Origin of the sequence: Actinomyces ruminis (genome assembly GCF_002154335.2) — a bacterium.
Classification (GTDB): Bacteria; Actinomycetota; Actinomycetes; order Actinomycetales; family Actinomycetaceae; genus Actinomyces; species Actinomyces ruminis.
Window position 1 is genome coordinate 1 of sequence record NZ_MTPX02000041.1, and the last position, 56,947, is coordinate 56,947.

The 56,947-nt window shown below is 65.9% G+C and carries 57 protein-coding genes and 3 pseudogenes (1 of these 60 cut by a window edge); 48 read left to right on the forward strand and 12 right to left on the reverse strand.

What is annotated here, in order from left to right:
- Together BW737_RS07050 and araA are read left to right on the forward strand one after the other, a co-directional pair.
- Positions 1-322: class II aldolase/adducin family protein (locus BW737_RS07050; protein ID WP_180272121.1), on the forward strand; the 322-nt coding region annotated here is incomplete at its 5' end.
- A 54-nt stretch (positions 323-376) separates the two neighbouring features.
- Positions 377-1,891, forward strand: a complete 1,515-nt coding sequence (araA, locus tag BW737_RS07055; protein ID WP_180272122.1) for an L-arabinose isomerase — start codon at positions 377-379, stop codon at positions 1,889-1,891.
- On the opposite strand, the gene BW737_RS07060 is transcribed toward araA, so the two are convergent.
- Both BW737_RS07060 and BW737_RS07065 read right to left on the reverse strand, forming a co-directional pair.
- Entirely contained in the window at positions 1,878-2,990 is a 1,113-nt protein-coding gene (locus BW737_RS07060) for a LacI family DNA-binding transcriptional regulator (RefSeq protein ID WP_086614143.1), read from the reverse strand. The two genes, araA and BW737_RS07060, sit on opposite strands and share 14 nt — an antisense overlap.
- On the reverse strand, positions 2,975-4,000 hold the full coding sequence (locus BW737_RS07065) for a LacI family DNA-binding transcriptional regulator (protein WP_180272123.1): 1,026 nt from the start codon (positions 3,998-4,000) through the stop codon (positions 2,975-2,977). The genes BW737_RS07060 and BW737_RS07065 overlap by 16 nt, the downstream gene beginning before the upstream one ends.
- A gap of 418 nt (positions 4,001-4,418) precedes the next feature.
- Here BW737_RS07065 and BW737_RS20210 point away from each other — a divergent pair.
- The 12 genes and pseudogenes from BW737_RS20210 to BW737_RS18075 form a co-directional block, all read left to right on the forward strand.
- Positions 4,419-4,592 (forward strand): annotated as a pseudogene (locus tag BW737_RS20210) (alpha-L-arabinofuranosidase); the annotation flags it as partial.
- 77 nt (positions 4,593-4,669) lie between these two features.
- Positions 4,670-5,293: a hypothetical protein gene (locus BW737_RS16820; protein WP_218961832.1), complete on the forward strand. Its 624-nt coding sequence runs from the start codon at positions 4,670-4,672 to the stop codon at positions 5,291-5,293.
- Positions 5,257-5,763, forward strand: a complete 507-nt coding sequence (locus tag BW737_RS16825; protein WP_218961833.1) for an alpha-L-arabinofuranosidase C-terminal domain-containing protein — start codon at positions 5,257-5,259, stop codon at positions 5,761-5,763. Before BW737_RS16820 ends, BW737_RS16825 begins: the two co-directional genes overlap by 37 nt.
- Positions 5,764-5,915: 152 nt before the next feature.
- Positions 5,916-7,193 carry an extracellular solute-binding protein gene (locus BW737_RS07075; RefSeq protein ID WP_086614141.1) on the forward strand — a complete coding sequence of 426 codons (1,278 nt, stop codon included), beginning with the start codon at positions 5,916-5,918 and terminating at the stop codon, positions 7,191-7,193.
- A gap of 17 nt (positions 7,194-7,210) precedes the next feature.
- A complete protein-coding gene (locus BW737_RS07080; protein WP_086614140.1) occupies positions 7,211-8,206 on the forward strand; it encodes a carbohydrate ABC transporter permease in 996 nt (331 codons plus the stop codon).
- Complete coding sequence (locus tag BW737_RS07085; RefSeq protein WP_086614139.1) at positions 8,196-9,128, forward strand: carbohydrate ABC transporter permease; 933 nt, start codon at positions 8,196-8,198, stop codon at positions 9,126-9,128. The genes BW737_RS07080 and BW737_RS07085 overlap by 11 nt, the downstream gene beginning before the upstream one ends.
- Before the next feature lie 85 nt (positions 9,129-9,213).
- Positions 9,214-10,197 (forward strand): aldose-1-epimerase, encoded by a 984-nt coding sequence (locus BW737_RS07090; protein WP_086614138.1) that lies wholly within the window; start codon positions 9,214-9,216, stop codon positions 10,195-10,197.
- A gap of 23 nt (positions 10,198-10,220) precedes the next feature.
- Positions 10,221-11,249, forward strand: coding sequence for a LacI family DNA-binding transcriptional regulator (locus tag BW737_RS07095; protein ID WP_257210589.1), 1,029 nt, complete (start codon positions 10,221-10,223; stop codon positions 11,247-11,249).
- Positions 11,250-11,751: 502 nt separating this feature from the next.
- Positions 11,752-12,915 carry a multiple monosaccharide ABC transporter substrate-binding protein gene (chvE, locus tag BW737_RS07100; RefSeq protein WP_086614136.1) on the forward strand — a complete coding sequence of 388 codons (1,164 nt, stop codon included), beginning with the start codon at positions 11,752-11,754 and terminating at the stop codon, positions 12,913-12,915.
- Positions 12,916-12,978: 63 nt separating this feature from the next.
- On the forward strand, positions 12,979-14,517 hold the full coding sequence (gene mmsA / locus BW737_RS07105; RefSeq protein WP_086614135.1) for a multiple monosaccharide ABC transporter ATP-binding protein: 1,539 nt from the start codon (positions 12,979-12,981) through the stop codon (positions 14,515-14,517).
- 3 nt (positions 14,518-14,520) lie between these two features.
- The gene (locus tag BW737_RS18070) at positions 14,521-15,246 is read left to right on the forward strand and encodes an ABC transporter permease subunit (RefSeq protein WP_257210590.1); all 726 of its coding nucleotides are present in this window, start codon (positions 14,521-14,523) and stop codon (positions 15,244-15,246) included.
- The gene (locus BW737_RS18075; RefSeq protein WP_257210591.1) at positions 15,240-15,701 is read left to right on the forward strand and encodes an ABC transporter permease subunit; all 462 of its coding nucleotides are present in this window, start codon (positions 15,240-15,242) and stop codon (positions 15,699-15,701) included. The genes BW737_RS18070 and BW737_RS18075 overlap by 7 nt, the downstream gene beginning before the upstream one ends.
- Before the next feature lie 225 nt (positions 15,702-15,926).
- Here the strand turns inward: BW737_RS18075 and BW737_RS07115 are convergent, their stop codons facing one another.
- The 3 genes from BW737_RS07115 to BW737_RS07125 all read right to left on the reverse strand — a co-directional run bounded on the left by BW737_RS07115 (position 15,927) and on the right by BW737_RS07125 (position 18,015).
- Positions 15,927-16,814 (reverse strand): substrate-binding domain-containing protein, encoded by an 888-nt coding sequence (locus tag BW737_RS07115; protein ID WP_099330353.1) that lies wholly within the window; start codon positions 16,812-16,814, stop codon positions 15,927-15,929.
- On the reverse strand, positions 16,772-16,945 hold the full coding sequence (locus BW737_RS07120; RefSeq protein ID WP_218961834.1) for a LacI family DNA-binding transcriptional regulator: 174 nt from the start codon (positions 16,943-16,945) through the stop codon (positions 16,772-16,774). Before BW737_RS07120 ends, BW737_RS07115 begins: the two co-directional genes overlap by 43 nt.
- 62 nt (positions 16,946-17,007) lie before the next feature.
- Entirely contained in the window at positions 17,008-18,015 is a 1,008-nt protein-coding gene (locus BW737_RS07125) for an acetylxylan esterase (protein WP_086614134.1), read from the reverse strand.
- Positions 18,016-18,173: 158 nt separating this feature from the next.
- On the opposite strand from BW737_RS07125, the gene BW737_RS07130 reads away from it, so the two are divergent.
- From BW737_RS07130 to BW737_RS07150, 8 genes are all read left to right on the forward strand, one after another.
- Positions 18,174-19,235, forward strand: coding sequence for an ABC transporter substrate-binding protein (locus BW737_RS07130; RefSeq protein ID WP_218961835.1), 1,062 nt, complete (start codon positions 18,174-18,176; stop codon positions 19,233-19,235).
- Entirely contained in the window at positions 19,232-19,498 is a 267-nt protein-coding gene (locus BW737_RS16830) for a type 2 periplasmic-binding domain-containing protein (RefSeq protein ID WP_218961836.1), read from the forward strand. The genes BW737_RS07130 and BW737_RS16830 overlap by 4 nt, the downstream gene beginning before the upstream one ends.
- Positions 19,499-19,587: 89 nt before the next feature.
- Positions 19,588-20,496: a carbohydrate ABC transporter permease gene (locus BW737_RS07135; protein WP_218961837.1), complete on the forward strand. Its 909-nt coding sequence runs from the start codon at positions 19,588-19,590 to the stop codon at positions 20,494-20,496.
- A gap of 500 nt (positions 20,497-20,996) precedes the next feature.
- A complete protein-coding gene (locus tag BW737_RS16835) occupies positions 20,997-21,473 on the forward strand; it encodes a carbohydrate ABC transporter permease (RefSeq protein WP_218961838.1) in 477 nt (158 codons plus the stop codon).
- A gap of 30 nt (positions 21,474-21,503) precedes the next feature.
- On the forward strand, positions 21,504-23,039 hold the full coding sequence (locus BW737_RS16840; RefSeq protein WP_218961839.1) for a glycoside hydrolase family 3 protein: 1,536 nt from the start codon (positions 21,504-21,506) through the stop codon (positions 23,037-23,039).
- On the forward strand, positions 22,970-23,668 hold the full coding sequence (locus BW737_RS18080; protein WP_257210618.1) for a glycoside hydrolase family 3 C-terminal domain-containing protein: 699 nt from the start codon (positions 22,970-22,972) through the stop codon (positions 23,666-23,668). The genes BW737_RS16840 and BW737_RS18080 overlap by 70 nt, the downstream gene beginning before the upstream one ends.
- The gene (locus tag BW737_RS18085) at positions 23,635-23,868 is read left to right on the forward strand and encodes a fibronectin type III-like domain-contianing protein (protein ID WP_257210592.1); all 234 of its coding nucleotides are present in this window, start codon (positions 23,635-23,637) and stop codon (positions 23,866-23,868) included. Before BW737_RS18080 ends, BW737_RS18085 begins: the two co-directional genes overlap by 34 nt.
- A 56-nt stretch (positions 23,869-23,924) precedes the next feature.
- Positions 23,925-25,220, forward strand: a complete 1,296-nt coding sequence (locus tag BW737_RS07150; RefSeq protein WP_086614133.1) for an ABC transporter substrate-binding protein — start codon at positions 23,925-23,927, stop codon at positions 25,218-25,220.
- Positions 25,221-25,279: 59 nt separating this feature from the next.
- Here BW737_RS07150 and BW737_RS07155 read toward each other — a convergent pair whose 3' ends face one another.
- Positions 25,280-26,290: a LacI family DNA-binding transcriptional regulator gene (locus BW737_RS07155; protein WP_086614132.1), complete on the reverse strand. Its 1,011-nt coding sequence runs from the start codon at positions 26,288-26,290 to the stop codon at positions 25,280-25,282.
- Between the two features lie 138 nt (positions 26,291-26,428).
- Between BW737_RS07155 and BW737_RS07160 the strand changes: the two genes are divergently transcribed.
- From BW737_RS07160 to BW737_RS16855, 9 genes and pseudogenes are all read left to right on the forward strand, one after another.
- Positions 26,429-27,799 carry an ABC transporter substrate-binding protein gene (locus tag BW737_RS07160; protein WP_086614131.1) on the forward strand — a complete coding sequence of 457 codons (1,371 nt, stop codon included), beginning with the start codon at positions 26,429-26,431 and terminating at the stop codon, positions 27,797-27,799.
- A 67-nt stretch (positions 27,800-27,866) separates the two neighbouring features.
- Complete coding sequence (locus BW737_RS07165; protein WP_218121289.1) at positions 27,867-28,799, forward strand: carbohydrate ABC transporter permease; 933 nt, start codon at positions 27,867-27,869, stop codon at positions 28,797-28,799.
- 1 nt (position 28,800) lies between these two features.
- On the forward strand, positions 28,801-29,589 hold the full coding sequence (locus tag BW737_RS07170; protein WP_086614130.1) for a carbohydrate ABC transporter permease: 789 nt from the start codon (positions 28,801-28,803) through the stop codon (positions 29,587-29,589).
- 65 nt (positions 29,590-29,654) lie between these two features.
- A pseudogene (locus tag BW737_RS19895) lies at positions 29,655-29,999 on the forward strand (Gfo/Idh/MocA family oxidoreductase); the annotation flags it as partial.
- Positions 30,000-30,136: 137 nt separating this feature from the next.
- Positions 30,137-30,736, forward strand: a complete 600-nt coding sequence (locus tag BW737_RS18090; RefSeq protein ID WP_257210593.1) for a hypothetical protein — start codon at positions 30,137-30,139, stop codon at positions 30,734-30,736.
- Positions 30,736-31,107, forward strand: coding sequence for a tautomerase family protein (locus BW737_RS07180; protein ID WP_143233317.1), 372 nt, complete (start codon positions 30,736-30,738; stop codon positions 31,105-31,107). Before BW737_RS18090 ends, BW737_RS07180 begins: the two co-directional genes overlap by 1 nt.
- A 100-nt stretch (positions 31,108-31,207) precedes the next feature.
- Positions 31,208-31,948 (forward strand): SDR family NAD(P)-dependent oxidoreductase, encoded by a 741-nt coding sequence (locus BW737_RS07185; RefSeq protein ID WP_086614128.1) that lies wholly within the window; start codon positions 31,208-31,210, stop codon positions 31,946-31,948.
- 77 nt (positions 31,949-32,025) lie between these two features.
- Entirely contained in the window at positions 32,026-33,108 is a 1,083-nt protein-coding gene (locus BW737_RS07190; RefSeq protein ID WP_218961842.1) for an endo-1,4-beta-xylanase, read from the forward strand.
- A gap of 43 nt (positions 33,109-33,151) precedes the next feature.
- On the forward strand, positions 33,152-33,310 hold the full coding sequence (locus tag BW737_RS16855) for a hypothetical protein (RefSeq protein WP_218961843.1): 159 nt from the start codon (positions 33,152-33,154) through the stop codon (positions 33,308-33,310).
- 103 nt (positions 33,311-33,413) lie between these two features.
- On the opposite strand, the gene BW737_RS07195 is transcribed toward BW737_RS16855, so the two are convergent.
- The gene (locus BW737_RS07195; RefSeq protein ID WP_257210594.1) at positions 33,414-34,397 is read right to left on the reverse strand and encodes a LacI family DNA-binding transcriptional regulator; all 984 of its coding nucleotides are present in this window, start codon (positions 34,395-34,397) and stop codon (positions 33,414-33,416) included.
- 462 nt (positions 34,398-34,859) lie between these two features.
- Between BW737_RS07195 and BW737_RS07200 the strand changes: the two genes are divergently transcribed.
- The 5 genes from BW737_RS07200 to BW737_RS07225 all read left to right on the forward strand — a co-directional run bounded on the left by BW737_RS07200 (position 34,860) and on the right by BW737_RS07225 (position 43,175).
- Entirely contained in the window at positions 34,860-36,164 is a 1,305-nt protein-coding gene (locus BW737_RS07200; protein WP_086614126.1) for an ABC transporter substrate-binding protein, read from the forward strand.
- Between the two features lie 230 nt (positions 36,165-36,394).
- Positions 36,395-37,240 carry a carbohydrate ABC transporter permease gene (locus tag BW737_RS07205; protein ID WP_257210595.1) on the forward strand — a complete coding sequence of 282 codons (846 nt, stop codon included), beginning with the start codon at positions 36,395-36,397 and terminating at the stop codon, positions 37,238-37,240.
- Positions 37,241-37,298: 58 nt separating this feature from the next.
- A complete protein-coding gene (locus BW737_RS07210) occupies positions 37,299-38,045 on the forward strand; it encodes a carbohydrate ABC transporter permease (protein ID WP_257210596.1) in 747 nt (248 codons plus the stop codon).
- Complete coding sequence (gene lacZ / locus BW737_RS07215; RefSeq protein WP_086614124.1) at positions 38,042-41,095, forward strand: beta-galactosidase, LacZ type; 3,054 nt, start codon at positions 38,042-38,044, stop codon at positions 41,093-41,095. Before BW737_RS07210 ends, lacZ begins: the two co-directional genes overlap by 4 nt.
- Positions 41,096-41,258: 163 nt before the next feature.
- On the forward strand, positions 41,259-43,175 hold the full coding sequence (locus tag BW737_RS07225; protein ID WP_257210597.1) for a beta-galactosidase: 1,917 nt from the start codon (positions 41,259-41,261) through the stop codon (positions 43,173-43,175).
- 63 nt (positions 43,176-43,238) lie between these two features.
- Here BW737_RS07225 and BW737_RS07230 read toward each other — a convergent pair.
- A pseudogene (locus tag BW737_RS07230) lies at positions 43,239-43,906 on the reverse strand (potassium channel family protein).
- A 228-nt stretch (positions 43,907-44,134) separates the two neighbouring features.
- On the opposite strand from BW737_RS07230, the gene BW737_RS07235 reads away from it, so the two are divergent.
- From BW737_RS07235 to BW737_RS07255, 5 genes are read left to right on the forward strand one after another with little or no spacing between them, the layout of a single operon-like run.
- Positions 44,135-44,419, forward strand: coding sequence for a hypothetical protein (locus BW737_RS07235; RefSeq protein WP_257210598.1), 285 nt, complete (start codon positions 44,135-44,137; stop codon positions 44,417-44,419).
- Positions 44,419-45,543, forward strand: a complete 1,125-nt coding sequence (locus BW737_RS07240) for a hypothetical protein (RefSeq protein WP_257210599.1) — start codon at positions 44,419-44,421, stop codon at positions 45,541-45,543. Before BW737_RS07235 ends, BW737_RS07240 begins: the two co-directional genes overlap by 1 nt.
- Positions 45,544-45,567: 24 nt before the next feature.
- The gene (locus BW737_RS07245; protein WP_086614120.1) at positions 45,568-46,056 is read left to right on the forward strand and encodes a hypothetical protein; all 489 of its coding nucleotides are present in this window, start codon (positions 45,568-45,570) and stop codon (positions 46,054-46,056) included.
- On the forward strand, positions 46,053-46,565 hold the full coding sequence (locus BW737_RS07250) for a hypothetical protein (RefSeq protein ID WP_086614119.1): 513 nt from the start codon (positions 46,053-46,055) through the stop codon (positions 46,563-46,565). The genes BW737_RS07245 and BW737_RS07250 overlap by 4 nt, the downstream gene beginning before the upstream one ends.
- Positions 46,565-47,380, forward strand: coding sequence for a hypothetical protein (locus BW737_RS07255; protein WP_086614118.1), 816 nt, complete (start codon positions 46,565-46,567; stop codon positions 47,378-47,380). Before BW737_RS07250 ends, BW737_RS07255 begins: the two co-directional genes overlap by 1 nt.
- Before the next feature lie 757 nt (positions 47,381-48,137).
- Here the strand turns inward: BW737_RS07255 and BW737_RS07265 are convergent.
- Both BW737_RS07265 and BW737_RS07270 read right to left on the reverse strand, forming a co-directional pair.
- Entirely contained in the window at positions 48,138-48,644 is a 507-nt protein-coding gene (locus BW737_RS07265) for a Fic family protein (RefSeq protein ID WP_086614116.1), read from the reverse strand.
- Positions 48,644-48,895 carry an antitoxin VbhA family protein gene (locus tag BW737_RS07270; RefSeq protein ID WP_086614115.1) on the reverse strand — a complete coding sequence of 84 codons (252 nt, stop codon included), beginning with the start codon at positions 48,893-48,895 and terminating at the stop codon, positions 48,644-48,646. Before BW737_RS07270 ends, BW737_RS07265 begins: the two co-directional genes overlap by 1 nt.
- 305 nt (positions 48,896-49,200) lie before the next feature.
- Between BW737_RS07270 and BW737_RS07275 the strand changes: the two genes are divergently transcribed.
- From BW737_RS07275 to BW737_RS07285, 3 genes are all read left to right on the forward strand, one after another.
- Complete coding sequence (locus tag BW737_RS07275) at positions 49,201-49,533, forward strand: transcriptional regulator (RefSeq protein ID WP_086614114.1); 333 nt, start codon at positions 49,201-49,203, stop codon at positions 49,531-49,533.
- Positions 49,530-50,546 (forward strand): nucleotidyl transferase AbiEii/AbiGii toxin family protein, encoded by a 1,017-nt coding sequence (locus BW737_RS16860; RefSeq protein ID WP_218961844.1) that lies wholly within the window; start codon positions 49,530-49,532, stop codon positions 50,544-50,546. The genes BW737_RS07275 and BW737_RS16860 overlap by 4 nt, the downstream gene beginning before the upstream one ends.
- A 377-nt stretch (positions 50,547-50,923) precedes the next feature.
- Complete coding sequence (locus tag BW737_RS07285; protein WP_086614113.1) at positions 50,924-51,556, forward strand: TetR/AcrR family transcriptional regulator; 633 nt, start codon at positions 50,924-50,926, stop codon at positions 51,554-51,556.
- On the opposite strand, the gene BW737_RS07290 is transcribed toward BW737_RS07285, so the two are convergent.
- A complete protein-coding gene (locus BW737_RS07290; RefSeq protein WP_257210600.1) occupies positions 51,546-53,153 on the reverse strand; it encodes a TrkH family potassium uptake protein in 1,608 nt (535 codons plus the stop codon). The genes BW737_RS07285 and BW737_RS07290 overlap by 11 nt on opposite strands.
- A 233-nt stretch (positions 53,154-53,386) precedes the next feature.
- Between BW737_RS07290 and BW737_RS07295 the strand changes: the two genes are divergently transcribed.
- From BW737_RS07295 to BW737_RS07305, 3 genes are all read left to right on the forward strand, one after another.
- Positions 53,387-53,629, forward strand: coding sequence for a helix-turn-helix domain-containing protein (locus BW737_RS07295; protein WP_086614111.1), 243 nt, complete (start codon positions 53,387-53,389; stop codon positions 53,627-53,629).
- A 127-nt stretch (positions 53,630-53,756) separates the two neighbouring features.
- Positions 53,757-53,855 carry a 30S ribosomal protein bS22 gene (locus tag BW737_RS07300; protein WP_003792170.1) on the forward strand — a complete coding sequence of 33 codons (99 nt, stop codon included), beginning with the start codon at positions 53,757-53,759 and terminating at the stop codon, positions 53,853-53,855.
- A 100-nt stretch (positions 53,856-53,955) separates the two neighbouring features.
- Positions 53,956-55,242, forward strand: a complete 1,287-nt coding sequence (locus BW737_RS07305; RefSeq protein WP_420835718.1) for a UDP-N-acetylmuramate dehydrogenase — start codon at positions 53,956-53,958, stop codon at positions 55,240-55,242.
- A gap of 57 nt (positions 55,243-55,299) precedes the next feature.
- Here the strand turns inward: BW737_RS07305 and BW737_RS07310 are convergent, their stop codons facing one another.
- Complete coding sequence (locus BW737_RS07310; RefSeq protein WP_086614110.1) at positions 55,300-56,319, reverse strand: adenosine deaminase; 1,020 nt, start codon at positions 56,317-56,319, stop codon at positions 55,300-55,302.
- A 91-nt stretch (positions 56,320-56,410) separates the two neighbouring features.
- Between BW737_RS07310 and BW737_RS07315 the strand changes: the two genes are divergently transcribed.
- A protein-coding gene (locus BW737_RS07315; RefSeq protein ID WP_086614109.1) for a protein kinase family protein crosses the window boundary here: on the forward strand, positions 56,411-56,947 show its 5' portion. It continues 711 nt past the right edge of the window; 537 of the gene's 1,248 nt are visible here — the first part of the coding sequence; it begins with the start codon at positions 56,411-56,413; its stop codon lies beyond the right edge, outside the window.

Genomic DNA, 56,947 nt, shown 5'->3' on the forward strand with positions numbered 1-56,947 from the left:
GCCGTGTGTGTTGACGATGATGGCGGATGAGTTTGGGGGTGAGATTCCGGTGGGTCCGTTTGCTCTGATTGGGGATGATTCGATTGGGCGGGGGATTGTTGAGACTTTGTCGGGTTCGCGGTCGCCGGCGGTGTTGATGGCGAATCATGGTCCGTTCACGATTGGTCGGGATGCGCGGGCTGCGGTGAAGGCTGCGGCGATGTGTGAGGAGGTGGCGCGTACGGTGCATATCGCTATGCAGGGTGGTCGGCCGGTGCCGATTGAGCCGGAGCTGATCGATCGGCTGAATGACCGCTACCAGAACGTCTACGGCCAACACTGACCAACACCAACCCGCAACTACTAGCCGAATTCGCAATTCAAAGGAGAATGACTCATGACTGCTCTGCCCAACCCGTTCGACGGCAAAGAGATCTGGTTCCTGACCGGAAGCCAGGACCTGTACGGCGAGGAGACCCTCGCTCAGGTCGCCGACCAGTCCCAGCAGGTCGCCGCCTGGCTGGACGCCGCCGACGCGATCCCGGTGCGCATCGTCTGGAAGCCGGTCCTGAAGGACCGCGACGCCATCCGCACCGCGATGCTCGCGGCCAACGCCGACGACGCCTGCATCGGTGTGATCGCCTGGATGCACACCTTCTCCCCGGCCAAGATGTGGATCGGCGGCATTGATGCGCTGTCCAAGCCCCTGGTCCAGCTGCACACCCAGTACGCGCAGTCCCTGCCCTGGTCCACCATCGACATGGACTACATGAACCTGAACCAGGCCGCTCACGGTGACCGCGAGTTCGGTTACATCCTGACCCGCCTGAGCCAGCCCCGCAAGGTCGTCGTCGGCCACGCCACCCAGGCGGCCACCCAGGCAAAGATCGGCACCTGGGCGCGCGCTGCCGCCGGCTGGGACGCCCTGCACCACACCCGCCTGGTTCGGTTTGGCGACAACATGCGCAATGTCGCCGTCACCGAGGGGGACAAGACCGAGGCCGAGCTGCGCCTGGGCGCCAGCGTTAACACCTGGGGCGTCAACGACCTGGTCGAGGTCGTCGACGCCGTCACCGAGGCGGAGATAGACGCCCTCATCGAGGAGTACCTGGGCGCCTACGACGTCGTCGAGGAGCTGCGTCCCGGCGGCGAGCGCCACGAGTCCCTGCGCTACGGCGCCCGCATCGAGGCCGGCATGCGGCGGTTCCTTGAGCAGCGCGGCGCCACCGCCTTCACCACCAATTTCGAGGACCTCGGCGGGCTGCGCCAGCTGCCCGGACTGGCGGTCCAGCGACTGATGGCCGACGGCTACGGCTTCGGCGCGGAGGGCGACTGGAAAACCGCCCTGCTCGTGCGCGCCGCCAAGGTCATGGGCTACGGCCTGCCTGGCGGTGCGTCCCTCATGGAGGACTACTGCTACGAGATGACCCCCGGCAAGGAGAAGATCCTCGGCGCCCACATGCTGGAGGTCTGCCCCTCGCTCACCGCCTCCAGGCCGCGCCTGGAGATCCACCCGCTGGGCATCGGGAACCGCGAGGACCCCGTGCGCCTCGTCTTCGACGCCGACCCCGGAGCCGGTCTAGTGGTCGCCATGTCCGACATGCGTGAGCGCTTCCGGCTGACCGCCAACGTCGTGAAGATCGTCGGCCCCGACGAACCGCTGCCCAAGCTGCCCGTCGCCCGTGCCGTATGGGAGCCGGCGCCCGACTTCTACACCTCCACCGAGTGCTGGATGCAGGCCGGGGCCGCTCACCACACGGTCATGACCACGGCCACCACCCTGGAGACGTGGCAGGACCTGGCCGAGATCGCCCAGATGGAACTGGCCGTCATCGACGAGGCCACGACCACCCGCGGCTTCGTGCAGGAGCTGCGGAGCAACCAGGTCTACTACCGCCTCACTCAGGGCTGAGCTCCGCTCCACTCGCGGTGGAGTTGCCCCACCGCTCCGGGGCCGCCTCGGCGCCGTCGACCGTGGAACCACGTATCGACAGCGTCGGGGCGGTCTGGATCAAGGGTGCCCGCGCGGGTGTCGCCGCCGCGCCGGCGCGGGCCCAGGCACCTTGCTGCGGCGGCGTGCCCAAATCTGCGTCCGGTGTCAGCAGGTCCAAGGCCGCTCGAGCCAGTTTCGGCAGGTCCAGGGACACACTCGTCAGAGTCGGGGTGGCGAACACCGCAGCCTCCGTGTCGCCCCGGCCGATTACGGCTACATCCTGCGGCACCCGCGCCCCCCGGCGGCGCAGCGCGCTTACGGCCCCGGCGGCAAGTGCGTCGTTGTGACAAACGATGGCATCGACATCGGCGCCCGCATGTGCCAGTCGGGCTACCGCCTCCACCCCGCCGAGCAATCCGTCCGGAGCATCCACCCGGACGACGGCCTCGGCGTCCACCCGCAGCCCCGCCTCCCGTAGGCCCCGCGCGCAGGCCTCCGTCCACTGGTCGGCTGCGCTGGAGGACCCGACGACGGCGATGCGGCGGCGCCCCAGTGCCAATAGATGCGCGGCAACCAGTTCCACCTGTGCTTCGGGCGGACAGGTCACGCGCGGCACAGCGCGCGGGCCGGAATCGGCGATGAGCACCAGCGGCGCTTTGATCCGCGTGCGCTCGGTTGCCGACCTTGAAGCCGGGTCCAGGCCCCGCGGTACCAGCACGGCGGCATCGGAGCGCCGCGCCCATGAGCCGGACAGAATCTCCTGCTCGCGCTCGGCCTCACCGCTCGTCAGTTCCAGGATTACGGCCGTGTCGCCTGCGGCGCGCATCAACTCCTGTGCCAGCGCGGCGTAAAGCGGCTGCTGCAGCGTGGGCAGCGCCAGCGTGATGCTCCCCCGCCGGCCTGAGCGCAATGCTGAAGCGCTCGGATTGAGTCGGTATCCCAGCGCCGCGACCGCCTCCAGCACGCGCCGGCGCGTGGCGGCCGAGGCGCCGGGCGCGCCACGCAGCACATTGGAGACGGTCTTGGCGGATACGCCTGCTCGCCGGGCGACGTCGCCCATGGTCACGCGGTCGGCCACCGGCCCTCACCTCCTACCGTGGAGTCGCGGGCCAGCAGGTCCACATCCTCCACCACCGTGCGTACCGGGGTGTTGGGGGCGTCAATGCGGGCACACAGTAGTGCGACGGCGTCGGCGGCATAGGCATTCAGACTCGGAGAGACCGTCGTCAGTGAGGGGGAGGCGTAACGGGAGATCTCCAGGTTGTCGAAGCCCGTGACCGCGACGTCGTCGGGCACGCGCACCCCCGCCGTCGCCAGCTCGTGCAGCGCCCCCAGGGCGAGGCCGTCATTGAAGGCGATTACGGCGTCGAAGGGGACGCGGCGGGCCAGCAGCGTGCGGATGGCGGCGGCGCCGTCGACACGCCGCCATTCGGTGGAGGCGACCAGCAGGCGCTCGTCGAGGCTGAGTCCCCGGTGCTCCATCGCGGTGTGCAGGGCGGCGATGCGCGTGCGCCCGGCCGCATGCATCCACTCGCCCGGGACGGGCACGCCGAGCACGGCTATGCGCTCCCGTCCCAGGGTGCGCAGGTGGGAGACGACCAGTTCGAGGCCACGCTCGTTGTCCATGGTGACCCGGTCGACGGCGTCGTGCCGCCGCTCCCCGAGCAGCACCAGCGGCCGTTGCGCGGCCGCGGCGGCGACCTGCGCGGGCTCCATGCCCTGCCAGTACATGATCGTGCCGTCCAGCTCGGGATGGCGGGAGAAGAAGTCCGCCTCCCCCTGGCCGAGTTCGCCGGTCACCCCGAGTGCCACTGCCAGGCCATGGCGGCGGGCCTCGGCGGCAATGCGATCGGCGATCTCGGCGAAGAAGGGCTGGTTCAACTCGGGCACTGCCAGCCCGATGGCGCCGGAGCGGCCGGTGCGCAGCGAGCGAGCCGAGGGGTTGGGGGAGTAGCCGGTACGTGCCACGGCCTCCAGCACCCGTTCACGGGTGCTGGGGGAGACCCCGGGCTCGCCGTTGACCACCCGCGAGACGGTCTTCGCCGAGACGCCCGCGAGGGCAGCGACGTCGAGGAGGGTGGCAGCCATGCGCGGCAGCATACAGAAGTTCCCACCGATTGTGTTGCGGCGCACATTCAACGATGTCAGGTGGCGTTTGTCCGCCTGTGGGTCCCCAACGTTCTTGGCTGGGCCTTGATGTAGCGGTCTTATTTGAGTTCCTGGGCACCTCGGCCTCAGTTGGTGGAGTTGACAACGTTGAAGTAGTGCGACACGATGATGACAACGGCAGCGCGCCAGCACGGTCCGCCTGAGGCGCAGCCCCAACCGACTCAAAGGAGAGAATCCCTTGACAGCACGCATCTCGGTCGACGTCGACCGCCCCATCGGCCGCATCTCGCCCCGCATGTACGGATCCTTCGTGGAGCACATGGGACGCTGCGTTTACACCGGCATCTTCGAGCCCGATCACCCCACCGCCGACGCCAACGGCCTGCGGCAGGACGTCATGGAACTCGTGCGTGAGCTCGGCGTCACCACCGTGCGGTACCCCGGCGGCAACTTCGTGTCCAACTACCGGTGGGAGGACGGCGTCGGCCCTATTCAAGACCGGCCCCGGCGGCTCGAGCTGGCCTGGCACACCACCGAGCCCAACACCTTCGGCACGGACCAGTTCATGACCTGGTGCGATCAGACCGGCATCGAGCCGATGCTGGCCATCAACCTCGGCACCCGTGGTGAGACCGACGCGTCAACCTCTTGGACTACGTCAATGGGCAGGCGGACACTCAGTACGCCAACCTGCGCCGCACCAACGGGCATGAGGACCCCTACAACGTGCGCATGTGGTGCCTGGGTAATGAGATGGACGGTCCCTGGCAGGTGGGCCACAAGAATGCCGAGGACTACGCCTACCTGGCCCTGTCCACCGCTCGTGCCATGCACATGGTGGACCAGGACCTGGAACTGGTGGCCTGCGGTTCCTCCTCCTGGGAGATGCCCACCTTCGGCGACTGGGAGCGCACCATCCTCGACCTGGCCTACGACGAGGTCGACTACATCAGCCTGCACCGCTACATCGACCCCGACGCCCATGATCGGGCCAGCTTCCTCGCCGCCGGCGTGGACCTGGATCGCTTCATCGACGGGGTGATCGCCACCGCCGACGCCGTCGGCGCCAAGCACCGCTCGAACAAGAAGATCATGGTCAGCGTCGACGAGTGGAACGTCTGGCGTCTGGGCGCCTGGAACTCTATCGAGCACGACTTCGCCCCCGACGATTGGCCGGAGGCCGCCCCCCGCATCGAGGACGTTTACACCGGCGCCGACGCTTGGCGGTCGGCGGCATGCTCATCTCGCTGCTGCGTCACGCCGACCGCGTAAAGGCGGCCTCACTGGCACAGCTGGTCAACGTCATCGCCCCGATTATGACCGAGAAGGGCGGACGCGCCTGGCGGCAGACCACCTTCCACCCCTTCGCCATCGCCTCCCGGATCGCCCGCGGACAGGCCTACGACGCCGTCGTCGCCAGCCCGGTCACCGGCACCGAACGCTACGGCGAGGTCGACGCCGTCGACGCCGTGGTCACCTGGGACGAGGAGGCGGGTACCGGCTCGGTGCTGGCCCTGAACCGTTCGCTGACCGATTCGATCGACGTTACCGCCGCGCTGGGGGCACTGGGCGCGAGCCGCATTAAGGAAGCCCAGATCATCGCCCCGGGCGACCTCGATGCCGTCAACACCGCCGACGACCCCGACCGCGTCCACCCCGTGCCTCACGAGGTAGCGCTGGCCGACGGCGTGCTCACCACCACGCTGCCGCCGGCCTCCTGGCTGGCGGTCGAGCTCGCCTGAGCTCCGCAAAAGCGCCGGCGGCGGACCGGCCCGACCCGCCGCCGGCGCCACACAAGCAAATACCTGGCGACACAACTGACAAGGAGGTCACGTTGAGTCATCCGACAATTCCGTTTGCACTCCCCAGCAGACGCCGCTTTCTGAGGGCGGCCATGCTCTCCGGTACCGCCCTGGCCGGAACCGGCCTGTTGGGCGGCTGCGCGTCCTCGGCATCCGCTTCCGACCGCACCAAGATTCAGCTCTGGCACCTGTTCACCGGCGGTGACGGTGGCGTCTTTCAGGCCATGATGGACACCGTAGGCCAACAGAACCCGCAGCTTGAGATCGACCCGGTGGTGCTCACCTGGGGCGGTCCCTACTACACGAAACTTGCGATGTCCTCGGTCGGCGGTCGTTCCCCGGACCTGGCCGTAATGCACGCTACCCGGGTGATCGGCTACGCCCCCGGCGGCCTGCTCGACACCTGGGATCTGGACCGGCTCGCGGACCACGGCATAACCCCAGAAGAGTTCCCCGATCTGCTGTGGGACAAGTGCTTCGTGAACGGTCAGCTGTACGCCGTCCCACTGGACTTTCACGCCTTCATCCTCTTCTTCAACACCGAGCTGTGCGATCAGGCCGGCCTGCTCAGCGCAGACGGCACCCTGAGCGGGCTGGATTCCCCCGAGGGCTTTCTCGACGCCGGCCGTCGCCTGGCAGAGGTAACCGGCGGGCAGGGGATGTCCTTCGGCTACACCGGTGACGGCGCCCAGGTCTCCCGCATGTTCTGGGGCCTGTATGCCCAGACCGGTGCGGAGTGCACCCTCACCCCGGGGCGGCAGGCGCAGATCGACCGCGACGCTGCCATTGAGGTCACCTCCCTGATCAAGGACATGCTCGATGGCACCGTCGCCGAGCCGGACATGGACTACGGCGGTGCCATCGCCTCCTTCTCCACCGGCCGCACCGGCATCACCTTCATGGGCAACTGGGAATACCAGACCTTCCTGAACGCCGGGGTGCCCCTGGATGCCATGCCGATGCCGAACATATTCGGTACCCCGGCCACCTTCGGTGACTCCCACGTATTCGTGCTCCCGCACCAGACGAGTGTGGATGAGGCCAAACGCGATGCGGCCTACGAGGTGGTAGCGGGCATGCTTAACAACTCCTTGGACTGGGCGGAAGGCGGGCACACCCCCGCGAACGTGGAGGTCACCTCATCTGCCGCCTACGCGGAACTTGTGCCCCAGTCCCATTACGCCGATGCCATCAACCAGGCTGTCTTCGAACCGGCTGCCTGGTTCACCGGATCCGGCTCCGACTTCCAGGCGCGCGTAGCCGAGGTCATGCAGTCCTGCTGGCTGTCCGGCTCCCTCACCCCGGAGCAGGCCGTAGATGGGCTCATTGACAGGCTCAATCGCATGCTCGCCCAGAATCCGCCGGCCTGAGTGAGAGGAGACCCGTCATGACTGTTAGAACTGCAGTAAACACGGCAACCAGCGCCGATTCGGCTACGGCCTCCGCCGCCAAGGGCGGTCGCCGCGCTGGCGCCAGGCGGAGTGCACAGGACTCCTCCCGTGCGGTTAAGCGACTCGGCTCCGGCATGCCCTTCGTCATTCCATTCCTCGTCGTCGCCTTCATGTTCCTGATCGCCCCCATCGTCTACGGGCTGTGGCTGTCTTTCACGGAGCAGTCCCTGATGGGCAACGGTGGCTGGGTGGGGCTGGCGAACTATGCTGAGGCCTTCGGTGACGCGACCATGTGGTCCACTCTGGGACACACGCTCGCCTTCACGCTCATGAGCACCATCCCGCTTGTACTCGTGGCCCTGATCATGGCGCTGCTGGTGTACATCGGCATCCCCGGTCAGTGGTTCTGGCGGCTCTCCTTCTTCGCTCCCTACCTGCTGCCGGTCGCCGTCGTCGTGCAGATCTGGACCTGGCTGTTCAACTCCGACGTCGGCTTCATCAACTACTGGCTACAGAGACTCGGCCTGGACAAGGTCGGCTGGCTCACCGATGTGGACGTGGCCATGTGGTCCATGGTCATTCTGACCGTCTGGTGGACCGTGGGCTTCAACTTCCTGTTGTACCTGTCCAGCCTTCAGGCGATCCCGGACCTGCTGTACGAGGCCGCCGAAGTAGACGGCGCCGGCTTCTGGCGCAAACTCTTCTCGATCACGCTGCCGCAACTGCGCGGCACCACCGTGCTGGTGGCCACCTTGCAGGTGATCGCCTCGCTGAAGATCTTCGACCAGATGTTCATCGCCTTCTCCGGCGGATCGGGGCCCGAGGGCTCTACCCGCCCCATCCTCCAATACATCTACGACACGGGTTTCACGAACTACCGCATGGGTTACGCCTCGGCGATGTCGTACATCTTCTTCATCGTCATCATTGCCATCACCGTGGCCTTCCGGTTCCTGGCCCGTTCCCGGAAGGACGCCAACCATGAGCGCTGAGTCCGTTGCCCCGCCGATTTCTTTGCGCGACCGGCACCGCCGGGAGCGGGCCGAGCGGAAGGCCGAGGTGCGCCGCACCCGCGGCCTGCTGTTGGGCGACAGCAAGGTGGCTCGCGTGGTCGCCTTTGCCATCCTGGCGCTGTTCGCCTTCACCTGGTTGCTGCCGCTCGCGTGGGCGATCGATACCTCGTTCAAGACCGAAGTGCAGGCCCAGTCACTGCCGCTGCAGTGGATTCCCGACGGCGGCTTCACGCTGGAGAACTACCGCACCGTGTTCGAACGCGGCGAGGTGTTCACCTGGATGGGCAACACCTTCCTGATTGCCGCCGCGGTCACCGTAATCACGGTCATCATCTGTGCCTTGGCCGGTTACGCGTTCTCCCGCACCATCTTCCGTGGACGCAAGGCGCTGCTCGCACTGACGATCGCGCTGATCATGGTGCCCGGGCAGATCCTGATTGTGCCGCTGTTCAAGGAAATGGTGCTGCTAAACGCGGTGGACACCTTCGCCGGGGTGATCCTGCCGCAGACCATCGCGCCGATGATGGTCTACATCTTCAAGCAGTACTTCGACCAGGTTCCCCAGGAGCTGGAGGATGCCGCGCGCGTGGATGGCGCCGGCAACTGGCGACTGTTCTGGAATATCATTCTGCCCGTGTCCCGGCCGATCGTCACCGCGGTCGCCATCTTCGTGTTCATCGGCGCCTGGAACAACTTCATGTGGCCGTTCATCGTGACCAACAACCCCGACCTGATGACGCTGCCGGTGGGACTGTCCACGGTGAAGAACGCCTACGGCACGATCTACGCCCAGACCATGGCCTCCGCCATGATCGCCGCGCTGCCACTGACGATCCTGTTCATGCTCTTCCAGCGGCAGATCATCAAGGCCGTGGCCACCACCGGCCTGGGCGGCCAGTGACACTCGGGGGCGGCCGCCTCGGCTAACCTACGGACAACCGGAAAACAATCCGGGGCGGCGGCCCCACGAGAGTCTGGAAGCAACCATGCAACACCCTTCGCTCAACGGAGAGCTCATCGACCTGCGCGCGGGCGACTACGAAGCCCGGATCGCCACCTCGGGGGCGACCTTGGTCCACCTGCGTCGCCAGGGACGTGACCTGGTCATCCCCTTCGATGCCGAGACCGCCCTGCCCGGAGCCTGGCAGGGCAAGACCCTCATCCCCTGGCCCAACCGCATCGCCGACGCCCACTACACCTACCGCGGCGTGGACTACCCGGTGCCCTGCAACGAGCCCGAGACCGGCGCCGCCCTGCACGGCCTGGTGGGCTGGACGAACTTCGCCGTCGTCTCCGAGACGGACGCCGCCGATGACGCAGGCGGCGCGGCGGCCCCCGTCGCCGTCACGCTCGCCCTGAGCCTGCCCGCCTCCTACGCCTACCCCTGGACGCTGGACATCATCGTCCTCTACGCGTTGGACGCGCGCACCGGGCTTACCGTTACCACCACCGCCACCAACGCCGGTGCTGCCATCTCCACGGCTGTCGGCGTCGTGGGCGCCCCGATCGAGGACGGTGCTCCAGCGCCCGCCCCCTACGGGGTGTCCTGCCACCCCTACCTGACCCGCTCGGTACCGCTGGACGAGTGCGTGCTGCAGGTACCCGCCGACCGCGTCCTCGACGTCGATACCCACATGGCGCCCGCGGGGGAGCGGGACGTGACCGGCACCGATTGGGACTGGCGCACCGGGCGCCTGGTAGGTGCCACCGCCACCGACAACGCCTACACCGGCCTGCCCGCCGACGCCTGGCAGGTGCGCCTGACCGGCGGCGAGGGGGAGCGCAGCGTGGTTATGAGTGCCGCGGCCCCCTGGGTGCAGGTCTACAGCGGTGAGCACCTGGGGCGCCGGGGCGTCGCCGTCGAGCCCATGACCTGCCCGCCCAACGCCTTCAACAGCGGCCAGGATCTAATCACTCTAGCGGCCGGCCAGTCGCACACCTTCACCTGGCAGCTCTGGGAGGAGGACTGAACGGGGGTGCGGGCACGCCCGCCATGTCTGAGCAGGCAGTGTCCGGGACCGTGGGGCGCCGTCCAGGGATGATGGACGTCGCCCGCCTGGCGGGCGTCTCCCACCAGACCGTCTCGCGTGTCATCAACCGCCCGGAATCCGTCCGCCCCGCCACCCTGGCGAAGGTCCGGGCCGCCATCGATCAGCTCGGTTACCGGCCCAACCTGAACGCCCGCGCCCTGGTCACCGACTCCACCCGCATGATCGGCGTGGTTACCACCGGCTCCCACTTCCAGGGGCCCGCCTCCACCACCGCCGCCATCGAGGTTGCCGCCCGGCAGGCTGGCTACGCCACCCTCGTCACCGCCCTCAAGCGCGAGAGTGACGATGCGGAGAAGGAGATTCGCGACGTCTTCGATTTCCTGATCGAGCGCGGTGTGGACGGCATCATCGCCGTCGCCCCACAGACCTGGATCGCCACCTCGGCCGAGCGCGTCACCCGGACGGTACCGCTCGTCGTCGTCGCCGACGGTCTGGCACCTAGCGAGCGCATTCATGTGGTCTCGGTCGACCAGGAACTGGGCGCCCGTATGGCGGTGGGGCACCTGCTAGGGCTCGGTCGAAAGCACATCGCGCACCTCGCGGGTCCGCCGGACTGGTACGACGCCCTGGCCCGCGCTCGCGGCTGGCGGTCCGCCCTCGAGGATGCCGGGCAGGAGGCGCCGGCGATGCTGACGGGGGACTGGAGCGCCGAGCGCGGCTACGAGGTCGGCACCGAGATGGTGGCCCGCGGCCTGCCCGACGCCGTGTTCTGCGCCAACGACCTGATGGCTCTCGGCATGTTGGCGGCACTGCGCGACCAGGGGGTGCGCGTGCCCGAGGATGTCGCCGTGGTGGGATTCGACGACACCGCCGGTACCGCCTTCTTCTGTCCGCCGTTGACGACGGTGCGCCAGCCCTTCGACGAGCTCGGCGTGCTGTGCATGGAGGTGCTTTTGCGCGCCATCGACGGCGAGGCGGGCACCACCCACTCGATCTCGCCAACCCTGCGCGTGCGCCGCTCCAGTTGCTGACGTGGCTGCCTGCGGGATAGCTGCCCGGGATGCGCTGCCAGGCATAGCGCTCCGCCAGACCTCGCAGTACGGGCGAAGTGTCCGAATCCGGCACGAACACGGTCGTGTGGCCCTTCCCTAAGGACTCGGGTCGCTGGAATCACGCGGTTTTCGTCCGCCAGCGACGGCTCGGCCGACGGCGTTTATGCCGATCTCGGACATTTGCCGTTGGTGGCGATGAGCCGGCCGGCTCGCGGTGGCGCCAGCGGCACCGGGCGAGGGAAGAAGGGTAACGACGCGCACTCATGCATCCAACTCGGATGTTAAGGTTCACATAGCGTATGTGGATGCTTGGGGGCACTAAAAGGTTGATATTTAGCCGTTCGGTTCGTGTGTGATTGAAGTTGGCGTCAAGTCTTGACAGGTAGAAAGTGAACGTTCACACTTGCGTTGCACGCCGCGTGCGGCGTGCTGAAACGTAGTGGCTGCGGGCCGCCTGAAGATCTCGAGGAGGAGACTTGCTATGTCCCGACCCCACATCCCGACTCTCTCACGTCGCTCTGCCCTCGCCAGTGGTGTGACCGCTGCGGTGGCCGCGGCATTGGCCGCCTGCGGCGGGCCCGGGGCGGGCGGAGGAACCGGAAACGACACCGCTGGCAAGGATCCCTCGGAACTAAAGATCGGCGTGGCCATGCCCACCAAGTCCTCCGAACGCTGGATCAAGGACGGTAATAACATCAAGGCTCAGCTCGAAGGACTCGGCTATAACGTGGATCTGCAGTTCGCCGAGGACGACATCCCCACGCAGACCAACCAGATCGACAACATGATCACGCGGGGCGTCAACCTGCTGATCATCGCGCCCATCGACGGCACCGCGTTGTCGGGGCAACTGGACTCCGCGGGCGAGGCGGGCATTCCGGTCATCTCCTACGACCGCCTGATCCGAGACAACGAGAACGTCAGCTACTACACCAGCTTCGACAACTACGACGTCGGCACCCAGATGGGCACATCCCTGCTCATCGGCATGGGCATTCTCGACGCCGACGGCGAGGATGCCGGCCTGTCGCCGGACGAGCCCTACAACATCGAGCTGTTCGGTGGCTCCCCGGACGACAACAACGCCCCCTTCTTCTTCAACGGCGCTATGGATGTGATCCAGCCTTATATCGACAGCGGTGCGCTCAGGGTTAAGTCCGGACAGACGGACTTCGACACCGTGGCCACCATGCGGTGGGATGCCGCTACCGCCCAGTCCCGCATGGACAACCTGATCACCTCCACCTACTCCGACGGCAGTCGGGTGGACGGCGTCCTCTCGCCGCTCGACTCCATGTCCATCGGCATCCTCGGCGCGCTCAAGGGCGCCGGATACGGCACCGACGCACAGCCCTACCCGACGGTGACCGGGCAGGACGCCGAGATCGCGGGGATCAAGTCGATCATGGCCGGAGAGCAGTACTCCACCATCTTCAAGGACACCCGCGAACTCGCCGACGCCGCGGTGCAGATGGCCGTGGCGGTGCTCAGAGGCGAGGAGCCCGAGGTCAACGACACCGAGACCTATGACAACGGGGTGAAGGTCGTCCCCTCCTACCTGCTGAAATCCGAAATCATCACCAAGGACAACGTCCAGAGTTCCCTCGTGGACACGGGCTACATCACCGAGGACGAGCTCAAGTGACCGGAATTGCATCGTGGCGCCGGATGCATCGGTGCCCATCCATGACAGGAGTCGGGGCTGAACATGGCAGCTGACAACATTCTTGAGATGCGTGGCATCACCAAGCGGTTTCCCGGAGTGGTGGCGTTGGATGACGTCAACTTCGCGGTGGGGCGCGGCGAGATCCATGCCATCTGCGGTGAGAACGGGGCCGGTAAGTCGACCCTGATGAAGGTGCTGTCGGGTGTGCACCCGCACGGTACCTACGAGGGGCAGATTCTGCTTGACGGCAAGGAGGTGCGCTTCTCCGACATCAAGGCGTCGGAGAGCGCGGGTATCGCGATCATCCACCAGGAGCTCACACTCAGCCCGTTCCTGTCCATTGCGGAGAACATCTTCCTGGGCAATGAACGCTCGTCCCGCGGTGTCATCGACTGGCACCGTACGAATACCGAGGCGCAGAAGATCATGGCCCGTGTGGGACTGGCGGAGAATCCGGCAACCCGGGTTCAGGACCTCGGTGTGGGCAAGCAGCAGCTGGTGGAGATAGCCAAGGCCCTGTCCAAGGATGTGCGCCTGCTCATCCTGGACGAGCCCACCGCCGCCCTCAACGACGACGACTCCGCCCACCTGCTCGACCTGATGCGAGGGCTGCGCGAGCGCGGCATCACCTGCATCATGATCTCCCACAAACTCGGAGAGATCAGGCAGATTGCCGATTCCACGACGATCATTCGCGACGGGCGCACCATCGCCACACTTGACATGCACCGTGAGGGCGGCGTCGATGAGGACGAGATCATCCGTCTCATGGTCGGCCGCACGCTGGACCAACGCTTTCCCGATCACGTCTCCCAAGTGACCGGGGAGGCGCTGCGTCTCGACGGCTGGACCGTTCACCACCCGGCCGATCCGTCGCGCACCGTCGTCGACGGCGCCGACCTGGTGCTCAGGCACGGTGAGATCGTCGGACTCGCCGGCCTCATGGGGGCCGGGCGCACCGAACTGGCCATGAGCCTGTTCGGGCGTTCCTGGGGCAGTGAGATCAGCGGCAGGGTCTTCAAAGACGGTCGCGAGATCCAAATCAAGGACGTTGCCTCGGCCATAGCCAACGGCATCGCTTACGTGTCGGAGGACCGCAAGCGTTACGGCCTTAACCTCATCGAATCGATCAGGCGCAACGTGTCCTCGGCATCTCCGCGCAGGTTCTCACGGCGCGGCGTGTTGGATCTGCACCGGGAACGCGCGGTCGTCACCGAGCTGTGCGGTCAGATGGCCGTAAAGGCTCCCACCATCGAGTCCGTGGTCGGCGGGCTGTCGGGAGGCAACCAGCAGAAGGTTGTGCTCGCCAAGTGGGTGGCCGCCGAACCGGACGTACTCATCCTCGACGAGCCCACCCGTGGCATCGACGTCGGCGCCAAGTATGAGATCTACCAGATCATCAACCAGCTCGCGGATGCGGGCAAGGCCGTCCTCGTCATCTCCTCGGAGCTGCCCGAACTTCTGGGCATCTGCGATCGCATCTACACCCTTTCGGCTGGGCGCGTCACCGCCGACCTGGATCGCGGCGACGCCGACCAGGAGACGCTCATGCGTTATATGACTCAGATCAAGGAAGACTGACCAATGTCCAATACATTCTCAACGCTCAAGGGCGCCTTGCGTACGAACCTGCGGCAGGGGGGGCTGGCTATTGCACTCGTTGTCATCGTGCTCTTCTTCGCGATCGTCACCAATGGCCAGATCCTCTCCTCCCAGAACGTCTCCAACATCATCGTGCAGAACGCCTATGTGTTGGTTCTGGCGATCGGCATGCTCTTCGCCATCCTGATGGCCGATATCGACCTCTCGGTCGGCTCGGTCGTGGCGCTGACCGGCGCCGTCGCCGGCGTGGTATCCGTCAACCACGGCATGCCCTGGTGGGTCGGGGTCATTGCCGCGCTGATCACCGGTCTACTCGTCGGCATGTGGCAGGGATTCTGGATCGCCTTCGTCGGCATCCCCGCCTTCATCGTCACGCTCGCCGGCATGCTGATCTTCCGCGGGCTGACCATGATCGTGCTGCACAACCTGTCCATCTCTCCGTTCCCCGGCGGATTCCGGGAGATTTCGTCGGGCTACCTCAACGGATTGCTCGGCGGGTACGGGTACGACGTGTTCACGCTGCTGCTAGTCGCCGTCGCGCTTGCTGCGTATGTGTTCTCGGAGGTGCGCAACCGGCGGCGGTCCATTGCCAACGAGGTGCCCGTCTCTGCCGCTGGGACCTGGATCGCCCGCGTTGTGCTCGTGTGCCTGATCGGCATGGCCTTCGCTGGAAGATCGCCACCTACAAGGGCACCCCTTACGTGCTGATTATCCTGGCAGCACTGATTCTGCTCTACTCCTTCGTCGCCGGGCGCACCGTCATCGGCCGCCAGATCTACGCGATCGGTGGCAATAAGGAGGCTGCGGCGCTTTCGGGCGTCAAGGTGCAGTGGGTGCGCTTCTGGGTGTTCGTCAACAACGGTGTGCTGTGCGCGCTCGCCGGCATCATCTTCACCTCCAGGCTCAACATGGCCGGCCCCAAGGCCGGCCAGGGCTTCGAATTGGATGCCATCGCCGCCTGCTTCATCGGCGGAGCGGCCGTCACCGGCGGTGTGGGTACTGTCGTCGGCGCCATCGTCGGTGGGCTGGTCATGGCCGTGATGAACAACGGCATGTCCCTGTTGGGCGTGGGCATCGACTACCAGCAGGCCATCAAGGGTCTGGTCGTGCTCGGCGCCGTCGCCTTCGACCTGCTCAACAAGCGCCGTGCCGTGACCGCCTAGGCGGAGGGCCACGGCAACCGGTCCGAAATGCGGGTGGTGGTGGGCCGGTGTCCCGGTGTCGGGCGCCCACGCCCCCGCCAGAACGACCATGGGTTACTGCCACAAACACGAGTTCTGGAGATATGCGGCCGCAAGGCACATGCGTATCTCCAGAACTCGTGTTTCAGAGGCGAACTCGTGCATTCGCCGGCCCTGCCACTGTCCACTGTGGGAAGCGGAGTGGTGCTACCGAGGCGGCGCTGCCGAGTCACGGATGACCAGGCGGGTACTCAGCCGCACGGGCGTGGTGGTCAGCATGGGGCGGCCGTGGTGATTGTCCACGATCATGCGGACCGCCTCTTGACCCATGCGGAACAGAGGCTGACGCACCGTTGTCAGTCGCGGCGCCGCCCAACCGGCCATTTCGGTATCGTCGAAGCCGACCACGCTGAAGTCTTCTGGAATGCGCAACCCGGCCTCCCGGACCGCCTCGTAGATACCCAGCGCAGTGGTGTCCGAGGCGGCGAAGACGGCGGTCGGGCGCTCGCTGTCCGGCAGTGCCAGCAACCGGCGCCCCTGGTGCAGACCGGTCTCGTAGGCGAAGGGCCCGGAGGAGACCAGGTTTGCGTGTACGGGCAGCGAATGCATCTGCAAAGCGGACAGATATCCCTGGTGACGCTCGCGTGCCGGCACTGAGTCCTCGGGCCCGCCGACCAGGGCGATGCGCCTGTGACCGAGCTCGATCAGGTACTCGGTGGCGTCCACGCCACCGTTCCAGTTGGTCGCGCCGATGGAGGCGACGCCGCGCTCCTGCTCGCCGGAGGGGTCGATCATGATCACGGGCAGGCCGATGCGTCTGGCGCTGGCGTGCTGCTCGCGGGTGAGCGGGGAGGTCAACACGATCAAACCGAGGTAGTCGGTGGCCTTCAGCAGCGTGAACCACTCCGGTTCGAAGGGCACCGGATGCGCACGCTCGGCCGGCTCTGGCGTGTAGGTGGTGTGCAGGGCGACCCCGGCGTCGAGCGCGGCGGTCGCTGCCCCCTTGAGCACCTCAATGGTGTAGGCGGTGGCGAGATCGTCGGAGACGATTGCTATCGGCGGGTAGGTGCGGGCCGGCGTCGTCTCCGGGCGCACGTAGCCAGATCCTCGCTGGCGGCCAGGACGCGTTCGCGCGTAGCCGCGGACACGTCGGCGCGGTTGTTCAGCGCCTTGGAGGCGGCCGACTTGGAAACGCCGGCCGCCGCAGCGACATCGTCCAGGGTCACTCGCTGCGAGATTCCACGTCTGCTCCCCTCAGAATCGTCCGTGCCCGTGTGCTTACCGGAGGTTAACAGGACTGCTCAAGGTCCTGTCGCAGTGCGGTGAGCCAAGCCACCTGCTCGCGCCACTGGTATGACTCACCGCCCTCGTGTCCGTTGAAGGGGTAGACCCGGATCTCCGGGTGCGCCGGGGCCGGGGTGGCCGCCTGCCCCCACCGGTTGCGGGCGGCGAAGACGGTAGACGGCGGACAGGTGGTGTCCATCAGTCCGGTGGAGAACAGGGCCGGGCAGGTTGCCCGGGCTCCCAGCAGCGCGCCGTCGAAGTAGGTGAGCGTGTGGTGCGCCTGCTCCACCTCGTCGCGGTGCACGGCCAGGTAGCCGACAATATCGGCATAGGGCGGATCATCCGTCAGCCCGATCGCGCGGGTCGGGGCGCACATGAACGGCACATCCGGCATGGCGGCAATGACTCGGTGGTTCAGACCGGCCGCGGCAATGGCCATGCCGCCGCCCTGCGATACGCCGGTGACGGCGATCCGGGCGGCATCCACTTCCGGCAGGACCGCGGCGGCTTCGACGGCGTGGTGAGCGTCCACGAACAGCCGCCGGTACAGGTATTCCTCGGGCGACTGCAGCCCGTGAGTGGCGAAGCCGGCTGCGGCCGGACCGGTGCCGTGTGGGTCGGGCGTGTCGCCCCCGGAGCCCCAGTGCGAGCCCTGCCCGCGGGTGTCCATCACCAGGTGGGCGTAGCCGGCGGCCGCCCACACCAGGTTGTCCTGTGGCAGGCCGCGGCCCCCGCCCATGCCGAGGAACTCGACGACGGTGGGCAGTGGACCGGACTGGTCGGCTGGAGTGATCAGCCAGGCGCGGATGGGATCGCCGTCGTAACCGCCGAAGGTGACGTCCTGGACCCGGTGGGTGCGCAGCGGCGTCGTCACGGGGGCCGCGGTGACGCCGGCCGGGTCGAAGGGGCTCTCGGCGAGTGTGCGCGCCCAGAAGGCGTCAAAGTCCGCCGGTTCGGGAAGCTCGGGAGCGTAGGTCTCGAGCTCGGGCAGCGGCAGGTCGAAGTAGGCCATGGCGGTTCCTTGCGATGAATGCGTGACTGTCGTGGTGGCGGAGGCCGGCGGCGACCGCAGTTGACACGATAATGTGCGCCGCTATACTAAATGTGTCAGACGGATTCGCGAAATATTTCGGTCAGCCTGATCGGACGCGTCCGTATCCGGAGGTTTCAATGATGAAGCTATGCGCTCACCACCCCCATCCCACCCGTTCCCGCCGTCGCCGTGTTGCCGGAGTGATGGCCGGCGTGCTGACCGCATCGCTGGCGCTGGCTGCCTGTGGCGGCGGAACCAGCGGCGGGGGAGACGACAACACTCTTACCCTGTGGCACAACGCGACCACAGGCCCCGGTTCGGAGTATTGGGAGACCATTGCCTCCGAATTCGAGGCCTCGCACGAGGGTGTCACGGTGGAGGTCCAGGCCATCCAGAACGAGGACCTGGACGGCAAGCTGCAGACGGCGCAGAACGCCGGCGAGGGGCCCGATGTCTTCCTCGCTCGCGGCGGCGGCAAGCTGCGCGACATGGTCGATGCCGGACTCATCCTCGACATCTCGGACATGATCGACGAGACCGTGGCCGCTGAGGTACCCGAGGGCGCCTTCTCCGCCTACACGATCGATGACGGCGTCTACGCCATGCCCACCTCGCTCCAGCCCGGTGGCATCTACTACTCCAAGGACCTGTTCGACGCCGCGGGCATCACCGAGGAGCCGACCACGATCGCGGAGCTGTCCGACGCGGTGGCCAAGCTCAAGGACTCCGGTACCTCGCCCATCGCCCTGGGCGCCAAGGACGCCTGGCCGGCCGCCCACTGGTACTACTTCTTCGCCCTGCGCGAGTGCAGCCAGGACGTGCTGGAGACCTCACTGTCCGAGCTGGAGTTCTCCGACCAGTGCTGGGTCGACGCCGGGCAGGACCTGGCCGACTTCGCCGGCACCGAGCCCTTCAACAGCGGCTTCCTGACCACCTCCGCCCAGCAGGGCGCCGGCTCCTCGGCCGGCATGGTGGCCAACCACCAGGCCGCCATGGAGCTCATGGGCACCTGGAACGTCGGTGTGATCGCCTCGCTGACGCCGGATGAGCAGCCGCTGCCCGACCTGCGCTGGTTCCCCTTCCCGGCCGTCGAGGGCGGCGAGGGCGACCCGACCGCCATCATGGGTGGCGTTGACGCTACGCCTGCTCCTCCACCGCCCCGGCCGAGCTGTGTGCCGAGTTCCTCAACTTCTTCATGAGCGAGGAGAACCAGGAGGCCTACGCCGACGCCTTCGAGACCATCCCCGTCAACGAGAAGGCGCAGGACGTGGTTACCCAGGAGGCGCTGCTCCCGCAGGTGGAGGCCAACAACGACGCCGCCTACTCCCAGGTGTGGCTGGACACGTCCCTGGGGCAGAACATCGGCAACGCGCTCAACGTCGCGGTGGTCGACATGCTGGCGGGCAAGGGCGACGCTCAGGGCATCGTTGACGCCATGAGCGCGGCCGCCGCCAAGGAATAGTTCCCCTCAACTCCCCAACCAGTCGGCCGCGGCGCGCCAGGACACGCCTTCGGGCGCGCCGCGGCCCACTCACGAAACGAGACCCGCACATGACAGCAGCAACTTCAGCGCCTGCCGGCGGCGCCACCGCCGTCAGGCGGTCCAAGAAGAGGAAGAGCCCCAGCTCCTTGTCCTGGCGGGACCGGGTGGAGATCACCGCCCTGTCTGCTCCCGCCGTCATCATGTTCCTGACCTTCGTCATCCTGCCGGTGATCATGGCCGCCTACTACGGCTTCTTCAAGTGGAAGGGCTTCGGCGTCCCCACCAACTTCGTCGGCTTCGAGAACTACCGCACGATCCTGACCGACCCCGAGTTCCACAACGTGCTTCGGCACAACGCCATCGTCGTCTTCGGCTCGCTCGCCCTGCAGGGCCCCTTCGCCCTGCTCCTGGCGCTACTGCTGAACAAGAAGATGCGCGGCCAGTCGGTCATCCGCGTCCTGATCTTCATCCCCTACGTCATCTCCGAGGTCATCGCCGGAACCGCCTGGGGGCTGATCCTGCAGACCGACGGCGCCATGAACGGCCTGCTGCGCAAGCTCGGACTCGGCGCCCTCGCCAATGACTGGATCTCCGACCCCAAGACGGCCCTGACGATCCTGTTGTTCATCCTGACCTGGAAGTACGCCGGCTTCGCGGTCATCATCTTCCTGGCGGGTATGCAGGGCATTCCGGAGGAGCTGACCGAGGCCGCCAAGGTCGACGGCGCCTCCTACTGGCAGATCCAGCGCAAGATCACGATTCCTCTGCTGGGCCCGACCATGCGCATGTGGGGCTTCCTGTCCATCATCGGCTCCCTGCAGCTGTTCGACCTGGTGTACATCATCTGGGGACAGTACATCTCCTCCACCGCCGGTACCTCGACCATGGCGACCTACATGGTGGTCAACGGGCGCATGAGCGGCAACTACGGCTACGGAAACGCGGTTGCGTGGTGCTCTTCCTCATCTCCCTGGTGATCGCCCTTACCTATCAACGATTCGTCCTGCGCCGTGACACCGAGGGCGCACTGACCGGGAGCAGCCGATGACCGCCGCCGCCACCCCCATCAAACCTCTCGCCCCCGCCGCCCCGGCGGAATCCGGCCCGCGCCGTCGTCGCGGACGCTCCGCGAAGCAGAAGCCCGAATGGGCCAGCCCGGTGGTCTACCTGGTGGCGGCGCTGGTAATCGCCGCCCTGCTCGCCCCGGTCGCCTACGTAATCCTCGGCGGCTTCCGCAACAACTCGCAGATCACCGCCGATCCCGCGGGCCTGCCCGATCCCTGGGTGGTGGACAACTACCGAGTGGTGCTGGCCAGCTCCGGATTCTGGCAGCAGGTCGGCAACTCCACGATCGCCGCCGCCTGCGGCACCATCGGCACCGTCACCCTCGGCTCATGGTCAGCTTCGTCATCGCCCGCTACCCCTTCAAGGGCGGCAGCGCCCTGTACATGCTGTTCGCCGCCGGCTCATGTTCCCCATGACAGTGGCCATCACGCCGCTGTACATCCTGATCAAGAACCTGGGCATGATGAACTCGCTGGCGGGTATCATCATCCCCGGCATCGCCTTCGCCCTGCCACAGACGGTCATCATCCTGGTGCCGTTCCTGCGGGCCATCCCCAAGGAGCTGGAGGAGGCCGCCTCCCTGGACGGCTGCGGGCGCATGGGATTCTTCTGGCGGGTGGTGGTGCCGCTGTCCGCACCCGGTGTGGTTACCACCGGCATCCTCACCTTCGTAGGCTCCTGGAACTCCTACATGCTGCCGCTGTTCATCCTGACCGACCGCTCCAAGTACACCCTCCCGCTGGGGGTGCAGGCCTTCGCCTCGGAGCACTCGGTCAACACCGCGCAGGTGCTCGCCTTCACCTCGCTGTCCATGATCCCCGCGCTGGTGGTCTTCAGCCTCTTCGAGCGGCGCATCGTCGGCGGGCTGACCGGCGCCGTCAAGGGCTGACCGCTACCTCAACCGCAATCGGAGTCAACCGTGAACACCTGGAACGACCCATCGTTGCCCGTCGGCCGGCGTGTCGACGCCCTCCTGGCCGCCATGAGCCGCGAGGAGAAGATCCACCAGCTCGCCTCCTTCTGGGAGCGCGACGAGGAGGCGGACGTGCCCGCACCGGAGCCGGCCGGCACCGGCGAGCACGACGGCGACGCGGACGCATCCGACCCCGCTCACCAGGTCGCCCCCATGGAGGACGCGTTCAAGGTCGGGCGCCAGGGCTGGGAGAAGAGCACAGACGGCGGGCTGGGGCATCTGACCCGCGTCTACGGAACCGATCCGATCAGCGTCGCAGAGGGGGCGGCCAAGCTGGAGCGCCTCCAGCGCGACGTGGTCTCCCGCAACGCCTTCGGCATCCCGGCCATCGCCCACGAGGAGTGCCTGACCGGGTTCACCGCCCTGGGCGCGACCGTCTACCCCGCCGCCATCGCCTGGGGCGCCACCTGGCGGCCCGCGCTCGTGGAGCGGATGGCCGGGTGCATCGGCGCCGACCTGCATGCCGTCGGCGTGCACCAGGGCCTGGCGCCGCTGCTCGACGTCGTGCGCGACTACCGGTGGGGCCGCGTGGAGGAGACCTGCGGTGAGGACCCCTACCTCGTGGGCACGCTCGGCACCGCTTACGTGCGCGGCCTGCAGGCCCAGGGCGTGCACGCCACCCTCAAGCACTTCGTCGCCTACCCGGCCTCGAAGGCGGGCCGCAACCACGCTCCGGTGTCCATGGGCGTGCGCGAGCTCGAGGACGTCATGCTGCCGCCCTTCGAGATGGCGGTGCGCGAGGGCGGCGTCGCCGGCGTGATGAACTCATACTCCGACATCGACGGCGAACCGGTGGCCGCATCCCGCCACCTGCTCACCGAGGTGCTGCGGGAGCGCTGGGGCTTCGCGGGCACCGTGGTCTCCGACTACTGGTCGGTGCGCTTCCTCGAGGCCATGCACCACGTGGCCGGGGACTACGCGCACGCCGCCGCGCTGGCGGTGCGCGCCGGGCTGGATGTGGAGCTGCCGGAGACCACCTGCTACTCCCACCTCGGCGCCGCCCTGGACGCCGGTCTGCTCACCGAGGCCGAACTCGACACCGCCGTGCGCCGGGTGCTGACCCAGAAGGCCGAGCTGGGCCTGCTCGACGCCGACTGGGAGCCGGCCTCCGGCGTCGACCCGCAGCGCGACCTCGACTCGCCCGGCAACCGGGCGGTGGCCCGCGCCATGGCCGAGGAGTCGGTGGTCCTGCTGAAGAACGACGGCGTGCTGCCGCTCGCGCCCGGGGCGCGCCTGGCCGTGTCCGGGCCGGTATGGGAGGACGTGCGCTCCTTCCTGGGCTGCTACTCCTTCCCCAACCACGTGCTCAGCCGCGACGGCGGCCGCACCACCGGCTGGAGATCCGCGACCTGCCCGAGGCGCTGCGCGCCGCCCACCCCGGCGAGGCCACCTTCCACCAGGGCGTCGGCTTCATCGACGGGCGCGCCGAGGACTTCGAGGCCGCCGTCGCGGCCGCCGCGGCCGCCGAGGTCGCCGTCGTGACCCTGGGCGACATCGCCGGGCTCTTCGGCGGCGGCACCTCGGGGGAGGGCTGCGACGTCGTCGACCTGGGCCTGCCCGGACGCCAGGGGGAGCTGCTGGAGGCCGTGCTGGCGACCGGCACGCCCACCGTGCTGGTGCTGGTCACCGGGCGCCCCTATGCGCTGGGGGAGTACGCCGACCGCTGCGCAGCCATCGTGCAGGCCTTCATGCCGGGCGTGGAGGGCGCCGACGCCATTGCCGGCGTGCTCACCGGAGCCGTCAACCCCTCCGGGCACCTGCCAGTCGCCATCCCCGCCGGGCGCGGCGGCCAGCCGGGCACCTACCTGGCGGCTCCGCTCGCCTGGCACGCCGACGGCATCTCCAACCTGGATCCCACGCCGCTGTACCCCTTCGGCTACGGGCTCAGCTACTCGACCTTCATCCTTACCGATCCCGCCGTCTCCGCCGCGCAGACGGACGTAGACGGCCAGGTCGAGTACGCGGTCACGGTCACCAACACCTCCGACCGCGCCGGCGCCGAGGTGGTCCAGCTGTACCTGTCCGACCCGGTGGCCGAGGTGGTGCGCCCGCTGAAGAGCCTCATCGCTTCGCCAAGGTGGACCTGGAGGCGGGGGAGTCCAAGCGCGTGACCTTCACGGTGCACGCCGACCGCACCTCCTTCACCGGCGTCGACCACCGGCGCATCGTCGAGCCCGGCCAGATCCTGCTCGCCGTCGGCACCAGCAGCGAGGACCGGCTGGAGGGTTTGGCCGTCGAGATCACCGGCCGGCGCCGCGTGGTCGGCGAGGGCCGGGTGCTCACCACGCCGGTAGCCGTGACGCCCGCCTGAGGGCCCCTGCTGCGGCTTCCGCCAGTCACAAGCGATCTACTACGGAGGTTTCCAAGATGAAGCAATCTGCGGGGCGCGGACGCCGCCTCGGAGCCGCCGCCGCGCTGGCTGCTTCGCTGGCGCTGACCGCATGCGGTGCGAACTCGGCCGACGGTGGGGAGGAGGTCACGCTGACCTTCTGGAACAACTCCACCACCCCCGCCTGGGCCGCGTACTGGGAGGAGGTGACTGCCGACTTCGAGGCCGCCCACGAAGGCGTGACCATCGATGTGGTGGCGATCTCCAACGAGGACATCGACGGCAAGCTGCAGACGGCGCTGGCCGGCGGGCAGGCCCCGGACCTCTTCGTCCAGCGCGGCGGCGGCAAGATGGCCGACATGGTTGAGGCGGGGCAGCTGCTCGACATCACGGATCTGGTGGACTCGGAGGTGCGCGAATCGGTGGCCGAGGGCACCTTTGCGCCCTACACCATCGATGGCTCCTTGTATGCGATGCCCACCTCCTTCCAGCCGGAGGGGATCTATTACTCGCAGGAGCTGTTCGACGCCGCCGGCATCACCGAGACGCCGACGACGATTGCGGAGCTTTCCGACGCGGTGGCCAAGCTGAAGGAGTCCGGCACTGCTCCAATCGCATTGGGCGCCAAGGACGCCTGGCCGGCCGCCCACTGGTACTACCAGTTCGTGCTGCGCGAGTGCAGTCAGGAAACGCTGGAGTCGTCGCTGGCGGAGTTGGAGTTCTCCGACCAGTGCTGGGTCGACGCCGGGGACGACCTGGCCGACTTCGCCGGCACCGAGCCCTTCAACAGCGGCTTCCTGACCACCTCCGCCCAGCAGGGCGCGGGTTCGTCCGCGGGGCTGGTGGCCAACCACCAGGCCGCCATGGAGCTCATGGGCACCTGGGATGTGGGTGTCATCGCCTCGCTGACGCCGGATGAGCAGCCGCTGCCCGATCTGGGCTGGTTCCCCTTCCCGGCCGTTGAGGGCGGCGAGGGCGACCCGACCGCCATCATGGGTGGCGTTGACGGCTACTCCTGCTCTGCTACGGCCCCGGCCGAGCTGTGCGCCGAGTTCCTCAACTTCATCATGACCAAGGACAACCAGGAGGCCTACGCCGAGGCCTTCGACATGCTGCCCGCCAACCGGGACGCCCAGGGGGTGATTGCGGCGGGGCCCCTGGCCGACGCCATGCAGGCGGGCAACGACGCCGCCTACTCGCAGGTGTGGCTGGACACGTCCCTGGGGCAGAACGTCGGCAACGCGCTCAACGTCGCGGTGGTCGACATGCTGGCGGGCAAGGGCGACGCCCAGGGCATTGTCGACGCCATGGCCGCCGCGGCGGCCAAGGAGTGACGGGGGTCCAGGCGCGGGCGAGTGCGCGGCGGCTCCCGTCCGGTCTGATGCCGCTCCGCTCAGTGGCGGGGCGCGGGCCCTGTCGATGAACGCACGACCAGGGTCGTGGCGAGTTCGATGTTCTGCGCCGGCGCGTGCGGATCCTCGGAGAGATCGATGACCATGCGCGTGGCCTCCTGCGCCATCTCGATCAGGGGCTGGTGGACGGTGGTCATGGGGGGCGAGACCCACTGGCACAGGTCCACGTCGTCGAAGCCGATGACGGAGATGTCTTCGGGGATTGCCAAGCCGGCGTCCTTGATCGCCCGGTAGCTGCCGTAGGCCTGCTCATCTGAGCCGTTGAGGATTGCCGTAGGCGGGTTGTCCAGGGCGAGCAGCCGCGGAGTGAGCCGGTAGCCGCCCTCGAACAGGGAGTTGCCGGTGACGACGAGCTCGGGGTCGTAGGGTATCTGGTGGCGGCTGAGGACGGAGCGGTAGGCGTCAAGACGGTCCTGGTGAGAGACGAGGTCCATCGGGCCGGTGATGTAGGCGATCCGGCGGTGACCGAGGGAGACCAGGTGCTCTGTGGCGTCCCGTGAGCCCGCCCAGTCCGTGGCCGCGACGGTGGGGATGTCACGGTGCTGGTGTCCTGACGGGTTGAGAAGGACCACCGGCATCTTCAGCTGGCGCATCTTGCGCTCGGTCACCTCGAGCAGTTCCGAGACGACGACGACCACTCCTGCGGAGCCGCGGGTGACCAGATGATCCACCCAGTGGGCTCCCCCGACGGGAGATCCGTGGGTCGCGGTGACCACGAGGTCCTTTCCTCTGCGGGCGGCCTCGGCCTGGGCGCCGGTGAGCAGCGCGGATGCCCACTGCGTGTCGAGCCCGGAGATCACGAAGTCGACCAGATGGCTCGGAGCCGGGCGGGTGGTGTGGCGGGGCTTGTAGCCGAGCGCCGACGCGAGCGCCTCGACCTCGCGGCGCGTCGTCTCTGAAACGCCGGGGCGGCCGTTGAGCACTTTCGAGACCGTCGGGACCGAGACCCCGGCCTGCCGGGCGATGGAGGCGATTGTGACCCGCTGGCTCATCGTCGGGGCTCCTCTCTTGACAGGACCAGCCGATGGAACTAGATTAGCGAGCCACGAAAGATAAAAGAAACTTTCGTGGCACTCGAAGGTGTGTGCAACCCTTCTTGGGGACAATGAGCTTGCTAGGAGGAAGGTGCAATGATGCACTACTCGCGAAACTTTCCCATGACTCGTCGATCCTTCGGCGGTCTAGCCGCAGCTATCGCCATCGCTGCCGGCATCGGCGCGTGCGGCGGCGGGCAGGAGCAACAGGGCTCGGCCACGGCCGGTGACATCACCTGGTGGGGCTGGACGCCGGACGCCGCCAACGCGGCTAAGATCATCGAGGCCTTCAACCAGGAGTTCCCCGATATTCACGTCGAGTTCGTCTCCAAGCCGATCGACTCCTACGACTCCGTGCTCAGCCCCGCAATCACCTCCAAGGACGGACCGGACGTCTTCAACGTCGCTCCTGGCTCTGCCAACGGCGGAGTCCAGACCTTCGAAGCCGGCGCCATCGACCTTACGGAGGCGGTGACCGCGGCGCTGGGCGACGACTGGAAGAGCAGGCTCGCCTCGATCGGGGTCGACGGACTCACCGTCGGCGACAAGCTGGTCGGCCTGTCCGCCGGCGCCGTGTACTCCGGCGGCCTGTGGGTCAACCAGGACCTCTTTGACGAGCACGGCCTCAAGCATCCGACCACTTTGGCCGAGTGGAAGTCGGTCTGCGAGGCCTTCCGAGCGGCGGGCGTCGGCGGCTTCGTTCAGGGCGCCGGCCAGCACGCCTTCGACATGGACACCTTCGAGGCGATCATGGAGAACATCAGGCCGGGCTCATATGTGGCGGCTGCGAAGGGGGAGATCCCGTTCAGCGACCCGATCTTCACCCAGGGCCTCGAGATTTGGCAGAGCCTCTTCGATGAGGGGATCATGCAGGATGGTGCGATCGGGCTCCAGCAGTACCCTGACGCCAACAACATGTTCATGTCCGGCAAGTACGCCATGATCATGATGGGGTCCTGGTACACGCAGTACGCGGTCAAGGACGCGATGGTGGCGGCCATGGAGGCCGCCGGGGTGTCCAACCCGGAGCCGTTCACGATCCTTCCGATCGACTTCCCGGACGTCGCGGGCACGGGCAATATCGGCGGCTACTTCGGTGACGCGGATTACGGTGTTGCCGTCAGCGGCATGTCTCAGCAGCAGGCCGCGGCCACCACCTTCGTCACCTGGCTGGCCGCCTCAAGTGCCGGTCAGCAGGCGATCGCCGACACTCTCAATGACATCCCCGCGCTTGAGGGAGTCACCCCCGACTGGGACGCCATCGACCTGGTCGACCCCGAGGTGCAGAAGGAATCCCTGCAGACGTACACGGAGCAGGCCGGCGGCAGCAGTGTCACGCGTTTCGCCGACGTCAGCGCGGATCTCAACAGCGCCTACCGGGACGGTCTGATCGGCCTTATCGCGGGGACGGTCACGATCGAGGAAGTGCTGTCCGCGCTACAGGCGGTTGTGGACTCGGAGAGGTGAGCGCAATGCCTGAGTTGCTTCCACAGCGGTCTCTCCAAGACGCGGCAGCGACGAGTGGAGAACCGCTATGACGGTCGTACGCCCCGCCCGGGCAAAGCGTGCTACCGGGACCGAGGCCGCGGCGCGGCGTGGCCTCGACATGCAGTCATGGGGCCTGCCCTGGATCCTGCCCGCGGCCGTCCTGGTCATCGGGCTCGTCTACTTCGCGATCGGGTACACGGGCTTCGTCTCCACGCTTGACTGGAACGGTTTCATCCTCTCCGCACCCGACTTCATAGGTGCGGGGAACTATGCCGAGCTCGTCGGCGACAACGTCTTCTGGGGAGCCCTGTGGCACACCCTGTACTTCTTCATCATCACCTTCACCGTGCAGACGGCCGTGGGGTTCATTCTGGCGGCGCTGCTGCATTCCAGGGTCCGCCTGGGTGCGGTGTACAAGGTGATCATCTTCGTGCCGACCGTCTTGGCCCCCGCGACCATGGCCCCGGTCTTCCGTCAGATCTTCGACGCCGATGGACAGCTCAACTGGCTCCTGCAGCACGTCGGGCTCGGCTGGCTGAGCCAGCCCTGGCTCGCCTCCCCGTCCACCGCGATGGGGGTGGTCATGGTGGTCACCGTCTGGCAGTGGACCGGCATGACCTTCATCCTCTACTACGCGGCGATGAGTCAGATAGACTCCGAGATACTCGAGGCCGCAAGGATCGACGGTGCCGGAGGCGTGCGAACCATGCGCTCGATCATCTGGCCGATGTGCAGGGGAACCACCGGCGCGCTGGCCATTCTCGGCCTCATCGGCGCCCTGAAGACCTTTGACGTGCCCTACCTCGTGACCAAGGGCGGACCGAACCACGGCACCGAGTTCCTCGGCACTTACATCTACCACACCATGGTGCAGGAGAAGCACTTCGGATATGCGGCTGCCGTCGCGGTGATCCTGCTTGTCCTCGCCATTGTCGGCGGAGTCTCCTCCAGCGTCCGCAGCAGAAAGGGGGCGAGCTGACATGTTCGACTCTCGTAGCCGACGCTCCAGGGTTCTGATCCAGGCTCTAGCCACGGTCTTGACCGTCCCCTTCCTGCTCCCGCTGATGGCGATGGTGCAGGGATCGTTCGCGGGCCGTGGCATCGGCAACTACCAGAAGGTCTTCGCGACCGGCGTCGTGCCGACTTACTTCAGGAACAGCGCCATCATCGCCGTCAGCGTGGTCGTGATCGTCTACGTGGTCACAATGCTCGCCGCCTTCGGTTTCTCCAAGCTCAGGTTCCGCGGCAAGGAGATCTGGTTCTGGGCGCTGCTGGCGGCGCTGACGATGCCCGAGGCCGTCCTGCTCACGCCGCTGTTCGTCATGGCCTCACGATTCGACCTCTACAACGAGTATGCGGCGGTCATTCTGCCTCTTGCGGCGCTGCAGACGCCCTTCACGGTCCTGCTCGCCCGCAATTACGTGGGCGGCATCCCCAACGAGCTCATGGAGGCGGGCAAAGTCGACGGAGCGAGCATCCTGCAGGTCTTCCGCCACGTCATCCTTCCACTGACACGGCCCATTGCCGCGACGATCGTCGTACTGACCTTCATCAACTCCTGGAACTCATATCTTCTGCCGATGCTCATGCTCAATGATCCGGGCAAACAGGTGGTCACGCTCCTGCCCTCGTTCTTCACGAGCCAGTACACCAACGACCAGACCGGAGTGCTCGCGGCCGCGGTAATCACGGCCGTGCCGGCCGTGATCGCCTACCTGTCCGCCCAGAAGTACTTCGAGCGGGGCATGGCGGCCGGCGCACTCAAGTAGTGGTCTCCTCATTGTCACATCCACCCAGGGCGCTGCTTCGCCCGCTGACACGAAAGCCGAGCAGTATGACAACATCATCGCCTCCCATCCGCTTCGCAGTAATCGGGGCCGGGTGGAGATCGGAGTTCTTCCTCCGCATTGCCGCCACAGTCCCCGAAGTCTTGAACTGCACCGGGGTACTGGCTCGCTCGGAGTCCTCCCGCTCCCGTATTCGCGACGGCTGGGACGTCCCGGTTGTCTCCGCCGTGGAGGATCTGCTAGCCACCGATCCGGAGTTCGTCATCGCCTGCGTCTCCTGGTCCTCGATGCCCGAGGTCGTCCGCGACCTCGTCGCTCGCGGCGTCAAGGTCCTCGCCGAGACCCCTCCGGCGCCGGACCTGGAGGGGCTACGGGCGCTATGGCACGACATCGGGTCCACGGGCCTCGTCCAGGTCGCAGAGCAATACCTGCGCATGCCCGGCCACGCAAGCCGCAAGGCCGTCGTGGACCGGGGTGTGATTGGGGCCCGACCTTCGTGGAGGTCGCCTCAACCCATATGTACCACTCGATGTCCCTTATCAGGAGCTTCCTCGGTGCCGGCATGGAGGAGGCAGTGGTCAACGCGCACCGGTTCACGGCGCCGCTGGTCGATCCGCTGTCCTTCTCCGGGTGGGAGTCCGATCCACATCCCAAGGAGGCGGCCACCACCATCGCCACGCTCGACTTCGGCGACGGACGCTGCGGCCTGTACCTGTTCACCGACAACCAGTGGTGGAACCCCCTGCTGTCGCGGAGAATCCTGGTGCGGGGCGAAAAGGGGGAGATTGTCGACGACAAGGTCGTGCGCCTGACAGATGAGGACGTCGTCTCGTCTCCTCTGAGCTATAGGCGGCTTGGAGTCGACATGAACCTCGAAGGCAACGAGCTCGCCGCCGTCGCCTTCGACGGGCAGATCGTCTATCGCAATCCCTGGCCGGGAAGCCGCTTCTCGGAGGACGACATCGCTGTCGCCTCCTTCCTCCTCGAGGTCGGCGCGTGGGCGCGCGGTGAGGGCCCGGAGCCCTACCCGCTTGCCGAGGCATGCCAGGACCACTACCTCGCCCTGGCCATTGAGGAATCCATCCAGAGGGGACGCAATGTTCGCGCAGCCAAGGAGGTGTGGGCCTGATGCCACTGGTCACTATCGAGCTCTCCGACGCACTGTCCCAGGAGACCCGCCGGAAGTACGCCGACGCCATTCATGAGGGCCTTGTCGAGGGCCTCGGAATGGACCGGGAGGACCGCTTCCAAGTAATCCACGCCCTGCCGAAGGAGCAGATCATCGCCCACCCCACCTATCTCGGTGGTCGGCGTGAGGACGTTGTCATCGTGCGCGTGCTCATGGTGCGGATGTACGGAGTCGAGCAGAAGCGCTCCATGCATCAGGCGGTCGCACGGCACCTGGAGGCCGCGGGCGCTCGACCGGACGACGTCTTCATCGCGGTGACCGAGAACCAGCTTGAGGACTGGTACCCGGGCGCGCGCGGGGAGCGTGGTTGACGCCCGGTCGCCGGGGCGGGACATCCGGCTGCTGTCCCCCTTCCGAATCCATGCTCGTCCGCACTCCCGGCGAGCCCGACATCTCACAGAAGGACAAACGATGGAACGTAGATTCGAGAATCAACTCGCGCTCGTCACCGGCGCCACCGCCGGCATCGGTTACGGCGTAGCGCGCCGCCTCATCGCGGAGGGCGCGGACGTCGTCGTAACCGGACGCCGCAGCGACATGCTCGCTCGGGCGCGCCGGGAACTCGGCGAGCACTGCCTGACCGTCCAGGGCGATGCCTCGAGCATGGAGGACCTCGACCGCCTCATGGGGCGTATCGCGGCCCTCGGGCGCCCGCTCGACGTCATCGTCGCCAATGCGGGCGGCGGCGGTGACCGGCCGCTGGCCGAGATGGACGAGGACACCTACGACCGGGTCATGGACCTGAACGTCAAGAGCGCCTACTTCACCGTCCGCAAGGCCCTGCCCCTCCTACGGGACGGCGCGCGGGTAGTCCTGCTGTCCTCCATCTCCGGCTCCAACGGCGACCCCGGACACTCGGTATACAACGCCTCCAAGGCCGCCGTGCGCTCGCTCGCGCGCACATTCACCGCCGAGCTGCGTGAGCGACGCATCCGGGTCAACACGGCCAGCCCGGGACCAACCATGTCCGAGGGCTTCGCCGCCTTCGTCGGCGGGCAGGAGGCCATCGACCGGATCACGAGCATGGTGCCCGTGGGCCACATCGCCTCGATCGATGAGACCGCCGCCGCGATCGTCTTCCTCGCCGCCGAGGACTCCGCCTACGTGGCCGGCGCGGAGCTGGTCATCGACGGCGGCATGAGCCAGATCTAAGACCCCACTGCGAATCCACCACTGTTTCCGCACACGATGAGTCTGTGCACGCGGACTCGCTACCACAGGAGCAAGCCTTGAACCACGTAAGTACCGTAACCGTCCCACCAGCCATGCGCCACCGCCTGTCCGAGCGCGTCATAGCCGTCACCGGGCCCGACGGGGCGCCGCTGGCGGACACAGACGTCGTCGTCGAGCAGACCCGGCACGAGCTGGGGATCGGCAACATCGGCTTCGACTTCGTCGCCGTCGCCAACGGGGAGGAGTCCAACGCGGACAGCCTGTTCGGCGGGGCCCGGCCCGAGCTGGCCGAGACCTTGACGGACCGCTTCTTCGACCTGTTCAACGTCACCACCCTGCCCTTCTACTGGCGCTCATTCGAGCCGGAGGAGGGACAGCCGCACACCGAGCGCCTGGTGGGCACCGCCCGCTGGATCCGCGCTCACGGGGCCGACGTCAAGGGGCACCCGCTGGCCTGGCACACCATGGCGCCGAAGTGGCTGCTGGGGCGCGACCCGGAGGAGGTCGAACGCATCCTGCGTGCCCGCATCACCCGCGACGCGGCCGGCTTCCGTGGCCTGGTGGACACCTGGGACGCCATCAACGAGGTGGTGATCATGCCCGTTTTCACCGCCGAGGACAACGCCATCACCCCGCTTGCCCAGCGCCTCGGCCGCGTGGGCATCGTGCGGCTCGCCTTCGAGACCGCCCGCGCCGCCAACCCCGACGCCTTCCTGCTGCTCAACGACTTCAACATGAGCGAGAAGTACGCCCAGCTGATCGAGGAGTGCCTGGAGGCCGGGGTGAAGATCGACGCGATCGGCCTGCAGTCGCATATGCATCAGGGCTACTGGGGCGAGGAGCGCACCCATGAGGTGCTCGAGCGCTTCAGCCGCTTCGGCCTGCCGCTGCACTTCACCGAGACCACGCTGGTCTCCGGCCACCTCATGCCGCCCGAGATCGTGGACCTGAACGACTACCAGGTCCCGCAGTGGCCCAGCACCCCGGAGGGCGAGGAGCGCCAGGCCGACGAGATCCGCCGCCACTACACCACGCTCGCCTCCCACCCCGCCGTCGAGGCGATCACCTACTGGGCTTCACCGACGACGGCGCCTGGCTGGGCGCCCCAGTCGGCTTCGCCCGCGCCGACGGCACCCTGAAGCCCAGCTACGCGGCCCTGCATGACCTGGTCAAGGGCCAGTGGTGGACGCCGCCCACGACTGTGCGCACCGACGCGAGGGACGGCTGCGCCTGTCCGGCTTCCGCGGCACCTACCGCATCACTGCCGCCGAGCACAGCGCCGAGATGAAGCTCGATGCGGCGGCGAACCAGGCGGAGGCGAGCGTTGCCCTTCCGAGGTGAGACGCTGTTATCGGGAAAACGAGTGTGAGTGGATTTACGGAGTGTAGGGCACAGACCTCGTGCCGGTGCACGTCTGTCTTGATAGCGTTCACGACAACGCCGGTCAGTGGGGAGGCGCCGCGGTCGAGGCCCGTGTGACGAGGTGCGCGGGCAGGAGATCTGCACCGGGTACGGTCTCGCCGGTGCGGATGATTCGCATGAGCCGATCGACGGCGGTGCGTCCGACGCTTGCGAAGTCCTGGTGCACAGTCGTCAACGGCACCGGCAACTGCGCGGCCAGCGGGATGTCGTCAAAGCCGACAACGGAGATATCGTCGGGCACGCGTAACCCGAACTCGGCGGCAGCGCGCATCAGCCCGACCGCCATCTCGTCGTTCGCGCAAAACACCGCTGTACAGTCTTGGTCACGCAGCAATGTGCGCGCGGCCGCGTATCCGGAGGCAGCCGTCCAGTCGCCGTAAACGGGCTCGGCTACCCGGCGGCCCGCCTGTACGAGGGTCCGACGCCACGCCCGAGCTCGCCGTACGGCTGAGTAGGAAACAGCCGGTCCTGCGAGGTGATGAACTGTGCGATGGCCAAGCGCGAGCAGGTGACCGACCGCTTCGCGGGTTGCGCCGTATTGGTCTGTGTCGACAACAGCATGGGTGTTCGCAAGCGTAGAGTCAACAATTACGAGGCTGTCATAATCGGGAACCACGAAGTCAGGGGCTTCCGGTGAAGCCTCGAGCATGAGAATTGCACCGTCGACGCTCAGTTCATCGAGCCGCTTGAACGCTCCGGCGAGTGAAGCGCCTGTGCGCGACCTTGGAGTGAACAGGGCTGTTGTGTAACCGATCTCGGAGACCGCATCGTTTACGGCGGCGAGGATCGAAAAGTTCCCAGTCGACACGATGTCGAACATGACCACGCCGATGGAGTGGAAGGAGCCGCGCTTGAGTGCCCGTGCCGCTGCGTTGGGGCGGTATCCGAGGTCCTTCATCGCGGTGCGTACGCGTTCGCGGGTGGCTTCGGTAACGCCCGGGTAGTCATTGGAAACCCGCGAGACTGTTTGAGCGGAAACGCCTGCGGCAGCAGCGACATCGGCCATGGAGGCTCGGTGCCGTCGTCGAGTGGTCATGTTGGGCTCCTTGCAGCGTCAGGCGGCAACGCAGGTGTGTCGACGTCCAGCGCCCACATCCGCCTGCGGCGGCGATCCCGAGATGAACTCGTGATTGTCTGTCGCCAATGTGCCGGTTGACACGCTCGAGTTGACGTCGCTAATCTTAGTCGCATCCTCGATGTTTGCGCAATCATCGCTGGTGTTGCGGGCAATGCCTGCTGGCGATGGTGTCATGCGTTGCCATCTGGGGGTCCCAACTCGGCCCAGCCGGGATCGGGTAACTCCACACAATTCCACGGTGGGTGACGCCGGAGGAACGAGCTATCGGCCCGGTTCGCGACTGCGCTTACCATTTGGCGGTTCTCTCATAGGCGAGGGGGCCGCAGGCTCGGCAGCGGGCATGACGACGTGCCGTGCGGCAAGAGCTAACAATGTCAAGAAGGAGAATCCATGACCCGCCTTTATAGCCGCCGTTCTGTCCTCGCGGGAGGCCTGGTGGCCGCCGGAACTCTCGGGTTGGCCGCGTGCGGCGGATCTGATTCGAGTGGTTCCGGTTCCGGCAACTCCAATACCCTCAAGGTATGGTGCTGGGACCCCGCTTTCAATATCTACGCGATGGAGGAGGCGGAGAAGGTCTATCAGGCGGATCATCCTGACTTCTCAATCGAGATAACCGAGATGGTCTGGGATGATCTTCAGCAAAAACTGACCACGCTCGCGCAGTCGCAGGACTTCGACCAGTTGCCGGACATCTTCCTCATGCAGAACATGGCGGGCATTAAGAACATCGTAAACTACCCCGACTTGTTCAGTGACTTTGCGGACTCGGATATTGACTTTTCAGAGTTTCCGGAGTCCGTAACCGCCTACTTCAACTATGAAGGCGTCCAGTATGGTCTCCCCTTTGACTCCGGTACGGCCGTCGGTGCTTGGCGCACAGACTTTCTTAAGGACGCCGGGTACACGATCGAGGACCTGACTAATATCACGTGGTCGCGCTTCATTGAAATCGGCAAGGATGTAAAGTCGAAGACTAACAAGCCAATGCTCGCCAGCCAGGCCGGTGCATCCGACCTCATCATGATGATGAACCAGTCGGCGGGGTCTTCTCTGTTCAACGACGACGGTACCGTTCACATCGCGGATAATGAAGAGTTGAAGGCTTGTGCAGAGATTTACAAGAAACTCGTCGATGAGGGGGTCCTGATCGAGGTTAACTCGTGGGATGAGTATGTTGCATCCTTTACGGGTGAGAGTGTTGTCGGCACAATCAACGGTATCTGGATCTCCGGGTCCATTCAAACCGCCACCGAGCAATCCGGTAAATGGGCGATGACCAACGTCCCCTCCGTAGACGGCGTGGCGGGGGCGACGAACTACACGGCTAACGGCGGATCGTCATGGGTAATCTCCTCCAACGCCAATTACGAACTCGCGGCGGACTTCCTCGCGGCTACGTTCGCTGGTTCCACCGACTTCTATGACACGATCCTGCCGTCTGCCGGGGCTGTGGCGAACTGGATTCCCGCCGGTGAATCCCCTGCCTATCAGGAGGGTGTCGACTTCTATGGCGGCCAGGCCGTCTACGCGGACGTCGTTGCGTACGGCGCTAAGGTTCCCACGGTTAACACCGGAGTCTATTACTACGAGGGTCGCGACGCAGTGTCCGCCGCATTGACACAGATCATCAATGGAACGGACATCGACAAGGCCCTTCAGAGCGCATCCGACACCACCGAATTTGCGATGGGCTGAACCTCCGACATCGTGTGGGTGTGGGGAGAGCAGCTGTCCCTCCCCACACCCAGGCTCGACTTTCAACCGAACACGTGGTCCCCGCATGGATCGCCTTCAATGAACGGAATATGAATGTGGCAGCAAGTGTGAGTCCGAGCGTTAGCCTCTGGAACAAGAGGAGAGGACGGTCGAAGCCGCCAAGGACTCGTCCTACGAAATCAGAGCGCAGGCGCAATCTAACAGGCTGGGTGTTTATCATCCCGGCCGCGTCGCTGATAACAATCATGAGCTTCTGGCCAATGGTCCGGGCTTTCTTGCTCTCGTTGCAGACTGGTCGCGGCTCGCGCATGAGCTACGCCGAACCTCTATGGATGAACTACCGGCGTCTACTGGGTGACGACACGTTCATTATGACCCTGAAGACGACGTTTATCTACCTTATCATCGAGGTGCCGATCATGCTCGGCTTGGCGCTGATCCTCGCGGTGCTGCTCAACAACCCGAACTTGCGCTTCAAGGGCCTGTATCGCACGGCGATTTTTCTACCATGCGCGGTGTCGCTGGTCTCATACTCCCTCGTCTTCCGCACACTGTTTGCCAATGAGGGGTTCGTCAATGACATGCTGCTGGGTCTCGGGATCATCGATAGCCCTGTCAACTGGCTCGGGCAGCCGGGAACCGCCCGCGCCGTCATAATCATAGGCCTTATTTGGCGCTGGACCGGCTATAACATGGTCTTTTACCTGGCGGGTCTGCAAAACATAGACCCCGCTACCATCGAGGCTGCTCGCATAGATGGCGCTAACGCGTGGCAGACCTTCTGGCACGTCACCGTGCCGCAGCTCAAGCCGATGATTCTCCTCACTGCAATCATGTCGACCAACGGAACGTTGCAGCTGTTCGACGAATCGTGGAACCTGACCCGAGGCGGACCCGCGTACACGTCGATGTCGATGTCGCACTATTTGTACGAGCTCTCGTTCCTCAAGAGCCCGAATTTCGGATATGCATCGGCACTATCCTATGTGATTCTTGTCCTGGTCGCGGTACTCGCGTTGATCCAGATGAAAGTTGGTGACAAGCGTGATGCGTAGGTCCACGCTCCGTAAGATTCCGGCATACCTCTTCCTGACGGTTGCAGCACTGTTGTCCGTGTTCCCGCTGTATTTTATGGTGGTCTCCTCCACAAACACCTCAAACGAGGTGCTTGCGTCGAAGATGACTTTCGGTGGGGGGCTCGTGACGAATTATCGTAGGTTGTTAGAGCTGTCAAACCTTTACCCGGCGATTGGGTATTCTGCAGCCATTGCACTGTTGACGACGTTGCTGGCCCTGGTGGTGTGCTCAATCGCCGGCTACGGATTTGAGGTCTATCATTCAAAAGGCAAGGATGTGGTTATGAGTATCCTGCTGTTGGCGATGATGATTCCATTCGCGGCCACGATGATTCCGTTGTTTCAGCTGTTTGGGAAGGTAGGCCTCGTTAACTCGTTGTGGGCGGTCATCCTGCCGACTATTTCGACGCCTTTCCTTATCCTGCTGTTCCGACAGGCCTCGCGCTCGTTTCCGCACGAGATCATTGAGGCTGCGCGGCTTGACGGGTTGAGTGAGATCGCGATCTTCTTCCGCATGTACATTCCGACGATGAAGGCGACTTACGCGGCCGCGGCGGTGGTCACCTTCATGAATGCGTGGAACAACTTCATGTGGCCGAAGGTGATTCTTGTCGACGTGCAGTACCAGACGATGCCGATGCTAGTCTCCAACTTGGCCGGCGGCTACGTGACCGACTACGGGGTGCTAATGCTTGCGGTGTTGATTGCGTCGCTACCTGCGATGGTGGTTTTCCTGGTACTGCAGCGCTCGTTCGCCAACGGAATTATGGGGTCGGTTAAGTGAACATCGGCGTCAATGATCTTGCGAATCCGGGATTTTTCGCCCACAACAGGTTGCCCGCGCACTCAGATCATCTCTGGTACGCCAACGCGGCCGAGATTGCGTCGGGACGGTCTTCGTTTCAGGTGAGTCTGGATGGAGTTTGGAAGTTCTCCTATGCCAAGAGTCCTTCCGCCGCATTCGAGGGCTTCCAGAGCCCGGACTGGGACGTTGCCGAGTGGGACGACATTCCGGTGCCGTCGCATATTCAACTTCACGGCTATGATGTGCCGCAATATGTCAACGTCCAGTATCCGTGGGACGGACACGAACAGATCAACCCGGGGCAAGTTCCGACGGCGTATAACCCGACGGGCTCCTACGTTCGATCGTTCGCCCTCCCCGAGGCTTTGCCGGCAGGCGAGCGCTTGATACTACGGCTCGAGGGCGTTGAGTCCGCGGTTGTCGTGTGGGTCAATGGCACTTACATCGGATACGCGGAGGGATCTTTTACGCCCAGCGAGTTTGATATCACCGGGCAGGTGCACGCCGGTGTGAACCGTCTCGCCCTCAGGGTGTATAAGTGGTGCTCGGGATCGTGGCTCGAGGATCAGGACTTCTATCGATTCTCCGGCATTTTCCGGTCCGTGTACCTACGACGCGTGCCTACAACCCATGTGGCGGACCTGCGTGTAGGCGTTGATGTCAGTGATGACCTGGCCAATGCGGTTGTGACTCTACGCACTCGCCTCGAAGGTAGTGGCTCGGTGCGTGCGGTTCTAGGCGGGGTCGGCGAACTCACAGCTGACGGTGATGGACTGTTGCGGATTGCGGTGGACGAACCGCGCCTTTGGAGCAGCGAGGATCCCTATCTGTATGACCTTACGATCGAGGTTGCAGGCCCAGGGGGAGAAGTTATGGAGGTCATCCCCCAACGGGTTGGTATCCGCCGCTTCGGTATTGAAGATGGCGTTCTTAAGATCAATGGGCGGAGGCTGGTTTTTAAGGGCGTGAACCGGCACGAGTTCGGTGAGCAGGGGCGGGTCGTGACGCGCGAGCGCACGGAACTGGATCTCATTAGCCTCAAGCGTGCGAATGTAAATGCGATCCGTACGAGCCATTACCCCAATAACTCATTCTTCTATGAACTTGCGGACGAGTACGGTTTCTACGTGATCGATGAGGTGAATCTTGAGTCCCATGGAGTGTGGGATGCGATACTGCGCGACGATGCGAGTAAGTCAGCAGTCGTCCCCGGTGACAAGCCGGAGTGGCGCGATGTCGTGATTGATCGCGCCAGCGATATGTATGAGCGCGACAAGAACCACCCGTCCATCGTCATGTGGTCGTGCGGTAACGAGTCATACGGCGGTGAGAATATCGCCGCCATGGCGGCGTATTTCCGTGCGAAGGATTCGCGTCCGGTCCATTATGAGGGGATCTACTGGGATGATCGCCGTCCTGATACCTCCGATGTCGTTTCGCGGATGTATGCCCCTGCCGCGGAAATTGAGTCGCTGCTCGCGGTGCGGCGCGATAAGCCGGTCATATTGTGCGAGTATGCGCACGCTATGGGCAACTCCTTCGGCGGTGCCGACATTTACATGGACCTGGCAGAGCGTGAACCGCTGTTCCAGGGCGGTTTCATCTGGGACTTCGCGGACCAGGCGATTCGCTTGACTGCTCCTGGTGGCGCAGAATACTGGGGGTATGGCGGTGATAATGGTGAGTCCCCGCACGACGGTGATTTCTGCGGTAACGGAATTTACTACGCCGATCACTCTGAGTCCCCCAAGATTCAGGAGGTTCGGCATCTATTTCAGGGGTTACGGGCGGACGTCGACCGCGATTCCTTCACGGTAAAGAACCGGCTCCTGTTCACCTCCTCGGCGGCATATGAGTGCGTGGTCACGCTTGAACGCGAAGGTGTCGAAGTCGCGTCCGCGACTACAGCGACGGATGTAGCTCCTGGCGACAGTGCCACTTACCCGTTGCCGCTCACGTTGCCGGACGGCGTGGCCGGCACCGGCGGAGAATACGTCGTCACCATTTCGTTCCGGCTGCGGGAACGTACAGCATGGGCCGAAGCGGGCCGGACGGTGGCTTGGGATCAGGGCGTGTTCATGGTCGCACCTGTGGAAGTGCGCCCCGTATTCGCGGTTGCCGGGAGTCCGAGTCTCCGGCCAGTGCTGGTTCGTGGGCGGCATAACATCGGTGTACGCGGTGAGTCGTTCGAGGTTCTCTTTTCGGGGCTCGCTGGCGCACTCACCTCTTACCGCTACGGCAAGACTCAGGCAGGGGGCCGCGAACTGTTACGCGCACCCATCACACCGTGTTTCTGGCACGCTCCGACCGCCAATGAGCGCGGCTACGGCGGCCCCTATGAAGAGGGAGGCTGGCACCTCGCCTCGCGCTACCTGCGCCCGGCCGACAATAGCGAGTGGCCGGCCGCGGTGGTTGAGGAGACGGGGACGACAGTCACGGTATCGTTCGTGTACGCGCTTGTCGGTATGCCCGGCTCGACCTGCGAGATGCGTTACCGCGTCTTCGGGGACGGTACGGTTGAGGTCACCGAGGTCCTCGAGCGCGGCAGCAGCACTCCGTCTCTACCCGAACTGTCTGCGCTCATTCAATTACCAGGGGCAATGAATCGGCTGACGTTCTACGGCGAAGGCCCGGAGGAGACCTATGTCGACCGCCGCGGCGGCGGCCGTCTCGGGGTCTATTCCAGCACAGTAGCCGAACAAATGGCCGGTTATCTCACTCCTCAGGAGTGCGGATCCCATACGGGTGTCCGTTGGGCCCGGATCACCGACCGCCGCGGACGTGGCATCCTGGTCTCAGCCCCGGCTGACGGTGCGATCGAACTTTCTGCGCTCCCGTGGACACCCTTCGAGATCGAGGACGCAGCGCACGACTTCGAGCTGCCACTGACAGACCGCACGACGGTCCGGCCAGCTTTGATGCGTCGCGGAGTGGCCGGCGACGACTCATGGGGTGCCCGCCCCAAGCCCCAACACATGTTGCCCGATGGCCGCCTCGAGCACCGCTTTTCATTCAGGGGTGTGCTGTGAGTGGGAACAGTTCATCACGCGCCCCGCGTCGGCCAACCAGGGGAGGAACGATCCACTATGGTGCCGATTACAACCCCGAGCAGTGGCCTCCCGAGGTGTGGGACGAAGACATCGTCCTGATGCAGGAGGCCGGGGTCACGGTGGTCACCCTTGCCGTCTTTTCGTGGGCGCGCTTGCAGCAAGGGAAGACGAGTGGGACTTCGACTGGTTGGACGACATCATCGGCCGCCTTGCCACGGCCGGTATCGACATCGACCTGGCCACCTCGACGGCGTCGCCGCCCGCCTGGCTGACTCGCAAGCACCCAGAGATATTGCCAATCACGCGTGTTGGGGAAGTAGTCAACCAGGGGGGACGACAGCACTGGCGTCCTACTTCACCGGTGTTTCGGCGCTACGCTCTCGAGGTGACTCGCCAACTTGCAACTCGTTACGGTAGGCACCCCGCCGTTGTCGCCTGGCACGTCAATAACGAGTTGGGTGGGGCTAATGTGTTCGACCATTCCGACGATGCGACAGCGGCATTCCGTGAGTGGCTAAGAAGGAGGTACGGAGACCTCGATGCGTTGAACAAGTCCTGGGGGACTGCGTTTTGGTCGCAGCATTATTCCGAGTGGAGCGAGATTCTGACCCCCGTGCGTGCCGGCGCCCAGAACAACCCCGGTCAGGTGCTCGATTTTCGGCGGTTCAGCGGCGATGCCCTACGTGACCACCTCGCTGCCGAGACCGCAGTTCTTCGTGAGCTCAGTCCCGGTGTCCCAGTGACGACCAACTTCATGGTCGCCGCGAACTACAAGGACATCGACTATTCTGCCTGGGCGGAAGACGTCGACTTCATCTCCAACGATCACTACCTCATGCCAGGCGAAGGCATGATCGATGAGTTGGCCTTCTCTGCATCCGCTACAAGCGCTCTTGCCGATCACCGATCATGGTGGTTGATGGAGCACGCAACCAGTGCCGTTAACTGGCGCCGTGTTAACACTGCGAAACGACCGGGGCAGCTCGAGCGAGATGCCCTGACTCACCTTGGGCACGGCGCCGACGCCATTTGCTACTTCCAATGGCGTGCATCAGATGCTGGGGGTGAGCGGTTCCACTCGGCGATGGTTCCGCATGCTGGACGCAATTCGCGGGTTTATCGGGAGGTCGTCGCTTTGGGGGAGGACCTTCGCGCTCTCCGCGACGTTGCTGGGACAGCTAGCCTGCCTGCCGGAGTGGGTCTCGTTTTTGACTATGAATCATGGTTCGTGCTGCGCGGCGACTCCTTACCGTCATCCGGGTGGGAGTACCGGGAAGAGCTTGTGCGCTGGTACTCGCGACTGCTGGATCTCGGCGTGCGAGTCGATGTCATTAATCCGCGTAACGACCTCGGCCACTACGATCTGCTTGTTGCTCCACTTCTGCACCTCGTCCCGCTATCGCTCGCTGCGCGGCTGCAAGATGCCGTTGAGAACGGTACCCACCTGGTGACGACGTACTTCTCCGGTATTGCCGATGAGCACGCGCGCGTATACCTAGGCGGCTATCCGGGTGCACTGCGCGACTTGCTCGGTGTGCGTGTGGACGAGTTCCGCCCGCTTCTACCCGTGGACACCGTCGATATTACTGACCGCGAGGGTAAGACCACCCATGCGGGAACATGGTGCGAAAACGTATCGGTAACCTGTGACAACGTCGCCGTCCTGCGGTCCTATGCTGCCACCGATGCCAACGCACTCGCTGGCATCGAGGCCGGCGGAGCCGCAGTCACGCGCCGCCAGGTAGGGGAAGGATCAGCAACGTATGTGTCTACGAAGTTGTCTGATGAGGCGTTGAGGGAGTTACTGGGTGAGCTGGCGCACGCTGCGGGTGTCTCACCCGATCTGCCGGAGCCTCTTCGGGGAGAGGCGGTCGCTGCTGTGCGGCGCGGAGAAGGCGCGGACTACTGGACACTTACCTCGCGTGGACATGGGGATCTTGATATTGATGTAGCAGCGTCACTTGGCGGTGAACTGCTCGTTGGAGGACCAAGACTCAGCCGTGACGAGGCGGTTGTAGTCAAGGTTCCGCGAGACGCACCAGGTTCACGAGCAAGGTGACGTTGGCGTCGGCGATGCATTTTGGTGCCTTCCCATGCCAGCCGTGAGCGTTCACGTGCCGCATCAGTTGCGGTTGGCGAAGCGCTCCAGGAGCATGGCGTCCCCGCCCACCACGAGCACGTCGTCGGGGGAGACCAGGGTGGCCGGGGTGGCGTACTCGAAGGGCTCTCCCGGGCTCATCAGGCCGAAGACGGTCACGCCGTAGCGGGAGCGGATCTTGGACTCGCCAATGGTGAAGCCGTGCAGCTCGGCGGGCGGACGCATCTTGACGATGGTGAAGCCGCCCTTCTCCATCTCGATGTAGTCCAGCATGCGGCCGGATACCAGGTGTGCGGCGCGCTGCCCGGCGTCGAACTCCGGGTAGACCACGTGGTGGGCGCCGATGCGCCGCAGGATGCGGCCGTGCGGGCGGGAGACGGCCTTCGCCAGATCTGCGGGGTCTCCAGGTCCACCAGGTTTCCGGTGATCAGCACGCTCGCCTCCAGGGAGGTCGCTACGCCCACCACCGCGGTTCCGAACTCGGTGGCTCCCAGCTGCTCCAGGGCCTCCATGTCGGTGGCGTCCGCCTCCACCAGTGGGATGCGTCCGGTCCACTGGCGCACGATGACAGGGTCTCTCTCGACCGCCAGGACTTCCCGGCCCAGGCGGTCCAGCGTGGCGGCCATGGCCGAGCCGAAGCGGCCGAGCCCGATCACCAGGGTCGAGTCGTTGTAGGCGGAGCGGTCAGGCATGAGTCCTCAATGGCGATGTATGGATACTCAGCGAATGATAGCGAGCGATGCACGGCGAACGTCACCGAGCGGGCATTGCACCCAACGGTAGTCCCCTCCGCTGAGCCCGGTCACTGGTACAGGCAACGTGACGAAGATTGCTCAGGAGTCCCTCCAATTGACATTGGGTCGCAGTAGCATCACGGTGTTGCTCGTGATTGGTCCGTTGACCGGCAACGAGATGACTGCGTGAGCACCGGAACTATGTATATCAACCCCGAGACCCTCGATCATGCGGCTGGAACGCTTGATGATGTTGCCGGGGACCTTGAGGATGCCTCCTTTCCGGCAGACCCTGATGTGGGCCGTTCGTCGTCCGCGGTGTCAACGGCGCTGAGTCGGTTGTCCTCCAAGACCTCGGGTGCGGCCTCCGCGCTGCACACAACGGCCAGTGGTCTGAGGACGACCGCCTCGGACTTTCGCAACACGGACGAGGACGCCGCCTCGGCCACGCCCTCAGCTGGTGATCACTGATGTCTCTCGACGCGCGGGTGATCACCGAGCCTTCCGGAGCGTGGAATGCCGCACGGAGCTTGAACACGATCTCGACGACGGTCTCGGATGCCTCCGACGACGTCGCCGCTACACGCAGGACGATTGCCTCCGATTGCTTCAGCGAGTCCACGAATGCGGCGCTGTCGAAGCTGAGCACCCAGAGCTCGGACCTCGACGATGCCTCTTCCGACGCCACGTCCCTGTCCAAGGCGCTCGACGACTTCGGCTACTCCATGGACTCGGTGAAGAACCGGCTCGCAGACGTGATCGCCGATGCGACGGCTGCCGGGCTGACGGTATCCGGCAGCACCATCCAAGAACCAGTGGATGACGACTCCGACGCGGACTACGCCACCAAGAAGGCAACCTACGATTCGCTCTCCTCGACGCTGTCCCTCATTCGTGCCGATGAGTCGACGGCGCACGATACGCTCATCTCCGCCTGCGACTCGCTCAAGAGCGTGGGGGAGTGGTTCCGGGACCAGTTCATCCCCACCTGGGATTCGAGCGGCGTATCCAAGACGGCAGACATTGCCGACGGTGTTGCGAACGGTGCTCAATGGGCGACGATCAGAGCGATCTCCGTGTTCCGCCCGCGCTACCCGAAGGGTCATCCGGGTGCGGGGCGATTCATGGCGGCGGTGGACCGTTCCAAGATGGGATTGCTGGAGACCCTGTGGGCCGAGACCAAGACCACGAATTGGGTAAACAAGCCCTACACCCGTGGAACCACCGCGTGGAAGGTACAGCAGTATGCCGGAAAAGCGGCTCGTGTCACCAAGGGCATAGGTATTGGTGCAGCCGTATTCTCTGGCTTTGTTGGTGGGTACGAACAGTACCAGAAGGACTCGGCCAACCCCTCAATGGGTGAGGGAGAGAAGATTGCATGTGCTGGCACGCAGGCAGTTACGCAGGGGGCAGGCGCTTACGGCGGAGCATGGTTTGGTGCCCAGGTAGGTATGACCGTTGGTGCCGTTGGAGGCCCGGTTGGGGTTGCTGTGGGCGGTATTGTTGGTGGAGCGATCGGAGGGATAGCTGGGTCTGCCGCGGGAAAATGGCTCGGCGATAGGATTAATGAGGGATGGAGTAAGTTATTTGGGTGAAGTGAGTGAAAGGAGGTGAGTGCCATGTGGGGGGCTGTCGGCGTGTTCGGGTTCAGTCTGTCGATAATCGTCTATTGGGTGTTGGCGATGTTTACCGACACCGGGCCGGGTGAGTTTGCGCGGGAGATCAGTGCGCAGATGGGAGTCAAGAACAATTTGTCGCTCACGATTCCGGCCACTGCCCTGGCTTTTTTGTGTGCTTGTCCGCTGGGAGTGCCCGTGATAGCGGACTCGGTGTTCGGGACGGTGTTGGGCTTCGCTGGCTTTTTCTTCGTGCTGGTCGGATTGGTGAGTTTTTTGCCGGTTTCTTTGCCGGCGTGGATGTATCCGGAGTGGCATGTGGAGTGGCGGCGTCGGCGCCGGCGCGAGCGGCTCGCGGAGGCCAATGTCTGGCGCGACACCTCCCGCCTGGAGCCGGGAGGGCCTTCCGGATCGGCAGCCGGTTGTGTCAATGGGCCCTTCGACTCGGCAACTACGGACTCTTTCCCCGACTCTCCAGGAGATGACGCATGAGTTCAAGGTCCAACCCCGACCTGCCCCAGGAATTCGCGGGCAGCTTCGTAAAGGTATCCGCGCCCGCCGGCTGGGTTCAGCTGGACCCCGCTGGCATTCCCGGCGTCCCGGGTGCTGAGACCGCCCCCGGCGAGGCGGGGCATGTGGACCTGATCTGTGCCGAGCGGCCGGACAGCCCCCGCTTCGCCGAGAACTGCGTGATAACCGTCGCAGAGCTGCCCGAGGATGTCTCGGCGGAGAACTGGTTCCGGGACTCAACCACGCAGCTCATGAATTCCGTACCCGGTTTCCAACTGATTGACATCGCCGAGTGGGAGCCCGTCGGGCCCGGCCTGCTGCGCTCCGGCGTCTACATCCAGGACACCGTCTCGGTCACCGCCCTGCAATGGACTTGGGTGAGCGAGACCTCGCGGCGGGGGTTCACCGCTACGTTCTCCTGCTCCACCCGTGATTGCGGCACGGCGGTGGAGCGATTCTTGGCCATGATCGTCACACTGGAGGAGATCTGATGGCGCGGCTGGAGACGAGCGGATACACTCCGGTGTTGATCCTCGGCGATGCGGAATGGCTGTCCCTGCGCGCCGTGGCGATGGGAGGGCGCATCCCGAAAGACCGCATTGCCCGGCGGCTGCGGCGCAGCGGAGTCCTGGACGATCAGGGCATCACGCCGTCCGCGGCTCCTGCCCTGCACGGCGTTGCCGGGGCCACCCGGCACCTTGACGTTGCCCGCTTCTCGCCCGCGCGTCCAGGGCAACGCGCTGAGGCATGGATAGGTCCGGAGCGCGCGACCATCGTCAAGCACGAGCCGGACGGGTATCACGTCTACGGTCTCGATGGGTGCGAGGTGCCCTCCGCCTTCGTACAGCTGCTTGATGTACGGCCGCGCCATAATATCGACCTAGGGCCGCGCATCCTGCCGCAGTCGGTGTACAGCTTCATCGACTCCGGGGACTTGGATGCCCTCGCCGAGGAATTCGCCCGTATCGCACGCCAGCTCGATCGTGGCGGGGAGCCGGGACAGCTCGGTGGGCCCACACCGCTCACGGACGGGTTCGCCAGCGGCCAGTGGACACTCTCGCTGATCTCCACGAGCACACCACGAGATGGCGGCTGGGAGGTCGTGGGCTCCCTGACCACTCTGTCCGTCCCCGAATGCCTTTACGAACTGATCCCCAAGTCCGTCGCCACGGCTCTCGACGGCGGTGCCGCGCCCGAGGTGGTCGCCCAAGTAGCGGCCTCGGACCTGCCCGAGGAGTTGGTTCTGGCGCACATGACCTCACTGGAACTGTGGATGCGCGTAAGCTCCTGGTTCTTCGCCGCCTGAGGCGACCCGCACCCATAGCTCTCGGCGACACTGCGCGAGCAGCACGCCGGCACCCACCAGGGAGAGCCTCAGGCATCTCGATCTCGACGACGCGCGCTGCAGCGGGCAAGGCCCTGCTCGACGCCGACGACGTCTCACGCGCCGAGGCAGCAAAGATCTTCAAGCTCACTAAGACCGAGCGCGCCGTCGCACTCCCGTCACGCCGACGGTCAGAGCCGAGCGTCGCGGATGCGACCGACCAGCAGCCACGCCGTTCCCGCCGCTCTGTCCTCCTCAGCTCGTAGGTACCTACCTCACGGTGCCACGACGGCACCCAACCTGTCACGAGTAACTAAGTCCTAAGTACCGCTCTGGATCACGCATACGCCGCGCCTCACGGACCTGCGGAGTCATCATGGTCGGCCGACCACCAACACGACGACGCGCACGAACAGCCGCCAGGCCCTCACGTGTACGCTCGCGCACCAGATCGCGCTCAAACTCCGCAAACGACGCCGCCACACGCAACGCATCGACCTGCGCGTCCGGGCTCTGATCCGCCGTCGACACCCGCGCATACCCGACTACGTTCACCTCGACCGCCCCAAATCCCTATACGGAACATCCCCGCCACCATCAGGACGCTGATGGCCCACAGCCAAGCGACGGCCGATCTGCTCCCCCCCAGGCGTTTCCTAGTCGCCGCCCGCCGTCCCTCGGGCACACGGGATTGGTCAACAGTGCGGGTGTCGCGCGCCAAGACCACAGTCGTGCGCGGCTACGCGATGGCAACGAACACTGACACAAGTGAATCGGACACAGGCTCGTAGCGCCTCAAGTCAGGCCCGGACAGCATGCTGGCCTGGTTCCACACCTCGGGACTCACCTGACCGAAGTCGAGCGTAAAGCACGACTGCTCGGCCACATGCTCCATGAACACCTTGGACGTGCGACCACTGCTCGCGCGGAACGGGTGGGCCTGGTTCAGGTAGGCGAATACCTCGGCGCCGGCTCGCGCGAAGCCGCCACGGTCAAGCCGCATCCAACTAGTGCCTTCAACAAGACGATGCACGTCGGCCAGGTACCGGTCAATCTCGCCAGTGCGGACGTCAGAGAAGGAGGAAAAGATCTTCGACTCACGCTGCCGTTGGATAGTCTCGGAATACTCCAATTCCCTAAGCAGTACTGGGTCACGTTCGTCGAACAGGTTACGCAGAGTCCCCTGCCCCGTACTGGGGTCGTAAGTCTCAGCATAGAAGTACGACTCCCAGGTATCGAACACCATCAGCGCACAGCAGCAAGCGCCCCGCGACGGGCGGCACGACGACGAGCAGCGGCATGGGCGCGCCGGCGGTACTCACTCATATCGATCGCGCCCCGCGCATAGTCGGTCAGGTTCTCCACGTCCTCACGGTTCGGGACCCAACCCTCGTGCCACGCACTGGCAAGCGACTGCACAACGGCACGCCGCTGAACTTGATCAAGCTGCTCAAATAGCTCAGGCCACCGATACTCAACATCGAACTTCTCAGCCATAACAGAGCTTCCCTCTCCCCAACGGTCCAACCTTCATTCTACGACGTCGCCCACAACGGTCAAAGAGCAGCTCGGGTCAATTTGGTTCCGGGCGACATTTTCGGGCGGCTGCGACGCGGCGTGTCGCACTCTCGTGGCGATCGCCCATAAATGATCGTTTTTGTACCGGTCGACGGAACGTCGTGTGATCCGCGTAGAGGTTGACGGTGGAAGGGTGGTCAAAAACCCCGCCAAAACCGAAACCAACAATAGACCGTTTTCGACCTGGCCGGGTAAGCTGATGGTGAGATGAAAGGAGACGGGCCATGGCTGAGGTAACAGCGACTCGCGTGCGGTTCCGCGACGTCAAGCCCTATGACGCGCCCGCGTCGCTCGACGAGCTGCGTGGGCCCTATGACGGGCTCATTGACCTGCCTCACTCTGTGCGCTGGCAGGCGGATCGGCTCGGTGTGGATGTGTCGAACCTGGGCTGGCGGCGTATGGCCTACCAAGCGCTGCTCGCGGAGGGGACTGCTGACGAGCAGGGCCGCTTGATGAACCGGGATCGGCTCATTGAGACGTGGCCCATCCTGAACATGGACCCGGCCGTGCGCGTCTTGTGGGAGGGACGGTTCCCCCAGCTTCGGGCGGCCGTGTGAGCGGTGACCAGGAGGAGCAGCGGCGCATCGCGCGCCTGGCCCTGGAGGCCGCCGGCGACGAGGCCGGCTTCGCCTTGGCTGGCTCGGGCGCTATCCGTGAGCATGGGTTGATCAACCGGCCTACAGAGGACGTAGACCTGTTCACCGTCCAGCAGGAACACGCGCGGTTCGGCGCGGCGCTTGACCGGATTATCGCCGCGCTGCGCGCGGCCGGCTATAGCGTTGATACTCGCCGCCGCCAGGACGCATTCGCCCAGCTCGCCATCATCAGTGCGCAAGGACACAGTACCGACATGGATCTGGGCGTGGATTGGCGGGCTCACCCGCCTGTGCGGCTGGAGGTGGGGCCCGTGCTCGCCATCGAGGATGCGGTGGGTAACAAGTTGGGCGCCTTGTTCTCGCGGGCCGAGACCCGCGACTATCTCGACGTGGACACGATCCGGCGGTCCGGCAGGTACAGTGACAAGGAGCTGCTGAACTTGGTTCGCAATGCCGATGCAGACTTCGACCTAGGGCGGTTCGCTCAGAACCTCGACAATGTGGAGCGCATCCAGCCCGAAGCGGAGCGTGGCGACGACGAGCCGCACCGAGGCGGCCCTGTGGGGTGGGGGAGAAGCGGTTCCTCCCAGGCCAGAATGGTGCGCAGTGCCAGGCCCAGGTTCCCGACCTGGCAGTGCGAGGCGCATCCCTCGGCCTCGGTGAACATCTGGGTGGTAACCGAACGGGCCGCTGTCAGAGTGCGCACCTGCCGTGGCAATTGGGTCAGGGGCACGTACTGGTCTCACGCTCCGGCGAGCAACAGCACATCCCCGCGCACCTGCGCGGACACGTCCCGGGTGTGCAGCCGCCCAGTGAACCGTAGGAATTGTGCCGGTGAATCGGTGCCGGTCACCCGCATCCCCTGTTCCAATCCCCATTGGATGACGGGCCGCCTGCTGACGACTGCGAGCGTCCGGTTCACCAGACGGCGCGGGTCAGCGCCGGGCATGAAGAACTGGGCGGCGCGCTCATAGACGACGGCGTCGAACTCCCTGCCCACCGCCCGGGCGCCGCGCGCCAGGTACAGGTACGCCCTGACCCAGCCGGCGTTTGTGCGTGGCATTGGCGACAAGGCGCGGACCTCCTCGATTGCGTGCGGACCGATCAGCTCCGCCCAACGGGTGGCCTGAAAAGCCTGGTCGGTGGACACCGGGAGCGCTGGCGCGCCCAAGGGCGTGGCATGGAGATCGAATGCGTGGGAGCGGGCCATCGAGCCCCCTAAGGAAAATGATCGTTGCTGTTTCGTTGAAACTAATCCCGGTCGGGGCGCCATGTCAAAACGGTCATCTCGATTTATGGAGGGGTGGTATGTGCAGGGCGGGCCGACGCCGTCGCGCCATATCCTGGCCGCATGCCGCGCGTCACCCAGTCCTACCGAGACCGTCAAACCGCCCGCATCGTGGCCGCGGCGGAGGCCTGCTTCGCCAGGCGCGGCTTCGACGGCGCCTCAATGGATGAGATCATCGCCGAGGCCGGCATGTCCTCCAGCACCGTCTACCGGTACTTCCCCGAGGGGAAGCAGTCTTTGATCCGTGCGGTCCTCGGCCAGGCCGTCGATCCCGTGGTCGAGTGGGTGACGCAGTTGTCCGCGGCGGAGGAACTCCCGCCGTTCGAAGCGGCCTTCGTGGACGCCGTCGAACAGGCCTGGAAGTACAAGCAGGGCGAGACCGGTCGCGCCGAGCTCCAAGTCGCCATCTGGGCGGAGTTGGTGCAGCAGCCGGACCTGCGGGCCATCAACGCCGAGCGTTACGCCCGCGTGCGCGCCGAGATCGCCGGAATCCTCGGGCGCTGGCAGGAGCGCGGTGACATCGCGCCGGGTGCAGACCTGGGGGCGGCCGCCGCCGTCGTGCACAACGCGGCCATGGGCCTGCTGGTCCAGCAGATCGTTACGGGCGAGTCGGGACGGTTCGACGACGACGTCGCCGCCACCGCCCGCGCCCTGGCGGACATGCTGAGCGGCCGAGGTGGGGCCGTCAGCCGATGAGGGGGCGCTCGGCGGGCATGCGGATCACGCGGCGGCGCTCGCGCAGCGCCAGGGCCGAGGCGGCCGTCATGGTGCCCACGCGTCCGATGAACATCAGCACGATGATCACGTATTTGGCGCCGGGCGGCAGTATCGGTGTAATGCCGGTGGACAGGCCCACGGTGGCGAAGGCGCTGATCACCTCGAACAGGATGCGATCCAGAGTGAGATCGGTCAGCTCCAGCAGCAGCAGCGAGGCCACGCCGACGATGCTCGCCCCGATGAACGCCACGGCCACGCTCAGCCTGACCGTGGACAGGGTGATGCGCCTGCCGAATGCCTCAATGTCCTGATCGCCGCGCGCCTCGGCCAGAATCGCCAGCACCAGCACCGCGAAGGTGGACACCTTGATGCCGCCGGCCGTCGACGCCGAACCGCCGCCGATGAACATGAGCGCATCCTGAAGCAGCCAGGTGGACTCGTGCATGTGCTCCGGTGCGATGGTCGACAGCCCGGAGGAACGGGCGTTGACGCTGTTGACCAGCGCGGTCAGGATGCGGCCGCTGGTGGGCAGTGCTCCGTAGGTATTGGGGTTGTTCCACTCAAAGGCGCCGATCGTGACGGCGGAGAACACGCTGAGGGCCGTATAGGTGGTCAACGTGAGCTTGGAGTGGAGCGTCAGCTGCCGGGGACGACGCCGGTGGCGCACGACGTCGCGGATCACCGGGAAGCCGATGGCGCCCAGGAAGGTGCCCAGTACGATCGGCAGCCCCACCCACCAGTCGTTGGCGTAGGGGGCCAACCCCTCCGGCATGACCACGAATCCGGCGTTGTTGAAGATCGACAGCGCCATGAAGAACGCGTACCAGGCAGCGTGGCCGAGGTCGAGCCCCAGGGTCAGGAAGCGGGGCAGCAGCACTGCCATGAGCACGGCCTCGACGCCGAAGGCGGTGTAGGCGACGGCACGCAGCAGCGATATGACGTCGCCCATGCCCGACATGTTCTCCGAGGCGGCGAGCATGCGCTGCGTCAGCCCCAGGTGGCGGGAGACCGCGAAGGACAGCAGTGAGGCGAGTGTCATGATGCCCAGACCGCCGATCGCGGCGCCAACGATGATGACAACCTGTCCGAACGGCGACCAGTAGGTAGCTGTGTCCACGGTGGTTAGTCCCGTAACGCACACGGCCGAGGTCGCCGTGAACAGGGCGTCCACGAAGGGAGCGCGCTCGCCACTCGCGGTGGCGATCGGCAGGCTGAGCAGGGCCGCAATGCCGGTCACAATGACGGCGAAGACGGTGACCGCCAAGCGGGCCGGGGAGAAACGGGCGATGCGGTCGAAGCGGCTGCGCAGTCCGAGACGCGCCAGCAGCCCCCGGATACCGCGGACGTCCTCCTGGGCGGCAAGTTGCCGAGCAAACTCATCCGGGGCGGCCGGGCGGCTGGGATCCGTAGGCTCGGCCGTCCCCATCAGCGCCGCATCCGCCGCATGCCTGCTCCACCCGCTCAGACGGTCCGCGTCGCGCGCGGAACCGACGCGCCCGGCCCCGGCCTGTGCGCCCCTTGCGGGCGACGACGGCGAGTGATGTGCTCCGGAGTCGGGGCTTGCGGAAGAGGACACGGGGCCATTGTGGGCCATTGCGGCCCGTCCCGGACAGAAGCCGGGCGGTGATGCCCGCTGCCGGTGCGACAAATGTGTGAGATGCGGCGCCCGTGACAAATGGGGGAGGAAACATCCTGTGCGACAGTTGAGACACAGGTTATATTGGTGTTGTATCAGATCGCGCCGCCGTCGTGTTCCGTCTCGACGGCTGTGCGCGTTCACTCCGACCTGACGACAGGACACCAATAGCCATGGCACCGGGCATCTCGACACCTCCTAGCGCCTCGGGCGCCCCCAGCTTCCTTACCGTGGCGGAGGTGGCGGCCATGCTGCGCGTGTCGAAGATGACCGTCTACCGCATGGTCCACTCCGGTGATCTGCCCGCCATGCAGGTCGGGCGCTCCTTCCGGGTTCCCGAGCGTGCGGTTCAGCAGTACCTCGCGGCCGGACTGGGTGACTGGGGACACGAGGACTCCGCCTCAACCGGTTCCTGATACCCGCTACAATCCCCTAGTCACAGTGTGGTCGGACCCGGTTCGCCTGTCCGACGTCTGGTCGCCAGCCGCCCTGGCGGGTAAGCCCGTGTGAGCGTGCCGGCACGAACAACAACGAGGAGCCTCAATGGGATCTGTTATCAAGAAGCGCCGCAAGCGCATGGCCAAGAAGAAGCACCGCAAGCTGCTGCGTAAGACGCGTCACCAGCGTCGCAACAAGAAGTGAAGTGACCTGTGCCCGGGGCCCGTTCCCCGGGCGCAGTTGTTGTGGGCCGTAAATCGGCTGTTCGTCCTGCTCCTGCAAACACGACCCGAGCGGAGCCTCCATGTCACAAGTCCCCGACGCCGGCCGTTTTGGCCTGAGCGCACCCGAACTGCTGTCCGGCACCGAGGCGTGCGCCACGCCCATGTCCGTGCATTCCGACCCCGCCGACTGGCCGGCACCCGTCCCCGCCCTCGCTCGCCCGTTGGGAGCGGCCGGCGTCGCCGTTCCGACCCTGGCCGAGCTGACCACCCTGCGGGTAGGCGGCCGGGTTGGCAGCTACGTCGAGGCGCGCACCGAGACCGAGCTCATCGACGCCGTCCGGCAGGCCGACGCCGCAGGCACCCCCGTGCTGGTAATCGGCGGTGGCTCCAACATCCTGGCCGCCGACACGGGCTTCGACGGCGTGGTCGTGCGTGACGCCCGCCAGCAGGTCACCCTGTCCGCTGATGACCGCTGTGGGGGTGTGGAGTTCACCGCCACGGCCGGCACCACGTGGGACGATCTGGTGCGTGAGGCCATCGCCAACCAGTGGGCGGGCTTCGCGCCCCTGTCCGGGATCCCCGGGACCGTCGGCGCCGCCCCGGTGCAGAACATCGGCGCCTACGGCGCGGAGGTCGCCGAGCTGCTCGCCTCCGTGCGCGCCTGGGACCGCGCCACCGACCGCCCCGTCCACCTGCCGCTGGCCCGCTTGCATTTGAGCTACCGCGATTCCGCCCTCAAGCGTTCCCTGAGCGACGCTGCCATCGGCGGCGGCCGCACCTGGGGCCCCACCGGGCGCTGGGTGGTGCTGGCGGTGACCTTCTCCGTGCGCACCGCCTCGCTGTCCGCCCCCATCGCCTACGTCCAGTTGGCCCGCACCCTCGGCGTCGAGGTGGGCGAGCGGGTGGACGCCCGTGCCGTGCGCGAAGCGGTACTGGAACTGCGCCGTTCCAAGGGCATGGTTCTGGACGACGCCGACCACGACACCTGGTCCGCCGGCTCCTTCTTCACCAACCCGATCCTCACCCGGGCCCAGGCCGACGCCCTGCCCGGCGATGCCCCCCGCTTCCCGGTCACCGACCACTCCCAGGCGGTGGCGGGCACCCGGCAGGCTCCCGTCGTCGAGGGGCTGGTGAAGACTTCCGCCGCCTGGCTGATCGACCACGCCGGGTTCGGCAAGGGCTTCGCCCTGCCGGCAGCCGGGCCGGAGCCCGCCGCCAGCCTGTCCACCAAGCACGTGCTGGCTTTGACCAACCGCGGTCACGCCCGCGCCGCCGACCTGGCCGAACTGCGCGACGCCGTCGTCGCCGGAGTGCGTGAGCGTTTCGGCGTCACGCTTGTTCCTGAGCCGGTACACGTCGGCTTCTAAGCCGGGTAGCTCGAGCTTCGGCCGTCCGCGTGCGCCGCTGACCCGCCGACCCGGGTTTCAGCCGTCCGCCGCCAGCCAGGCGTCCACCTGCGCCAACCACTCCCGTTTGGAGGACGGCGATGCCAGCGAGGCGCGGATGGAGCCGCGCGCCAACTCCGCGAGAGCGGCGTCGTCCAGGCCCAAATCCCGGGCGATCTGGTACTGGTCCACCAGCCGGGATTGGAACAGCAGCGGGTCGTCGGCTCCCAGCGCCACCTGGGCGCCATGCTCCAGCAGCGCCGGCAGTGGCACGTCGCCGGGCTCCCGGTACACGCCCAGGCACACGTTCGACGCCGGGCACACCTCCAGGCTGATGCCCGCCGCTGCCACTGCGTCCAGCAGTGTCGGCTCCTCGCTGGTGCGGATCCCATGCCCCAGCCGGGTTGGGCCCAGCGCGGAGACGACGTCGCGCACGTGTTCAGGCCCCAGCAGCTCCCCGCCGTGGGGGAGCGAGGCCAGTCCGGCTCGGCGCGCGATGGCGAAGGCCGGACCCCAGGAGGCCGTTTCACCGGCGCGCTCGTCATTGGACAGCCCGAAGCCGACGACGGTGCCCGGCTCGTCGCCCGCATAGCGGGCGGCCAGGCGTGCCAGCGTGCGGGCCTCCAACGGGTGACGCATGCGGGAGGCGGCCACAATCACGGCCACCTCGACCCCGGACAGGATGGTGGCCTGCTTGGCGGCGTCGAGGATGATCTCCAAGGCGGGGGTGATGCCGCCGACGAAGGGGGCGTAGGAGGTCGGGTCCACCTGGATCTCGAGCCGGCGCGACCCCTCGGCGGCGTCGTCAAGCGCCGCCTCCAGCACGATGCGGCGCATGATCTCCTCGGTGACCACCAGGTGACGGGCTGTGTCGTAGGCCCGCTGGAAGCGGAACCAGCCGCGGTGATCCGCGGGCACGTGCAGCGGGTCTCCCTCCAGGAATGACGACGGCAGCCGGGCGTGGGCGGAGGAGGCCAGCTCCACGAGCGTCTCCAGGCGCATGGAGCCTGTGAAGTGCAGGTGCAGGTGCGCCTTGGGCAGGGCGGCGAGGTCGCGCATGGCGGGATTGTGCCACCACCTGCTCCCGCCACACCCAGTCGGCCCGCCCACAGGCGCACCAGGTCACGGCGCGGTGAGGCAGACTGTTCCCATGAGCAGCGTCATGGCCGGTCACGAGCCCGAGGAGGTCGCCCTGCTCACCGGACCGCGCGCCGCCTCCGTGCTGGCCGCGGCACTCGCTCCCGCCGGCCAAAAGCTTATGAGCTGGGAGGTCCACTCGGTGCACCACCGGCCCGGCGCCGGCGTCTCGGTCGGCTACACCGCCGTCGTCGCCCGCCCGGATGGATCGCGCGCCACCGAGTACCTGTGTGCCACCACCGCGCGGCTGTCCAACCCGCAGGCTGCCGGTTTGACCCGAGTGGCCCCCACCGGCGGAGACGGACCGATCGTGCATGTGTGGCGGCACCCGGCCGATCCGGAGCTGCCGGCGCTCGCGGTCGCCTGCACGCCCTCGCTGTTGTCCCAGCGGCTGGGCTCCCCGGTCAAGGCCACCATGGTCGCCTACCGGCCCACCCGCCGCGCCGTCGTGCGCGTGACCTACCCGGACTCCTCCACCGCCTACGCCAAGGTGCTGCGCCCCGGCCAGTCCGCCGCCTTCGCCGAGCGGCACCGCATGTTGCGGGCGGCC

Coding starts and splice junctions, on each gene's coding strand:
- BW737_RS07080 (WP_086614140.1), top strand. CDS start 7,211: ATGACTGTTAGAACTGCAGTAAACACGGCAACCAGCGCCGATTCGGCT.
- BW737_RS07075 (WP_086614141.1), top strand. CDS start 5,916: ATGCTCTCCGGTACCGCCCTGGCCGGAACCGGCCTGTTGGGCGGCTGC.
- BW737_RS07310 (WP_086614110.1), bottom strand. CDS start 56,319: ATGCGCGACCTCGCCGCCCTGCCCAAGGCGCACCTGCACCTGCACTTC.
- BW737_RS18070 (WP_257210590.1), top strand. CDS start 14,521: ATGTCCAATACATTCTCAACGCTCAAGGGCGCCTTGCGTACGAACCTG.
- BW737_RS07295 (WP_086614111.1), top strand. CDS start 53,387: ATGGCACCGGGCATCTCGACACCTCCTAGCGCCTCGGGCGCCCCCAGC.
- BW737_RS07255 (WP_086614118.1), top strand. CDS start 46,565: ATGGCGCGGCTGGAGACGAGCGGATACACTCCGGTGTTGATCCTCGGC.
- BW737_RS07165 (WP_218121289.1), top strand. CDS start 27,867: ATGACGGTCGTACGCCCCGCCCGGGCAAAGCGTGCTACCGGGACCGAG.
- BW737_RS07195 (WP_257210594.1), bottom strand. CDS start 34,397: ATGGCCGATGTCGCTGCTGCCGCAGGCGTTTCCGCTCAAACAGTCTCG.
- BW737_RS07200 (WP_086614126.1), top strand. CDS start 34,860: ATGACCCGCCTTTATAGCCGCCGTTCTGTCCTCGCGGGAGGCCTGGTG.
- BW737_RS07065 (WP_180272123.1), bottom strand. CDS start 4,000: ATGGCTGCCACCCTCCTCGACGTCGCTGCCCTCGCGGGCGTCTCGGCG.
- BW737_RS07265 (WP_086614116.1), bottom strand. CDS start 48,644: ATGGTGTTCGATACCTGGGAGTCGTACTTCTATGCTGAGACTTACGAC.
- BW737_RS07240 (WP_257210599.1), top strand. CDS start 44,419: ATGTCTCTCGACGCGCGGGTGATCACCGAGCCTTCCGGAGCGTGGAAT.
- BW737_RS07300 (WP_003792170.1), top strand. CDS start 53,757: ATGGGATCTGTTATCAAGAAGCGCCGCAAGCGCATGGCCAAGAAGAAG.
- BW737_RS07150 (WP_086614133.1), top strand. CDS start 23,925: ATGAAGCAATCTGCGGGGCGCGGACGCCGCCTCGGAGCCGCCGCCGCG.
- BW737_RS07275 (WP_086614114.1), top strand. CDS start 49,201: ATGGCTGAGGTAACAGCGACTCGCGTGCGGTTCCGCGACGTCAAGCCC.
- BW737_RS16825 (WP_218961833.1), top strand. CDS start 5,257: ATGCTCATCTCGCTGCTGCGTCACGCCGACCGCGTAAAGGCGGCCTCA.
- BW737_RS07285 (WP_086614113.1), top strand. CDS start 50,924: ATGCCGCGCGTCACCCAGTCCTACCGAGACCGTCAAACCGCCCGCATC.
- BW737_RS07090 (WP_086614138.1), top strand. CDS start 9,214: ATGCAACACCCTTCGCTCAACGGAGAGCTCATCGACCTGCGCGCGGGC.
- BW737_RS07135 (WP_218961837.1), top strand. CDS start 19,588: ATGACAGCAGCAACTTCAGCGCCTGCCGGCGGCGCCACCGCCGTCAGG.
- BW737_RS07270 (WP_086614115.1), bottom strand. CDS start 48,895: ATGGCTGAGAAGTTCGATGTTGAGTATCGGTGGCCTGAGCTATTTGAG.
- BW737_RS07185 (WP_086614128.1), top strand. CDS start 31,208: ATGGAACGTAGATTCGAGAATCAACTCGCGCTCGTCACCGGCGCCACC.
- BW737_RS07155 (WP_086614132.1), bottom strand. CDS start 26,290: ATGAGCCAGCGGGTCACAATCGCCTCCATCGCCCGGCAGGCCGGGGTC.
- BW737_RS18090 (WP_257210593.1), top strand. CDS start 30,137: ATGTCCCTTATCAGGAGCTTCCTCGGTGCCGGCATGGAGGAGGCAGTG.
- chvE (WP_086614136.1), top strand. CDS start 11,752: ATGTCCCGACCCCACATCCCGACTCTCTCACGTCGCTCTGCCCTCGCC.
- BW737_RS07085 (WP_086614139.1), top strand. CDS start 8,196: ATGAGCGCTGAGTCCGTTGCCCCGCCGATTTCTTTGCGCGACCGGCAC.
- BW737_RS07250 (WP_086614119.1), top strand. CDS start 46,053: ATGAGTTCAAGGTCCAACCCCGACCTGCCCCAGGAATTCGCGGGCAGC.
- BW737_RS07170 (WP_086614130.1), top strand. CDS start 28,801: ATGTTCGACTCTCGTAGCCGACGCTCCAGGGTTCTGATCCAGGCTCTA.
- araA (WP_180272122.1), top strand. CDS start 377: ATGACTGCTCTGCCCAACCCGTTCGACGGCAAAGAGATCTGGTTCCTG.
- BW737_RS07245 (WP_086614120.1), top strand. CDS start 45,568: ATGTGGGGGGCTGTCGGCGTGTTCGGGTTCAGTCTGTCGATAATCGTC.
- BW737_RS07095 (WP_257210589.1), top strand. CDS start 10,221: ATGTCTGAGCAGGCAGTGTCCGGGACCGTGGGGCGCCGTCCAGGGATG.
- BW737_RS07305 (WP_420835718.1), top strand. CDS start 53,956: ATGTCACAAGTCCCCGACGCCGGCCGTTTTGGCCTGAGCGCACCCGAA.
- BW737_RS07125 (WP_086614134.1), bottom strand. CDS start 18,015: ATGGCCTACTTCGACCTGCCGCTGCCCGAGCTCGAGACCTACGCTCCC.
- BW737_RS07180 (WP_143233317.1), top strand. CDS start 30,736: ATGCCACTGGTCACTATCGAGCTCTCCGACGCACTGTCCCAGGAGACC.
- mmsA (WP_086614135.1), top strand. CDS start 12,979: ATGGCAGCTGACAACATTCTTGAGATGCGTGGCATCACCAAGCGGTTT.
- BW737_RS16830 (WP_218961836.1), top strand. CDS start 19,232: ATGAGCGAGGAGAACCAGGAGGCCTACGCCGACGCCTTCGAGACCATC.
- BW737_RS16835 (WP_218961838.1), top strand. CDS start 20,997: ATGACAGTGGCCATCACGCCGCTGTACATCCTGATCAAGAACCTGGGC.
- BW737_RS07130 (WP_218961835.1), top strand. CDS start 18,174: ATGATGAAGCTATGCGCTCACCACCCCCATCCCACCCGTTCCCGCCGT.
- BW737_RS07160 (WP_086614131.1), top strand. CDS start 26,429: ATGATGCACTACTCGCGAAACTTTCCCATGACTCGTCGATCCTTCGGC.